Annotated in this window: 50 protein-coding genes (1 of these 50 running past the window's edge); 36 read left to right on the top strand and 14 right to left on the bottom strand. The window is 57.1% G+C overall.

Going from position 1 to position 57,671, the window contains the following annotated elements; genetic code table 11:
• Window positions 1-236, bottom strand: the 5' portion of a protein-coding gene (locus JO226_RS23275; RefSeq protein WP_296407988.1) for a DUF1145 family protein. Its footprint begins 37 nt before the window's first position; 236 of the gene's 273 nt are visible here — the first part of the coding sequence; it begins with the start codon at window positions 234-236; the stop codon falls past the left edge of the window.
• Window positions 226-828, bottom strand: a complete 603-nt coding sequence (gene rsmD / locus JO226_RS23270) for a 16S rRNA (guanine(966)-N(2))-methyltransferase (protein ID WP_296407985.1) — start codon at window positions 826-828, stop codon at window positions 226-228. Before rsmD ends, JO226_RS23275 begins: the two co-directional genes overlap by 11 nt.
• A gap of 151 nt (window positions 829-979) precedes the next feature.
• On the opposite strand from rsmD, the gene ftsY reads away from it, so the two are divergent.
• The 4 genes from ftsY (at window position 980) to rpoH (ending at window position 5,216) form a co-directional block, all read left to right on the top strand.
• Window positions 980-2,359, top strand: coding sequence for a signal recognition particle-docking protein FtsY (ftsY, locus tag JO226_RS23265; protein WP_296407983.1), 1,380 nt, complete (start codon window positions 980-982; stop codon window positions 2,357-2,359).
• Between the two features lie 2 nt (window positions 2,360-2,361).
• Window positions 2,362-3,030 carry a cell division ATP-binding protein FtsE gene (ftsE, locus tag JO226_RS23260; RefSeq protein ID WP_296407982.1) on the top strand — a complete coding sequence of 223 codons (669 nt, stop codon included), beginning with the start codon at window positions 2,362-2,364 and terminating at the stop codon, window positions 3,028-3,030.
• Window positions 3,023-4,081, top strand: coding sequence for a permease-like cell division protein FtsX (ftsX, locus tag JO226_RS23255; RefSeq protein ID WP_296407981.1), 1,059 nt, complete (start codon window positions 3,023-3,025; stop codon window positions 4,079-4,081). Before ftsE ends, ftsX begins: the two co-directional genes overlap by 8 nt.
• 277 nt (window positions 4,082-4,358) lie before the next feature.
• On the top strand, window positions 4,359-5,216 hold the full coding sequence (gene rpoH / locus JO226_RS23250) for an RNA polymerase sigma factor RpoH (protein ID WP_296407980.1): 858 nt from the start codon (window positions 4,359-4,361) through the stop codon (window positions 5,214-5,216).
• 28 nt (window positions 5,217-5,244) lie between these two features.
• Here the strand turns inward: rpoH and JO226_RS23245 are convergent, their stop codons facing one another.
• Window positions 5,245-6,723, bottom strand: a complete 1,479-nt coding sequence (locus JO226_RS23245) for a PLP-dependent aminotransferase family protein (protein ID WP_296407978.1) — start codon at window positions 6,721-6,723, stop codon at window positions 5,245-5,247.
• 117 nt (window positions 6,724-6,840) lie between these two features.
• Here JO226_RS23245 and JO226_RS23240 point away from each other — a divergent pair, with 117 nt between their 5' ends.
• The 4 genes from JO226_RS23240 (at window position 6,841) to JO226_RS23225 (ending at window position 10,377) form a co-directional block, all read left to right on the top strand.
• Window positions 6,841-8,106, top strand: a complete 1,266-nt coding sequence (locus tag JO226_RS23240) for a 4-aminobutyrate--2-oxoglutarate transaminase (RefSeq protein WP_296407976.1) — start codon at window positions 6,841-6,843, stop codon at window positions 8,104-8,106.
• A gap of 205 nt (window positions 8,107-8,311) precedes the next feature.
• Window positions 8,312-9,415, top strand: coding sequence for a branched chain amino acid ABC transporter substrate-binding protein LivJ (gene livJ / locus JO226_RS23235; protein ID WP_296407973.1), 1,104 nt, complete (start codon window positions 8,312-8,314; stop codon window positions 9,413-9,415).
• A gap of 170 nt (window positions 9,416-9,585) precedes the next feature.
• On the top strand, window positions 9,586-9,855 hold the full coding sequence (locus tag JO226_RS23230; protein WP_296407971.1) for a DUF1778 domain-containing protein: 270 nt from the start codon (window positions 9,586-9,588) through the stop codon (window positions 9,853-9,855).
• Window positions 9,856-9,858: 3 nt separating this feature from the next.
• Entirely contained in the window at window positions 9,859-10,377 is a 519-nt protein-coding gene (locus tag JO226_RS23225; protein ID WP_296407969.1) for an N-acetyltransferase, read from the top strand.
• On the opposite strand, the gene panM is transcribed toward JO226_RS23225, so the two are convergent.
• Window positions 10,374-10,757, bottom strand: coding sequence for an aspartate 1-decarboxylase autocleavage activator PanM (gene panM, locus JO226_RS23220; protein WP_296407966.1), 384 nt, complete (start codon window positions 10,755-10,757; stop codon window positions 10,374-10,376). The two genes, JO226_RS23225 and panM, sit on opposite strands and share 4 nt — an antisense overlap.
• A gap of 422 nt (window positions 10,758-11,179) precedes the next feature.
• On the opposite strand from panM, the gene livK reads away from it, so the two are divergent.
• The 10 genes from livK to ugpQ all read left to right on the top strand — a co-directional run bounded on the left by livK (window position 11,180) and on the right by ugpQ (window position 21,132).
• The gene (gene livK, locus JO226_RS23215; RefSeq protein ID WP_296407964.1) at window positions 11,180-12,289 is read left to right on the top strand and encodes a high-affinity branched-chain amino acid ABC transporter substrate-binding protein LivK; all 1,110 of its coding nucleotides are present in this window, start codon (window positions 11,180-11,182) and stop codon (window positions 12,287-12,289) included.
• A gap of 37 nt (window positions 12,290-12,326) precedes the next feature.
• Entirely contained in the window at window positions 12,327-13,253 is a 927-nt protein-coding gene (gene livH, locus JO226_RS23210; protein ID WP_296407962.1) for a high-affinity branched-chain amino acid ABC transporter permease LivH, read from the top strand.
• Window positions 13,250-14,527 (top strand): high-affinity branched-chain amino acid ABC transporter permease LivM, encoded by a 1,278-nt coding sequence (locus JO226_RS23205; RefSeq protein WP_296407960.1) that lies wholly within the window; start codon window positions 13,250-13,252, stop codon window positions 14,525-14,527. Before livH ends, JO226_RS23205 begins: the two co-directional genes overlap by 4 nt.
• A complete protein-coding gene (gene livG / locus JO226_RS23200; RefSeq protein ID WP_296407957.1) occupies window positions 14,524-15,291 on the top strand; it encodes a high-affinity branched-chain amino acid ABC transporter ATP-binding protein LivG in 768 nt (255 codons plus the stop codon). Before JO226_RS23205 ends, livG begins: the two co-directional genes overlap by 4 nt.
• Window position 15,292: 1 nt before the next feature.
• Window positions 15,293-16,006, top strand: a complete 714-nt coding sequence (gene livF / locus JO226_RS23195) for a high-affinity branched-chain amino acid ABC transporter ATP-binding protein LivF (RefSeq protein ID WP_296407955.1) — start codon at window positions 15,293-15,295, stop codon at window positions 16,004-16,006.
• Between the two features lie 207 nt (window positions 16,007-16,213).
• Entirely contained in the window at window positions 16,214-17,530 is a 1,317-nt protein-coding gene (gene ugpB, locus JO226_RS23190) for a sn-glycerol-3-phosphate ABC transporter substrate-binding protein UgpB (RefSeq protein ID WP_296407954.1), read from the top strand.
• 60 nt (window positions 17,531-17,590) lie between these two features.
• Window positions 17,591-18,478: a sn-glycerol-3-phosphate ABC transporter permease UgpA gene (gene ugpA / locus JO226_RS23185; RefSeq protein ID WP_296407952.1), complete on the top strand. Its 888-nt coding sequence runs from the start codon at window positions 17,591-17,593 to the stop codon at window positions 18,476-18,478.
• Window positions 18,475-19,320, top strand: coding sequence for a sn-glycerol-3-phosphate ABC transporter permease UgpE (gene ugpE / locus JO226_RS23180; protein ID WP_296407950.1), 846 nt, complete (start codon window positions 18,475-18,477; stop codon window positions 19,318-19,320). Before ugpA ends, ugpE begins: the two co-directional genes overlap by 4 nt.
• 1 nt (window position 19,321) lies before the next feature.
• Window positions 19,322-20,395 (top strand): sn-glycerol-3-phosphate import ATP-binding protein UgpC, encoded by a 1,074-nt coding sequence (locus JO226_RS23175; RefSeq protein ID WP_296407948.1) that lies wholly within the window; start codon window positions 19,322-19,324, stop codon window positions 20,393-20,395.
• Entirely contained in the window at window positions 20,392-21,132 is a 741-nt protein-coding gene (gene ugpQ, locus JO226_RS23170) for a glycerophosphodiester phosphodiesterase (RefSeq protein WP_296407947.1), read from the top strand. Before JO226_RS23175 ends, ugpQ begins: the two co-directional genes overlap by 4 nt.
• 28 nt (window positions 21,133-21,160) lie before the next feature.
• Here ugpQ and JO226_RS23165 read toward each other — a convergent pair whose 3' ends face one another.
• Entirely contained in the window at window positions 21,161-21,502 is a 342-nt protein-coding gene (locus JO226_RS23165; protein WP_296407945.1) for a DUF2756 family protein, read from the bottom strand.
• Window positions 21,503-21,626: 124 nt separating this feature from the next.
• Here JO226_RS23165 and ggt point away from each other — a divergent pair, with 124 nt between their 5' ends.
• A complete protein-coding gene (ggt, locus tag JO226_RS23160) occupies window positions 21,627-23,378 on the top strand; it encodes a gamma-glutamyltransferase (protein WP_296407942.1) in 1,752 nt (583 codons plus the stop codon).
• Window positions 23,379-23,414: 36 nt separating this feature from the next.
• Here the strand turns inward: ggt and yhhY are convergent, their stop codons facing one another.
• A complete protein-coding gene (gene yhhY / locus JO226_RS23155; protein ID WP_296407940.1) occupies window positions 23,415-23,903 on the bottom strand; it encodes an N-acetyltransferase in 489 nt (162 codons plus the stop codon).
• 269 nt (window positions 23,904-24,172) lie between these two features.
• Here yhhY and JO226_RS23150 point away from each other — a divergent pair, with 269 nt between their 5' ends.
• From JO226_RS23150 to glgP, 10 genes are all read left to right on the top strand, one after another.
• Window positions 24,173-25,210, top strand: a complete 1,038-nt coding sequence (locus JO226_RS23150) for an oxidoreductase (protein ID WP_296407938.1) — start codon at window positions 24,173-24,175, stop codon at window positions 25,208-25,210.
• Between the two features lie 122 nt (window positions 25,211-25,332).
• Window positions 25,333-26,028: a pirin family protein gene (locus JO226_RS23145; RefSeq protein WP_296407937.1), complete on the top strand. Its 696-nt coding sequence runs from the start codon at window positions 25,333-25,335 to the stop codon at window positions 26,026-26,028.
• 103 nt (window positions 26,029-26,131) lie between these two features.
• Window positions 26,132-27,127 (top strand): gluconate operon transcriptional repressor GntR, encoded by a 996-nt coding sequence (gene gntR, locus JO226_RS23140; protein WP_296407935.1) that lies wholly within the window; start codon window positions 26,132-26,134, stop codon window positions 27,125-27,127.
• Between the two features lie 126 nt (window positions 27,128-27,253).
• Window positions 27,254-27,787 (top strand): gluconokinase, encoded by a 534-nt coding sequence (gene gntK, locus JO226_RS23135; RefSeq protein ID WP_296407933.1) that lies wholly within the window; start codon window positions 27,254-27,256, stop codon window positions 27,785-27,787.
• A 323-nt stretch (window positions 27,788-28,110) separates the two neighbouring features.
• Window positions 28,111-29,217 carry an aspartate-semialdehyde dehydrogenase gene (asd, locus tag JO226_RS23130; RefSeq protein WP_296407931.1) on the top strand — a complete coding sequence of 369 codons (1,107 nt, stop codon included), beginning with the start codon at window positions 28,111-28,113 and terminating at the stop codon, window positions 29,215-29,217.
• A 250-nt stretch (window positions 29,218-29,467) separates the two neighbouring features.
• The gene (glgB, locus tag JO226_RS23125) at window positions 29,468-31,654 is read left to right on the top strand and encodes a 1,4-alpha-glucan branching enzyme (RefSeq protein WP_296407930.1); all 2,187 of its coding nucleotides are present in this window, start codon (window positions 29,468-29,470) and stop codon (window positions 31,652-31,654) included.
• Complete coding sequence (gene glgX / locus JO226_RS23120; RefSeq protein ID WP_296407928.1) at window positions 31,651-33,633, top strand: glycogen debranching protein GlgX; 1,983 nt, start codon at window positions 31,651-31,653, stop codon at window positions 33,631-33,633. The genes glgB and glgX overlap by 4 nt, the downstream gene beginning before the upstream one ends.
• A gap of 21 nt (window positions 33,634-33,654) precedes the next feature.
• Window positions 33,655-34,950: a glucose-1-phosphate adenylyltransferase gene (gene glgC, locus JO226_RS23115; RefSeq protein ID WP_296407926.1), complete on the top strand. Its 1,296-nt coding sequence runs from the start codon at window positions 33,655-33,657 to the stop codon at window positions 34,948-34,950.
• Entirely contained in the window at window positions 34,950-36,383 is a 1,434-nt protein-coding gene (gene glgA / locus JO226_RS23110; protein ID WP_296407924.1) for a glycogen synthase GlgA, read from the top strand. Before glgC ends, glgA begins: the two co-directional genes overlap by 1 nt.
• 17 nt (window positions 36,384-36,400) lie before the next feature.
• Complete coding sequence (gene glgP / locus JO226_RS23105; protein ID WP_296407922.1) at window positions 36,401-38,848, top strand: glycogen phosphorylase; 2,448 nt, start codon at window positions 36,401-36,403, stop codon at window positions 38,846-38,848.
• A gap of 55 nt (window positions 38,849-38,903) precedes the next feature.
• On the opposite strand, the gene glpD is transcribed toward glgP, so the two are convergent.
• Window positions 38,904-40,412 (bottom strand): glycerol-3-phosphate dehydrogenase, encoded by a 1,509-nt coding sequence (glpD, locus tag JO226_RS23100; protein WP_296407920.1) that lies wholly within the window; start codon window positions 40,410-40,412, stop codon window positions 38,904-38,906.
• A gap of 211 nt (window positions 40,413-40,623) precedes the next feature.
• On the opposite strand from glpD, the gene glpE reads away from it, so the two are divergent.
• Genes glpE through JO226_RS23085 form a run of 3 tightly spaced genes read left to right on the top strand, consistent with a single transcriptional unit; the run spans window position 40,624 to window position 42,601 of the window.
• A complete protein-coding gene (glpE, locus tag JO226_RS23095) occupies window positions 40,624-40,950 on the top strand; it encodes a thiosulfate sulfurtransferase GlpE (protein ID WP_296407918.1) in 327 nt (108 codons plus the stop codon).
• Between the two features lie 44 nt (window positions 40,951-40,994).
• Window positions 40,995-41,825 (top strand): rhomboid family intramembrane serine protease GlpG, encoded by an 831-nt coding sequence (gene glpG, locus JO226_RS23090; protein ID WP_296407916.1) that lies wholly within the window; start codon window positions 40,995-40,997, stop codon window positions 41,823-41,825.
• A 17-nt stretch (window positions 41,826-41,842) separates the two neighbouring features.
• The gene (locus tag JO226_RS23085) at window positions 41,843-42,601 is read left to right on the top strand and encodes a DeoR/GlpR family transcriptional regulator (protein ID WP_296407914.1); all 759 of its coding nucleotides are present in this window, start codon (window positions 41,843-41,845) and stop codon (window positions 42,599-42,601) included.
• A 3-nt stretch (window positions 42,602-42,604) separates the two neighbouring features.
• Here the strand turns inward: JO226_RS23085 and malT are convergent, their stop codons facing one another.
• The gene (malT, locus tag JO226_RS23080; RefSeq protein WP_296407912.1) at window positions 42,605-45,310 is read right to left on the bottom strand and encodes an HTH-type transcriptional regulator MalT; all 2,706 of its coding nucleotides are present in this window, start codon (window positions 45,308-45,310) and stop codon (window positions 42,605-42,607) included.
• Between the two features lie 567 nt (window positions 45,311-45,877).
• Here malT and malP point away from each other — a divergent pair.
• A complete protein-coding gene (gene malP, locus JO226_RS23075) occupies window positions 45,878-48,271 on the top strand; it encodes a maltodextrin phosphorylase (RefSeq protein ID WP_296407910.1) in 2,394 nt (797 codons plus the stop codon).
• A gap of 9 nt (window positions 48,272-48,280) precedes the next feature.
• Entirely contained in the window at window positions 48,281-50,368 is a 2,088-nt protein-coding gene (gene malQ / locus JO226_RS23070) for a 4-alpha-glucanotransferase (protein ID WP_296407908.1), read from the top strand.
• Between the two features lie 76 nt (window positions 50,369-50,444).
• Here the strand turns inward: malQ and gntT are convergent, their stop codons facing one another.
• The 3 genes from gntT to gntX all read right to left on the bottom strand — a co-directional run bounded on the left by gntT (window position 50,445) and on the right by gntX (window position 53,388).
• The gene (gntT, locus tag JO226_RS23065; RefSeq protein ID WP_296407907.1) at window positions 50,445-51,761 is read right to left on the bottom strand and encodes a gluconate transporter; all 1,317 of its coding nucleotides are present in this window, start codon (window positions 51,759-51,761) and stop codon (window positions 50,445-50,447) included.
• A gap of 318 nt (window positions 51,762-52,079) precedes the next feature.
• On the bottom strand, window positions 52,080-52,655 hold the full coding sequence (gene nfuA / locus JO226_RS23060; protein WP_296407905.1) for a Fe-S biogenesis protein NfuA: 576 nt from the start codon (window positions 52,653-52,655) through the stop codon (window positions 52,080-52,082).
• Window positions 52,656-52,713: 58 nt separating this feature from the next.
• Complete coding sequence (gene gntX / locus JO226_RS23055) at window positions 52,714-53,388, bottom strand: DNA utilization protein GntX (RefSeq protein ID WP_296407903.1); 675 nt, start codon at window positions 53,386-53,388, stop codon at window positions 52,714-52,716.
• Window positions 53,389-53,429: 41 nt separating this feature from the next.
• Here gntX and bioH point away from each other — a divergent pair, with 41 nt between their 5' ends.
• Both bioH and JO226_RS23045 read left to right on the top strand, forming a co-directional pair.
• The gene (gene bioH / locus JO226_RS23050; RefSeq protein WP_296407902.1) at window positions 53,430-54,203 is read left to right on the top strand and encodes a pimeloyl-ACP methyl ester esterase BioH; all 774 of its coding nucleotides are present in this window, start codon (window positions 53,430-53,432) and stop codon (window positions 54,201-54,203) included.
• A gap of 129 nt (window positions 54,204-54,332) precedes the next feature.
• Complete coding sequence (locus JO226_RS23045; protein ID WP_296407900.1) at window positions 54,333-54,602, top strand: YdgH/BhsA/McbA-like domain containing protein; 270 nt, start codon at window positions 54,333-54,335, stop codon at window positions 54,600-54,602.
• Window positions 54,603-54,640: 38 nt separating this feature from the next.
• Here the strand turns inward: JO226_RS23045 and feoC are convergent, their stop codons facing one another.
• From feoC to feoA, 3 genes are read right to left on the bottom strand one after another with little or no spacing between them, the layout of a single operon-like run.
• Window positions 54,641-54,877, bottom strand: coding sequence for a [Fe-S]-dependent transcriptional repressor FeoC (gene feoC / locus JO226_RS23040; protein WP_296407898.1), 237 nt, complete (start codon window positions 54,875-54,877; stop codon window positions 54,641-54,643).
• A gap of 9 nt (window positions 54,878-54,886) precedes the next feature.
• Window positions 54,887-57,205, bottom strand: a complete 2,319-nt coding sequence (gene feoB / locus JO226_RS23035) for a Fe(2+) transporter permease subunit FeoB (protein WP_296407896.1) — start codon at window positions 57,203-57,205, stop codon at window positions 54,887-54,889.
• A gap of 30 nt (window positions 57,206-57,235) precedes the next feature.
• The gene (gene feoA / locus JO226_RS23030; protein WP_013364384.1) at window positions 57,236-57,463 is read right to left on the bottom strand and encodes a ferrous iron transporter A; all 228 of its coding nucleotides are present in this window, start codon (window positions 57,461-57,463) and stop codon (window positions 57,236-57,238) included.
• Window positions 57,464-57,671 lie beyond the last annotated feature (208 nt).

Raw genomic sequence — 57,671 nt, 5'->3', positions numbered from 1 at the left:
ATCAGTTCAAACACGCCAAACAGGAAAATACGGATTTGCTCGCTCCGACGCATCGGCGGCGCATCCTTGGGCAGCGTCGCCTTCAGCAGCAGCATCTGCAGGCCGTGCATCAGGATCATGAAAAACAACGCGACGTTGACGAAAATGTTCAGCGGTCGCGGGAACGGCTGGAACAGGTTAAGCAGCAAAAACGCCCAGACGCACAGCATGAGTAAACGTCCCAGATTAAGCAGCATCGTTTTCTCCTGGCTGTTGACGATGATAGAGGCGATAGGCGACCTGTCCGGCCACCTTCTCGCGGTGTAATTCCCAGCTTGCCGGCACTGGCGGCAGGCCGTTTTCCACTTCGCTTTCGACGTAAATCAGCGCGTCGTTCGCCAGCCAGCCATTGCTTTCCAGCAGGCGCAGCGTTTCGTCCAACAGTCCTTTGCGAAACGGCGGGTCGATAAAGACCACATCGTACGGCGTGCCGGGCGCGGCCAGGAAAGTCAGCGTATTCGCATTGACCACCCGGGCGTTTGCCGCTTTCAGCGTCGCGAGGTTTTTTTGCAACTGCTGTGCGACGTTGCGCTCCATCTCCAGCAGCGTTGCGCTGGCGGCGTAACGCGATAAGGCTTCAAGGCCCAGCGCGCCGCTACCAGCAAAACAGTCAAGGCAACGGGCGTCGACCATATAGGGCGCCAGCCAGTTAAACAGAGTTTCACGTACCCGGTCGGTGGTTGGGCGCAGGCCCGGGCTGTCCGGTACCGGTAACTTCCGGCCGCGCCATTGCCCGCCGATGATGCGGATCTGGCCGCTACCGCTGCCAGTGTGGTTAGGTTTCTTCATATCGTTTCATTGCTCAGCTCAGTGCTGGCTTACTATTCCAGGCGGTGATGTACGTTAAGTAAAGTGATAGACTATTTCATCATTTTTTTAGCTTCCATGTACATAGCGGTAACGCGGTGCCGGGAATCAACAGCGAAGAGTGTGGTCGCAGATGGCAAAAGACAAAAAACGTGGCTTTTTCTCCTGGCTCGGCTTTGGACAGAAAGAGCAAGAAGCCCAGGAACAGCAGCAATCCGAAGCGCAGCAAACACCCGACGAGCCTGCCGTAGAGCATGTCGCCGAGCCTGAGGCGGAGCACGTCGCGCGCAGCGAAGAAGAGGCCAGAACGTTCGCTGATGAGGTGGTTGACGTCACCGAAGCCGTGGCTGAAAGCGAAAAACCGCAGCCGCACGAAGAGCCTGACGTTGAACAGGTCGCGGTTGCTGAAGCGGCGGTCGAACCGGAGATTGCTGAGAAACCGGCGGAACCTGAAGCAGAACCTGAGGCAGAGCGCGTTGACGAAGAGGTTATCGACGAAGAGAGCCTGATTTCCGATGAAGAGCTGGAAGCTCAGGCGCTGGCGACGGAAGAGCCTCAGGAAGAGGTGCAGCAGGAGCAGGAAAAACCGACGAAAGAGGGGTTCTTTGCTCGTCTGAAGCGCAGTCTGCTGAAGACTAAAGAAAATCTCGGTTCCGGATTTATCAGCCTGTTCCGCGGCAAGAAAATCGACGATGATCTTTTTGAAGAGCTCGAAGAACAGCTGCTGATTGCCGACGTTGGTGTAGAGACCACCCGTAAGATCATCGCCAATCTGACTGAAAGCGCGAGCCGTAAGCAGCTGCGTGATGCGGAAGCGCTGTACGGTCTGCTGAAAGACGAAATGGGCGAAATCCTCGCAAAAGTGGATGAACCGCTTAATATTGAAGGCAAAACCCCGTTCGTTATTTTGATGGTCGGCGTCAACGGCGTCGGTAAAACCACCACCATCGGCAAGCTGGCGCGCCAGTTTGAACAACAGGGTAAATCGGTGATGCTGGCGGCAGGGGACACGTTCCGCGCCGCCGCTGTGGAGCAGCTCCAGGTCTGGGGCCAGCGCAACAACATCCCGGTGATTGCGCAGCATACCGGCGCGGATTCCGCCTCGGTGATTTTCGACGCCATCCAGGCCGCGAAAGCGCGTAACGTCGATGTGCTGATCGCCGATACGGCAGGGCGTTTGCAGAACAAATCGCACCTGATGGAAGAGCTGAAGAAAATCGTCCGCGTGATGAAAAAGCTCGACGAGGAGGCGCCGCACGAGGTCATGCTGACCATCGACGCCAGTACTGGACAAAATGCGATAAGCCAGGCGAAGTTATTCCATGAGGCGGTGGGCCTGACCGGCATCACGCTGACCAAACTGGACGGTACCGCAAAAGGCGGGGTTATCTTCTCTGTCGCTGACCAGTTCGGCATCCCGATTCGCTATATCGGCGTCGGCGAACGTATCGAAGACTTGCGTCCGTTCAAGGCGGACGATTTTATAGAGGCACTTTTTGCCCGAGAGGACTAACAATGATTCGCTTTGAACACGTCAGCAAAGCCTATCTCGGCGGGAGACAAGCGCTGCAGGGGGTGACTTTTCACCTGCGGCCGGGCGAGATGGCCTTTCTGACCGGCCACTCCGGCGCGGGGAAAAGTACCCTGCTGAAGCTTATCTGCGGTATTGAACGCCCGAGCGCAGGGAAAATCCTGTTCGGCGGCCACGATATCAGCCGCCTGAAAAACCGTGAGGTGCCGTTTTTACGTCGCCAGATCGGCATGATCTTTCAGGATCACCATCTGCTGATGGACAGAACCGTCTATGACAACGTGGCTATTCCGCTGATCATCGCGGGCGCCAGCGGCGACGATATTCGCCGCCGCGTCTCGGCGGCGCTGGATAAGGTGGGGCTGCTCGACAAAGCGAAAAACTTCCCGATTCAGCTCTCCGGCGGTGAACAGCAGCGTGTGGGGATCGCCCGCGCGGTGGTCAACAAACCGGCGGTGCTGCTGGCGGACGAACCCACCGGTAACCTTGATGAGGCGCTGTCGGAAGGGATTTTACGTCTGTTCGAAGAGTTTAACCGCGTAGGGGTGACAGTGCTGATGGCGACCCACGACCTGGGACTTATCTCCAGCCGTTCATACCGTATGATGACCCTTAGCGATGGCCATTTGCACGGAGGCCACACCAGTGAATAAACGCGAGGCACTCAATCAAATCAGGCAGTTTGGCGGCCGACTCGATCGTCTGCGCAAATCTGCGGGTGTGGGCGGTGGAGACGGGCGCAACGCGCCGAAGCGTCCGAAAGCGGCGCCTAAAGCGAATTCGCGCAAATCCAACGTCTTCAACGAACAGGTTCGCTATGCCTGGCACGGCGCGCTGCAGGATTTGAAAAGCAAACCGCTCGCGACCTTCCTGACGGTGATGGTGATCGCCATTTCACTGACGCTGCCGAGCGTCTGCTACATGGTGTACAAAAACGTCAACACCGCAGCGTCGCAGTACTATCCGTCGCCGCAGATTACCGTTTACCTGCAAAAGACGCTGGACGATGACGCCGCCGCGAAGGTGGTGGGACAGCTGCAGGCGGAGCAGGGCGTGGAGAAGGTAAACTACCTCTCCCGCGACGAGGCGCTGGGCGAGTTCCGCAACTGGTCCGGTTTTGGCGGCGCGCTGGATATGCTTGAAGAGAACCCGCTCCCGGCGGTGGCTATCGTCATTCCGAAGCTGGATTTCCAGGGCACCGAGGCGCTAAACAGCCTGCGTGACCGCGTATCCCGTATTCAGGGCATTGATGAAGTACGCATGGACGACAGCTGGTTTGCCCGTCTGGCTTCGATAACGGGCCTGGTGGGGCGCGTGTCGGCGATGATCGGCGTACTGATGGTGGCGGCGGTGTTTCTCGTCATCGGCAACAGCGTGCGTCTGAGCATCTTTGCCCGTCGTGACACCATCAACGTACAGAAGCTCATCGGCGCGACTGACGGTTTCATCCTGCGCCCGTTTCTCTACGGCGGCGCGCTGCTTGGTTTCTCAGGGGCGTTTTTATCGCTGATTCTCTCCCAGATTCTGGTGATGCGCCTCTCCTCGGCGGTGACCGAGGTGGCCAGGGTCTTCGGCACCCAGTTTGAGCTGACGGGCTTAGGGCTGGACGAGTGTCTGCTGATGCTTATCGTTTGCTCGATGATTGGCTGGGTGGCGGCGTGGCTGGCGACGATTCAACATTTACGCCACTTTACGCCTGACTAATACCCGACCGATAAAAGTCTGATATACTCTCTCCCTGCTGCAATGAGTTCCTGTCCGCAGGGAGAGAGTTTGCAACCCATCCGCTTTTCCTGCCCTCAAAAATCATCATAGTGATGTCACATTTTGTGCGTAATTTATACACAGCGTTGCATTGAACTTGTGGATAAAATCACTGTCTGATAAAAGGTTGAATGATAATCTCGTTGCTCGTGAGATTCTGGCCCGATTGTTGCCTGAAGGGGACACTCAAGCCAGGACGTAAATTGAGAGGATTTGAATGACCAAAGAAATGCAAAATTTAGCTTTAGCCCCTGTTGGCAACCTGGAGTCGTATATCCGGGCGGCGAACGCCTGGCCGATGTTATCGGCTGATGAAGAGCGGGCACTTGCTGAAAAGCTGCATTACCAGGGCGATCTGGAAGCAGCTAAGAAGCTGATTCTGTCTCACCTGCGCTTTGTTGTTCATATTGCTCGTAACTACTCGGGCTATGGCCTTCCGCAGGCGGACTTGATCCAGGAAGGCAACATCGGTCTGATGAAAGCCGTGCGCCGTTTTAACCCGGAAGTGGGTGTGCGCCTGGTTTCCTTCGCCGTTCACTGGATCAAAGCCGAAATTCACGAATACGTTCTGCGCAACTGGCGTATCGTGAAGGTTGCGACCACCAAAGCGCAGCGTAAGCTGTTCTTCAACCTGCGTAAAGCCAAGCAGCGTCTGGGCTGGTTTAATCAGGACGAAGTGGAGATGGTCGCTCGCGAGCTGGGCGTTTCCAGCAAAGATGTGCGTGAGATGGAATCGCGAATGGCAGCCCAGGATATGACCTTCGATCTGGGGCCGGACGACGATGCGCAGGACGGCCAGCCGATGGCGCCCGTGCTCTATCTGCAGGATAAATCGTCTAACTTTGCCGACGGCATTGAAGATGATAACTGGGAAGAGCAGGCCGCTAACAAGCTGACCGATGCGATGCAGGGCCTGGACGAACGCAGCCAGGACATCATTCGCGCCCGCTGGCTGGACGAAGACAACAAGTCCACGCTGCAGGAGTTGGCCGACCGCTACGGCGTTTCCGCAGAGCGTGTGCGTCAGCTTGAAAAGAACGCGATGAAAAAACTGCGCGCTGCGATTGAAGCCTAAGCTGATATCGCGCCACAACGAAGCCGGGTTATGCCCGGCTTTTGCTATTTATACACTCCACTAACACCTTAAACGCTCCCTCCATCTCCTCTTCCTTCATGGCGGCAAAGCCCATCAGCAGCCCGCGTTGCGGCAGATCGCCCAGGTAATAGCGCGACAGCGGACGTACCAGCACCCCTTTGTCATTGGCGGCCTTCGCCAGCGCGACATCGTCGTACTCGTCAGCCAGCTTTAACACCAGGTGCAGCCCGGCGTTGTCGTTGAACTCGCTAAGCGCCGCTTTGCCCAGATACTGGCTAATCAGCGCGGTCAGGCGCTGGCGTCGGCGGGCGTAGAGCAGGCGCATCCGGCGGATATGGGCGGTGTAGTGCCCTTCGGTAATAAACTGCGCCAGCGCCTCCTGATCGAGCAGGCGCCCGCCGCGATACAGCTCGGCATGGGCGGTTTTCAGCGCTTGCGCCAGCGGTAGCGGCAGTACCACATATCCCAGCCGCAGCCCGGGCCACAGGGTTTTGCTGAAGGTGCCGATGTAGATAACCGGGGCGTCTTCTACCAGCCCCTGTAGGGCGGGGATGGGCTGGCCCGAGAAGCGGAATTCGCTGTCGTAATCATCTTCCACAATCCAACTGCCAGTTTGCCGCGCCAGCGTGAGCAGCCGCTGGCGACGCTCAAGACTCATGACGCAACCCAGCGGATACTGGTGCGATGGCGTAACAAAGATAAGCCGCGGCGGCGCATTGCCCGGTTCCGGCGGGTTCATGCCGCTGAGATCGACATTGATGGCCTGCAGGTCCACGCCGTTCATCTGTAGCACGTTGCGGATCCCCCAGTAGGCGGGTTCTTCAATCCACGCGCGATCGCCGGGGTTGCACAGCATCCGCGAGACCAGATCGATAGCCTGATGGATCCCTTCGGTTATCAGGATCTGTTCCGGCGTGCAGCGTACGGAGCGCGCCACCCGCAGGTACTCCATCAGCGCCTGCTGAAGCGTTGGGCTGCCACCGGACGGGCTGTAGGAGAGTTGCATGGCGGGCGGACGGCGGCTCAGACGCGTGTAAATTTTACGCAGCAGCGCGTGAGGAAATTCGCTGACGTCCGGCACACCGGGCAGAAAAGCGCCCCACTGACGGGAGCTGGCGCGGCTGTGCGTCAGCAGCGCTTCACCGCGCGCTGAAAGCACCGCCTGCTGCGGCGCGTGTCGGCTTTGCGGATGGGCGTCAGAGGAAAACAACAGGCTATCCGGGACGGTGCGCGAGACAAAAGTACCGCTGCCGGAGCGTGAGACGATATACCCTTCCGCCAGCAGTTGCTCATACACCGTCAGCACCGTGTTGCGGGACAATGCCAGCTGGTTTGCGAGATCTCGCGAGGGGGGAAGCCGGCTTTGCGGCGGCAGGCTGCCATCGAGAATCGACAGCCGGATGGCGTTATAGAGCCGCTTATGCAGTTTGCCGCTCTGCTGTTCGTCCAGGCGCAACTGCAGGAGATCGCACACTAAAGAACGCAATTGGATCCCTCAATTATTCAAAACTGGTACTCGATTATAGGACCGCTCAGGAGGTAAAACCATGACATTGTTTCAAAGTTGTTAACACTAAACGAATCAATGAATGGGGTAAGGTCGATGAAAAATAACGAACTGAATCAGCGCCGCCTGCAGGCGACGCCGCGTGGAATTGGCGTCATGTGTGGTTTCTATGCCGAAAAAGCGGAAAACGCCACCCTGTGGGATACGGACGGCAACGAGGTTATCGATTTCGCTGCCGGGATCGCCGTACTCAATACCGGTCACCGTCACCCGAAGGTGGTCGCGGCGGTTGAAAAACAGCTGCGCGCCTTTACCCATACGGCCTATCAGATTGTCCCCTACGAAAGCTATGTGACGCTGGCCGAGCGTATTAACGCCCGCGTACCGGTAAACGGCCCGGCGAAGACGGCGTTCTTTACCACCGGCGCAGAAGCGGTGGAAAACGCCGTGAAGATTGCCCGCTCTTACACCAAACGCCCGGGCCTGATTACCTTCGGCGGCGGCTTCCACGGCCGTACCTTTATGACCATGGCGCTGACCGGCAAAGTGGCGCCGTACAAGATTGGTTTCGGCCCGTTCCCGGGCTCTGTGTTTCACGGGCAGTACCCGAACCCGCTGCACGGCGTCAGCACTGCGGATGCGCTGAAGAGTCTTGAGCGCATTTTCAAAGCCGATATCGCCCCGGATCAGGTGGCGGCCATTATCCTTGAGCCGGTACAAGGGGAAGGCGGTTTTAACGTGGCGCCAGCCGACTTTATGCAAGGGCTGCGCAAGATTTGCGATACCCACGGCATTCTGCTGATCGCTGACGAAGTACAGACCGGTTTTGCCCGTACCGGTAAGCTGTTCGCGATGGAACACTATGACGTGAAACCAGACCTGATGACCATGGCGAAGAGCCTGGCTGGCGGTATGCCGCTGTCGGCGGTCGCCGGTCGCGCGGAGGTGATGGACGCCCCGGCGCCGGGCGGTCTGGGCGGAACCTACGCCGGTAACCCGCTGGCGGTCGCTGCGGCGCATGCGGTGCTGGACGTCATCGACGAAGAGAGGCTGTGCGCCCGTTCCGCTGAGCTGGGTCACCACCTGGTGGAAGTACTGAACAACGCGAAGGCCGATTGCCCGTATATCGCCGACGTTCGCGCGCAGGGCTCGATGGTGGCTGTGGAGTTCAACGATCCGAAGAGCGGCGAACCATCGCCGGAATTTACCAAACAGTTCCAGGATAAAGCGTTGCAACAAGGGCTGCTGCTGCTGAGCTGCGGCGTCTATGGCAACGTTATCCGCTTCCTTTACCCTCTCACTATCCCTGAAACCCAGTTCCGCAAGGCGCTGGACATTATTCGACACTCCCTCAGCCGCTAATGGCAGGCCGCTCTCAGGAGCGGCTTTTTTTTCGTCATTTGTCTGTTACATATTCGTCAAATTTCTCGTTCCAAATTCTGAAAAATGGGGTATGTTTTAGCAGAGTATGCTGAAAAAGCGCGAACGGCAGACCGTAAACTGAAATAAAGCGCTAAAAAACAACATCACAACAAATGCAATAACCATAACAATGGGGAATCTCAGGATGAAAATGAAGGGTAAAGCGTTACTGGCAGGATGTATCGCGTTGGCGATGAGTCATGCGGCATGGGCTGAAGATATTAAAGTTGCCGTCGTCGGTGCGATGTCTGGTCCGGTTGCGCAGTACGGCGACCAGGAATTTACAGGTGCTGAGCAGGCGGTTGCCGATATTAACGCCAAGGGCGGTATCAAAGGGAATAAGCTGCAGATCGTAAAATATGACGATGCCTGCGACCCGAAACAGGCGGTTGCGGTCGCTAACAAAGTGGTTAACGACGGCATCAAATACGTTATCGGCCACCTGTGCTCTTCTTCCACGCAGCCGGCGTCCGACATCTATGAAGACGAAGGCATTCTGATGATCACCCCGGCGGCGACGGCGCCGGAACTGACCGCGCGCGGCTATAAGTTGATTCTGCGCACCACCGGTCTGGACTCCGACCAGGGTCCGACCGCGGCGAAATACATCCTGAATACGGTGAAACCGAAGCGTATCGCCATTGTTCACGATAAGCAGCAGTACGGTGAAGGCCTGGCGCGCGCGGTACAGGACGCGCTGAAAAAGGGCAACGCGAACGTGGTGTTCTTTGACGGTATCACCGCAGGTGAGAAAGACTTCTCTACCCTGGTGGCGCGTCTGAAGAAAGAAAATATCGATTTCGTTTACTACGGCGGCTACCACCCGGAAATGGGGCAGATCCTGCGTCAGTCCCGCGCGGCTGGCCTGAAGACCCAGTTTATGGGGCCGGAAGGGGTGGCGAACGTGTCGCTGTCTAACATCGCCGGTGATTCTGCCGAAGGGATGCTGGTGACGAAGCCGAAGAACTATGACCAGGTTCCGGCGAACAAACCGGTCGTGGATGCGATTAAAGCGAAGAAACAGGATCCAAGCGGCGCGTTCGTCTGGACCACCTATGCGGCGTTGCAGTCGCTGTCAGCAGGTCTGAACCAGAGCGATGATCCGGCGAAGATTGCCGACTGGCTGAAAGCCAACAGCGTTGACACCGTGATGGGCCCGCTCTCCTGGGACCAGAAAGGCGACCTGAAGGGCTTTGAGTTTGGCGTGTTCACATGGCATGCCAACGGTACGGCGACAGACGCTAAATAATAGAGTGCCGGAGGGCGTTTGAGCCTGTCCGGCCTGGTGGTCGTCATTTTTACAGGCCCGGTAAGCGTATGCTACCGGGCATTTTTATTTCGCGCGTTGAAAGTTCGTCTTGTCGGGTATAAACTTTATGTACGGTATTTTTCCGTACATTTAATGCAGGAGGGATCATCATGCCCGTACTAAAAAAACAGCGTATCGATTTACGCTTAACGGATGATGACAAGAGCATGATCGAAGAAGCTGCAGCGATCACGAATCAGTCGATTACGCAATTTATGCTCAACAGCGCCTCGGAGCGTGCGGCGGAAGTCATTGAACGGCATCGTCGGGTTATTTTGAATGAAGCGTCATGGGCGCGGGTGATGGAGGCGATTAGCAATCCTCCTGCTCCCACTGAGAAGTTAAAACGCGCGGCGAAACGTCTTCAGGAGATGGAGTGAAGCGTGGAAAACCTGACAATAGAAATTCTGGCAGAGAATACGGAATACTCTCTGCAGCCGTTCGATTGTGGCGAAGCATCCCTCAATCTTTTTCTGACTGAACATCTTCGGCGCCAGCATAGCAGTAAGCTTTTGCGGGCATATGTTCTCAGGACAAGTACGCCGGAATGCCGGGTATTAGGCTACTACACACTGTCAGGCAGTTGCTTTGAACGCGCATCGCTGCCGTCAAAAACACAACAGAAGCGAATACCTTATAAGAATATTCCTGGTGTGACGTTGGGTCGCCTGGCGGTGGATCTCTCATTACAGGGAGAAGGATGGGGTTCGGTACTGGTCACGCATGCGATGAAAGTGGTCTGGTCGGCTTCGATGGCCGTTGGGATCCATGGCCTTTTCGTTGAAGCATTAAACGAAAAAGCCCTGGCGTTTTACCTGTCCCTGGGCTTTATTCCGCTGTCAGGTGAAAACAAGCATGCTCTGTTTTACCCGACAAAATCTATTGAGCAACTCTTTGGCTAACGCTTCACCCAGCCATCCACCTGTGTCGTAAACCCCAGCGCCTGCATAAAGGCGGCCATTGTCGCGCTATCTTCTACGCCGACATCCGCCATCCACCAGTCGATAATATCCGCGTTATCCGCGAGCACTTCTTCGAGCAGGTATTGCCCCACGCCGCGGCGGCGGGTGATGTCGCGCACCCGCAGGGAGTCGAGCGCGCCCTGGTTGCCGCGCAGGGTAACGCGTACGGCGCCGAGCAGGCGTTCATTAAAGCGCGCCGCGTAAATCCGGTGCGTCTCGTCCACCTTCAGTGAAGAGGCGCTGTATTCCGGCCAGATTTTAGCCAGATCGATGCGGTCCTGATCGCTAAACGTTTCCAGCCTGATGATCGTCAGTTTCATGTGAAGCTATCCCGAAAAAAAGTTATCCAAAGTGTACTCAATTTCACGTCTTACACGTTTCTCTTTTTGTTCGTGATCTCAGGGGATTCGTTTTCTCCCTTTCTTCACGACAGTGCAATGCGTTATGGATCGAAAATTAAGCAGAATTTTAACCTAATGGGTAGTGATTTATTCGGCTCTTTATGCCCTTATTTTGTGCTAAAAACTGGACTTTTTTTGTTTATCTCCGCTTGAATACAGAATATTATCTTTTCTTAATCGACTGAAAAATAGAGATTTTAGTCTGGTTTTTCGCTAAAAACCTCGCTAAATCATTAAAGAGACTGGTAAAAATAGCGTTGTTCAATAAAAGTACAGAATGGTTTTTAACCAAATAAAAACAATATTTTTACGACAAGACACATCACGAGTGGGGATTTGACATGAAACGCAACGCGAAGAGACTGGTCGCGGGGATGATCGCACTGGCGATGTCGCACACGGCTATGGCGAAAGAGATTAAGGTCGCCGTGATCGGGGCGATGTCCGGCCCGGTCGCGCAGTGGGGCGACATGGAATTCAATGGCGCGCGTCAGGCGATTAAAAACATTAACGCCAACGGCGGCATCAAGGGCGACACGCTGGTGGCCGTGGAGTATGACGACGCCTGCGACCCGAAGCAGGCGGTTGCGGTAGCCAACAAAGTGGTTAACGACAACATCAAATACGTGATCGGCCACCTGTGCTCCTCTTCGACTCAGCCAGCGTCCGACATCTATGAAGACGAAGGTATTCTGATGATTACCCCAGGGGCGACGAACCCTGAGCTGACGCAGCGCGGCTATCAGTACATCATGCGCACCGCAGGCCTCGATTCCTCCCAGGGGCCGACCGCCGCGAAATACATCCTTGAAAATGTGAAGCCGCAGCGGATTGCTATTATTCATGACAAGCAGCAGTACGGCGAAGGCCTGGCGCGTTCCGTGCAGGATGGCCTGAAGAAGGGCGGCACGAACGTCGTATTCTTTGACGGCATCACGGCCGGGGAAAAAGATTTCTCTGCGCTGCTCGCCCGCCTGCAGAAAGAAAATATCGATTTCGTTTACTACGGCGGCTACTACCCGGAAATGGGCCAGATGCTGCGTCAGGCGCGCGCCGTGGGTCTGAAAACCCAGTTTATGGGGCCGGAAGGCGTGGGCAACGCGTCGCTGTCGAACATCGCGGGCAACGCGGCGGAAGGGATGCTGGTCACTATGCCGAAACGCTATGACCAGGATCCGGCCAACAGCGCTATCGTTGCACAGCTGAACGCGCAGAAGAAAGATCCGAGCGGTCCGTACGTGTGGATCACCTATGCGGCGGTACAGTCGCTGGCGACTGCGATGGAGCGTACCGGCAGTCAGGAACCGCTGGCGTTAATTAAAGATCTGAAAGCACACGGCGCGAAAACCGTGATTGGGCCGCTGAACTGGGATGAGAAAGGCGATCTGAAGGGATTTGAGTTTGGTGTCTTCCAGTGGCACGCCGATGGGTCTTCCTCGGTCGCCAAATAACCATTATCCCACCGTCCGGGTTTAGAAAGGTTACCTTATGTCAGAGCAGTTCCTCTATTTTCTGCAGCAGATGTTTAACGGCGTAACGCTGGGAAGCACCTATGCGCTGATCGCCATTGGCTACACCATGGTCTACGGCATTATCGGCATGATTAACTTCGCCCATGGCGAGGTCTATATGATAGGCAGCTATGTTTCGTTCATGATAGTCGCCGCGTTGATGATGATGGGCATTGATACCAGTTGGCTTCTGGTGGCGGCGGGCTTTATTGGCGCCATCGTTATCGCCAGCGCCTATGGCTGGAGCATTGAGCGCGTGGCATATCGACCCGTGCGCAGCTCCAAGCGCCTGATTGCGCTTATCTCCGCCATCGGGATGTCTATCTTCCTACAAAACTACGTCAGCCTGACGGAAGGGTCGCGCGACATCGCATTGCCAAGCCTGTTTAACGGCCAGTGGGTGGTGGGCAGCAGCGATAACTTCTCCGCAAGTATTACCACGATGCAACTGGTGATTTGGGTTGTCACCTTTATCGCCATGCTGGCGCTGACGCTGTTCATTCGCTACTCCCGCATGGGGCGCGCCTGCCGCGCCTGCGCGGAAGATCTGAAAATGGCGAGCCTGCTCGGTATCAACACCGACCGCGTCATCGCACTGACGTTTGTTATCGGCGCGGCCATGGCGGCGGTGGCGGGTGTGCTGCTCGGTCAGTTCTACGGGGTGATTAACCCTTACATCGGCTTTATGGCCGGGATGAAAGCCTTTACCGCGGCGGTTCTCGGCGGTATCGGCAGTATCCCAGGCGCGATGATCGGCGGCCTGGTGCTGGGTATCGCTGAAGCGCTCTCCTCCGCTTACCTGAGTACCGAATACAAAGACGTAGTGGCCTTCGCCCTGCTGATTGTGGTGCTGCTGGTGATGCCGACCGGCATCCTGGGTCGTCCGGAGGTAGAGAAAGTATGAAACCGATGCATTTTGCAATGGCGCTGCTCTCTGCTGGCATGTTCTTCGTACTGGCGGGCGTCTTTATGGGCGTTCAGCTTGAGCTGGATGGCACCAAACTGGTGGTGGCGAAGGCGGCGGATATCCGCTGGCAGTGGATCTTTATCGGCACCGCCGTGGTCTTTTTCTTCCAGTTGCTGCGTCCGCTGTTTCAGAAGGGCCTGAAAAGCGTGTCCGGGCCGAAGTTTATTCTGCCGGCGATCGACGGTTCGACCGTTAAGCAGAAGCTGTTCCTGATTGCCCTGCTGGTGATTGCCGTGGCGTGGCCGTTTATGGTGTCGCGTGGTTCGGTGGATATCGCCACCATGACCATGATCTACATTATTCTGGGTCTTGGTCTGAACGTGGTGGTCGGGCTTTCCGGTCTGCTGGTGCTGGGCTACGGCGGTTTTTACGCCATTGGCGCATACACGTTCGCACTGCTGAACCACTATTACGGTCTCGGCTTCTGGACCTGCCTGCCGCTGGCTGGGCTGGTTTCTGCGGCGGCCGGTTTCCTGCTCGGCTTCCCGGTTCTGCGTCTGCGCGGTGACTATCTGGCGATTGTTACCCTCGGCTTTGGCGAGATAGTTCGCATCCTGCTGCTTAACAATACCGAAGTGACCGGCGGTCCGAACGGCATCAGCCAGATTCCGAAACCGACGCTGTTCGGCCTTGAGTTCAGCCGTACCGCCCGCGAAGGCGGTTGGGATACGTTCAGCAACTTCTTTAACATCAAGTACGATCCGAACGACCGCGTGGTGTTCCTCTACCTGGTGGCGTTGCTGCTGGTAGTGGCGACGCTGTTTGTGATTAACCGCCTGCTGCGCATGCCGCTGGGGCGCGCGTGGGAAGCGCTGCGTGAAGATGAGATTGCCTGCCGTTCGCTGGGCCTGAGCCCGACGCGTATCAAGCTGACTGCCTTTACCATCAGCGCGGCGTTTGCCGGGTTCGCCGGTACGTTGTTTGCGGCGCGCCAGGGCTTCGTCAGCCCGGAATCGTTCACTTTCGCTGAATCGGCGTTCGTGCTGGCGATTGTGGTGCTGGGCGGTATGGGCTCGCAGTTCGCGGTGATCCTCGCGGCGATTTTGCTGGTGGTCTCGCGTGAGCTGATGCGTGATTTGAACGAGTACAGCATGTTAATGCTGGGTGGTTTGATGGTGCTGATGATGATCTGGCGTCCACAAGGCTTGCTGCCGATGACCCGTGTGCAACTGAAGCTTAAAAACGGGCAGACCAAAGGAGAACAGGCATGAGTCAGCCATTATTATCCGTTAGCGGTCTGATGATGCGCTTTGGCGGCCTGCTGGCGGTCAATAACGTGTCGCTGGAGCTGCATCCTCAGGAGATTGTGTCCCTTATCGGGCCAAACGGCGCCGGGAAGACGACGGTCTTTAACTGTCTGACCGGTTTTTATAAGCCGACGGGCGGCACCATTATGCTGCGCGACCAGCATCTGGAAGGGTTGCCGGGGCAAAAAATCGCCCAGATGGGCGTGGTGCGTACCTTCCAGCACGTGCGCCTGTTCCGCGAAATGACGGTGATTGAAAACCTGCTGGTGGCGCAACATCAGCAGCTTAAAACCGGGGTGCTTTCCGGCCTGTTGAAGACGCCATCGTTTCGTAAAGCGCAGAACGATGCGCTTGACCGCGCGGCGGCCTGGCTTGAGCGTATCGGCTTGCTGGGGCACGCCAACCGCCAGGCCGGTAATCTGGCCTATGGCGATCAGCGCCGCCTGGAGATCGCCCGCTGCATGGTGACGCAGCCGGAGATCCTGATGCTCGATGAACCGGCGGCAGGGCTTAACCCGAAAGAAACTAAAGAGCTGGACGAGCTGATCGTCGAGTTGCGTACTCATCACAACACCACCATCCTGCTTATCGAGCATGATATGAAACTGGTGATGGGCATCTCCGACCGTATTTACGTGGTGAACCAGGGGACGCCGCTGGCAAACGGCACGCCGGAGCAGATCCGTAATAACCCGGACGTCATTCGCGCTTACCTGGGTGAGGCATAAGATGGAAAAAATTATGTTGTCTTTTGACAACGTCAGCGCCCACTACGGCAAGATTCAGGCGCTGCACAAGGTCAGTTTACACATCAAGCAGGGCGAAATCGTCACGCTTATCGGCGCCAACGGCGCCGGGAAAACAACGCTGCTCGGCACACTGTGCGGCGATCCGCGCGCCAGCAGTGGGCGTATTGTCTTTGATGACAAAGATATTACCGACTGGCAAACCGCCCGCATCATGCGTGAAGCGGTGGCTATCGTCCCGGAAGGGCGCCGCGTATTTTCCCGTATGACGGTGGAAGAGAACCTGGCGATGGGCGGCTTTTTTACCGACCGCGCCCAGTACCAGCAGCGCATCAAGTGGGTCTACGAGCTGTTCCCGCGTCTGTGGGAGCGGCGTATTCAGCGCGCAGGTACGATGTCCGGCGGCGAACAGCAGATGCTGGCCATCGGCCGCGCGCTGATGAGCCAGCCGAGGCTGCTGCTGCTGGATGAGCCGTCGCTCGGGCTGGCGCCGATCATCATTCAGCAGATTTTCGACACCATTGAGCAACTGCGCAAAGAAGGGATGACCATCTTCCTGGTGGAGCAGAACGCCAACCAGGCGCTGAAGCTTGCCGATCGCGGCTACGTGCTGGAAAACGGTCACGTGGTGCTCGAAGATACCGGCGCGCGGCTTCTGGCGAACGAAGCGGTACGGAGCGCTTATTTGGGCGGCTGAGTCGTCTGTATTGCCCGGTGGCGCTATGCTCGCCGGGCGTTTTTATTTCCGCCACATTACCTTCACCATTCCATCATCCCTCTGCCGTCTGTTTGTCATCATCCTGTAATTAAAAGGTTATTTTTCTGTCATTCGAGCATGTCATGTTACCTCGCGAGCATAAAACGCGTGATTTCGCGCATCCGGCACAACAAGAGAGATAACCGAATGACATCGTTACGACACACCGCTTTGGCAGTGACGCTGGGTCTGGCTTTCGCCAGTCAGGCAATGGCTGCGACGACAATACCGTTCTGGCATTCCATGGAAGGCGAGCTGGGTAAAGAAGTTGACTCCCTGGCGCAACGTTTCAATGAAACCCATCCGGATTACAAAATTGTCCCGGTTTACAAAGGCAATTACGAGCAGAGCCTGGCCGCCGGGATCGCCGCATTCCGCACCGGCAACGCGCCTGCTTTGTTGCAGGTGTATGAAGTCGGTACAGCAACCATGATGGCCTCGAAGGCAGTCAAACCGGTATACGAAGTCTTTGACGACGCGGGCATTAAGTTTGATGAGTCCCAGTTCGTGCCGACGGTTGCCGGGTACTACACCGACTCAAAGACCGGCCATCTGCTGTCTCAGCCGTTCAACAGCTCCACGCCGGTGCTGTACTACAACAAAGACGCTTTCAAAAAAGCGGGCCTCGACCCTGAGCAGCCGCCGAAAACCTGGCAGGATCTGGCCGCTTATACCGCGAAGTTGAAAGCGGCGGGTATGAAGTGCGGCTACGCCAGCGGCTGGCAGGGCTGGATCCAACTGGAAAACTTCAGCGCCTGGCATGGCCTGCCGTTTGCAACCAAAAACAATGGCTTTGACGGGACCGACGCGGTGCTGGAGTTCAACAAGCCGGAGCAGGTGAAGCATATCGCGATGCTCGAAGAGATGAACAAGAAGGGCGATTTCAGCTACTTCGGGCGTAAAGATGAATCCACCGAGAAGTTCTACAACGGCGACTGCGCCATCACCACCGCCTCTTCCGGGTCGCTGGCGGATATTCGTCAGTACGCGAAATTCAACTATGGCGTAGGCATGATGCCTTACGATGCCGATGTGAAGGGCGCGCCGCAGAACGCCATCATCGGCGGGGCCAGCCTGTGGGTGATGCAGGGTAAAGATAAAGACACCTACAAAGGCGTGGCCGAGTTCCTCGACTTCCTGACCAAACCGGAAATCGCGGCCGAATGGCACCAGAAGACCGGTTATCTGCCGATCACCACCGCCGCCTACGACCTGACCCGTAAGCAGGGTTTCTACGATAAGAATCCGGGCGCCGATATCGCGACGCGTCAGATGCTGAACAAGCCGCCGTTGCCGTTCACCAAAGGCCTGCGTCTGGGCAACATGCCGCAGATCCGCACCATTGTGGACGAAGAGCTGGAAAGCGTGTGGACCGGCAAGAAAACCCCGCAGCAGGCGCTGGATGCGGCTGTAGAGCGTGGTAATCAGCTGCTGCGCCGCTTTGAGCAGTCGACCAAATCATAACAGGAAATGCCGGATGGCGGTTTGCGCCGCCATCCGGCACTGCTCAGGAATAACATCTTCATGTCCTCATCCCGTCCGGTGTTCCGATCCCGCTGGCTGCCTTATCTTCTGGTCGCGCCGCAACTGGTCATCACCGTTATTTTCTTTATCTGGCCTGCAGGCGAAGCGCTGTGGTATTCGGTACAAAGCGTTGATCCCTTTGGGCTTTCCAGCCATTTTGTCGGTCTGGATAATTTCGCCTCGCTGTTTCATGACAGCTACTATCTGGACGCCTTCTGGACAACCATCACGTTCAGCAGCCTCGTGACGTTCAGCGGACTTCTGGTGTCGCTATTTTTCGCCGCGCTGGTGGATTATGTCGTGCGCGGCAGACGCATTTACCAGACGCTGATGCTGTTGCCGTATGCCGTTGCCCCTGCGGTGGCCGCCGTGCTGTGGATCTTCCTGTTTAACCCGGGACGCGGTCTTATCACGCACTGGCTGGAAGGAATGGGCTACTACTGGAACCACGCGCAGAACAGCGGCCAGGCGATGTTCCTGGTGGTGTTTGCCTCGGTGTGGAAGCAGATTAGCTATAACTTCCTGTTTTTCTTTGCCGCGCTGCAGTCGATCCCGCGTTCGCTGATGGAGGCCGCCGCGATTGACGGCGCCGGGCCGGTGCGCCGCTTCTTTACGATTTCTCTGCCGCTGATTGCGCCAGTGAGCTTCTTCCTGCTGGTGGTGAACCTGGTGTACGCCTTCTTCGATACCTTCCCGGTGATTGACGCCGCGACGGCGGGCGGCCCGGTGCAGTCCACGACCACGCTTATCTACAAAATCTACCGCGAAGGGTTCGCCGGGCTGGATCTCTCCTCGTCTGCGGCGCAGTCGGTGGTGCTGATGGCGCTGGTGATTCTGTTGACGGTGGTGCAGTTCCGCTACGTGGAAAGTAAGGTGCGCTATCAATGATTGAGAATCGTCGCGGGCTGACCTGGTTTAGCCACACTATGTTGATGCTGGGGATTGCGGTGATCCTGTTCCCGCTGTACGTCGCCTTTGTCGCGGCGACCCTGGATAACAGCGCCGTCTTTGAAACGCCGATGACGCTCATACCGGGCGGACATCTGCTGGAAAACATGAAAACCATCTGGCTGCAGGGCGTGGGGGTGAACAGCGCGCCGTTCGCCCTGATGTTGCTTAATAGCTTCATCATGGCGTTCACCATCACGGTGGGCAAAATCGCTGTGTCGATGCTGTCGGCATTCGCCATCGTCTGGTTCCGTTTTCCGCTACGCAACCTGTTCTTCTGGATGATTTTTATCACCCTGATGCTGCCGGTCGAGGTGCGTATTTTCCCGACGGTGGAGGTGATCGCCAACCTGAAGCTGCTCGACAGCTATACCGGGCTGACGCTACCGCTGATGGCTTCCGCTACGGCAACCTTCCTGTTCCGGCAGTTCTTTATGACCCTGCCGAATGAACTGATGGAAGCGGCGCGTATCGACGGCGCGTCACCCATACGCTTTTTCCGCGATATCGTGCTGCCGCTGTCGAAAACCAACCTCGCAGCGCTGTTTGTTATCACCTTTATCTACGGCTGGAACCAGTATCTGTGGCCGTTGCTTATCGTGACCAATGTTGATTTAGGCACGGCGGTGGCGGGCATCAAAGGCATGATCGCCACTGGTGAAGGCACCACCCGATGGAACCAGGTGATGGCGGCGATGTTGCTCACGCTCATCCCGCCGGTCGTGATTGTTTTAGCCATGCAGCGCGCGTTTGTGCGTGGCCTGGTCGATAGTGAGAAATAAGATGGCAGGTTTGAAATTACAGGCAGTAAGCAAAAGCTGGGACGGCGGTAAAACGCAGGTGATCCAGCCGCTCTCGGTAGACATCGCCGATGGCGAATTCATTGTGATGGTTGGCCCCTCGGGGTGCGGAAAATCAACGCTTTTACGTATGGTGGCGGGGCTTGAGCGCGTCAGCAGCGGTGATATCTGGATTGATAACCAGCGCGTGACCGAGCTTGAGCCGAAAGCGCGCGGTATCGCGATGGTCTTTCAGAACTATGCGCTCTATCCCCATATGAGCGTGGAAGAGAACATGGCGTGGGGCTTAAAAATTCGCGGTATGGGTAAGGCGCATATCGCCGGACGCGTGCAGGACGCGGCGCGTATTCTTGAGCTTGAACACCTGCTTAAGCGCCACCCGCGCGAGCTTTCCGGCGGCCAGCGCCAGCGTGTGGCAATGGGGCGCGCTATTGTCCGCGACCCGGCCGTTTTCCTGTTTGATGAGCCGCTGTCAAACCTCGACGCCAAGCTGCGCGTGCAGATGCGTCTTGAGCTACAGCAATTACACCGTCGCCTGAATACGACCAGCCTGTACGTCACCCACGATCAGGTGGAAGCCATGACCCTCGCCCAGCGGGTGATGGTGATGAACAAAGGCATCGCCGAGCAGATTGGCACGCCAGTAGAGGTGTACGAGAAGCCCGCCACCCGCTTTGTCGCCAGCTTCATCGGCAGCCCGGCGATGAACCTGCTTGACGGCAAAATCAGCGCCTCGGGCAGCCATTTTGAACTCGACGACGGGATGGCGCTGCCGGTGAACGGGCGGTTTTGCGGCTATCGCGGACGCCAGATGACCTTAGGTATCCGCCCGGAACATATTGCGGTAAGCTCGCAGGCAGACGGCGGCGTACCGCTGGTAGTGGATACGCTGGAGATTTTAGGGGCAGATAACCTGGCACACGGCCATTGGGGAACCCAGAAGCTGGTGGTGCGATTACCGCATCAGCATCGCCCACAGGCGGGCAGCACGCTGTGGCTACACCTGGCGGACAAGCATCTGCACCTCTTTGATGGTGAAACAGGACAACGACTATGAGCAACTGGCCCTATCCCCGTATTGTCGCCCATCGCGGCGGTGGGAAGCGCGCGCCGGAAAACACCCTGGCGGCGATCGACGTGGGGTCGCGTTACGGCCACACGATGATTGAATTTGACGCCAAACTGTCGAAGGACGGGCACGTCTTCCTGTTGCATGACGACACGCTCGAGCGCACCAGCAACGGCTGGGGTGTCGCCGGGGATCTGGCGTGGAATGATTTGCGCAACGTTGACGCCGGAAGCTGGTACAGCGGCGAGTTCAAAGGCGAACCGCTACCGCTGCTTTCGCAGGTGGCTGAACGCTGCCATGAGCATGGCATGATGGCCAACATCGAAATTAAACCCACCACCGGCACAGGGCCATTGACCGGCAAACTGGTTGCGCTGGCGGCCCGCGAGCTGTGGCAGGGCATGACGGCGCCGCTGCTGTCATCATTTGACATTGACGCCCTTGAGGCGGCGCAGCAGGCCGTGCCGGAGCTTCCGCGCGGGCTATTGCTGGACGAATGGCGGGATGACTGGCGCGAACTCACTGCACGGCTGGGCTGTGTATCGATTCACCTGAATCACGCGCTGCTCGATGAGGCCCGGGTGCGTCAGTTGAAAGACGCGGGTCTGCATATTCTGGTGTATACCGTGAATGCTCCCCAGCGGGCGGCAGAGCTGCTGCGCTGGGGAGTCGACTGCATCTGCACCGATGCGATTGACGTCATCGGCCCGGATTTCCAGGCCTGATCCTCTATGGCCGCCGCCCGGCGGCCAGTTAATTTTGCGGCAACATGTGCTGCTGGCTGCTGGAGCCGCCGCCGTTGAGCATGCCGCCGTTGCTGTTAGGCAGCATCTGCTGGCCCGGCTGCAGGTCAATCACCCGCTGCTGGTTGCTGTTCAACTGCGACTGCAGACGCTGGTTCTGCAGCTGCGACTGGTTCTGCACCTGCTGGTTCAGCATTCCTTGTTGCTGAATCTGCTGGCTTTGCATCTGATTTTGCATGCGCTGCTGGCTGGGAATGATATACCCCGGCTGATTCGGATTGTTGGTCACGTTCAGCGGCTGCGCGAGCACGGTAAACGGCAGTAACGCCGCAAGCAGTAAAAGTCGTTTCATTTCCCTTTCCCCCCTTGTGAGGTCTTCTTTTAAGTGTACCTGCTTTCACCCAGTACGATGATTTTTTAAGCGTTGTGAACCAGGCTTAAGCGGGAGCATAACCCCTTTCACCTGGAGAATAACAATGATGAAACCAAGATTCTGGCGGTGGGTCGCCATTGCGGCATTACTGGCTGGCGGAACGTTCGGCGTGGCGGCAAATACGCCGCCGCCGGCAGCGTCCCCGGTCTCCTACGGCGTTGAAGAGGACGTCTTTCACCCGGTTCGCGCCGCCCACGGGATGGTCGCTTCCGTCGATGCGATGGCGACTCAGGTCGGCGTTGATATCCTGAAGCAGGGCGGTAATGCGGTGGATGCCGCGGTGGCGGTCGGCTACGCGCTGGCGGTGACCCATCCGCAGGCCGGGAACCTGGGCGGCGGCGGTTTTATGCTGTTACGCACCAAAGACGGGAAAACCACGGCGATCGATTTCCGTGAAATGGCGCCAGCACAGGCGTCTCGCGATATGTTCCTCGACGCTCAGGGCAACCCTGACAGCAAAAAATCACTGACCTCGCATCTGGCTTCCGGGACGCCAGGCACGGTCGCTGGCTTCTCGCTGGCGCTGGAAAAATACGGCACGCTGCCGCTGAACAAGGTGATCCGCCCGGCAATCGATCTCGCCAAAGCGGGTTTTGTCGTGAACGATGCGCTGGCCGATGACCTGAAAATCTACGGCAGTGAGGTTATTCCTCAGCATGACTTCAGCAAAGCCATCTTCTGGAAAAACGGCGAGCCGCTGAAAAAAGGCGACAAGCTGGTGCAGGCGAATCTGGCGAAAAGCCTGGAGCTTATTGCGGAAAACGGGCCTGACGCGTTCTATAAAGGCCCGATTGCTGATGAGATTGTCGCCGAAATGAAGAACAACGGCGGGCTTATCACCAAAGACGATCTGGCAAATTATAAAGCGGTCGAGCGGACGCCCATCAGCGGCCAGTACCGCGGCTATGAGGTCTATTCCATGCCGCCGCCGTCCTCCGGCGGGATTCATATCGTGGAGATCCTGAATATTCTGGAAAACTTCGATATGAAGCAGTACGGCTTCGGCAGCGCGGATGCGATGCAGATCATGGCCGAGGCGGAAAAACATGCTTATGCCGATCGTTCCGAATACCTGGGCGACCCGGATTTCATCAAGGTGCCGTGGCAAGCGCTGACCAACAAAGCGTACGCAAAGTCGATAGCCGCGGAGATCGATCTCAACAAAGCGAAACCCTCAAGCCAGATCCGTCCGGGAAAACTGGCGCCGTATGAAAGTAACCAGACCACCCATTTTTCCGTGGTGGATAAAGACGGCAATGCGGTGGCGGTGACCTATACGCTGAACACCACCTTCGGCACGGGCATTGTGGCGGGCAACAGCGGCATTCTGCTGAACAACGAGATGGACGACTTCTCGGCGAAGCCTGGCGTGCCGAACGTTTACGGCCTTGTTGGCGGCGATGCTAACGCCGTGGGGCCGAAAAAACGTCCGCTGTCGTCGATGTCGCCGACGATTGTGGTCAAGGATGGTAAAACCTGGCTGGTGACCGGTAGCCCTGGCGGCAGCCGTATTATTACCACTGTGCTGCAAATGGTGGTGAACACCATCGATTTCGGGATGAACGTGGCGGAAGCGACCAACGCGCCGCGCTTTCATCACCAGTGGCTGCCGGACGAGCTGCGCGTCGAGAAGGGTTTTAGCCCGGACACGATAAAACTGCTGGAGCAGAAGGGGCAGAAAGTGGCGGTGAAAGAGGCGATGGGGAGCACGCAGAGCATTATGGTCGGGCCGGATGGCGCGCTGTACGGCGCGTCCGATCCGCGCTCGGTGGATGATTTAACAGCAGGGTATTAACGTGGAGCCCCTCACCAGGCCGGTGAGGGGCAGGTTTTACTTCACGCGCGCCATATAGTACGCATCCACATACTCGCCGTTACGCAGGGCAAATTGTTTGCCGGTGCCTTCGATTTCAAAGCCGAACTTGCGGTAGACCGCTACCGCCGGTGCGTTATCGGCAAAGACCGTCAGCTCGATTCTGTTTACCCGCAGCCAGTTGTCACACATGTCGATCATCGTTCGGATCAGCGCGCTGGCGACCCCGCGATTATGCCACTGCGCGTCGACGCAGATGCCAAAATCGGCCACATGGCTGCGTCGTGGGCGCTGGCTAACATCGATAGTGAGATGTCCCACCACGATATCCTCCACGCAGGCTACCAGTTGTTTGATACCCGGGCGGTCGGTCAGGCGTTCTTGCCACATCGACTCGGAGGGATGGGGAACCTGTAGCGTGTTGTGATACACCTCTGGCTGGGCGTGAATCTGACGAATCGCGTCAACGTCTTTCGGTTCAGCATGGCGTATCACTATGTCACTCATTCCTCATCTCCTTTACGGTTAGTTGTCCCTTTTAACATCACCGAGAAGCGAAATGTCGTCAATACACATTTTTTGCAAAAAGGAGTAGACAGGTGCGAATGATAATGATTATTATTACCTCGCATTCAGGGAGACCTTTCCGGAGAACCTGAAAGCACGACATTGCTCACATTGCTTCCAGTATTATTTTAGCCAGCCTCGCGCTGGCTTTTTTTTTCAGTCTGGTTTTGCGCTAAGGTATCCTCAGCTACCTGAAAAAGGACGGAATCATGACCCTGCATTGCGCATTTATCGGGTTCGGTAAAAGCACCACCCGTTATCATCTTCCCTATGTTCTCAACCGCAAGGACCGCTGGCATGTGGCGCATATCTTCCGCCGTCACGCCAAGCCGGAGGAGCAGCATCCGCAGTATTCTCATATCCACTTCACCAGCGACCTGTATGAGGTGCTGGACGATCCTCAGGTCAAACTGGTCATTGTCTGCACCCACGCCGACAGCCACTTTGACTACGCCCGCCGCGCGCTGGAGGCGGGCAAAAACGTGCTGGTTGAGAAACCGTTTACCCCGACGCTCACCGAAGCGAAAGTGCTGTTCGAGCTGGCACAAAGCAAAGGTTTGACGGTGACGCCGTATCAGAACCGCCGCTTTGACTCTTGCTTCCTGACCGCCAAAAAGGCCATTGAGAGCGGTAAGCTTGGCGAGATCGTCGAAATAGAAAGTCACTTCGACTATTACCGCCCGGTGGCGGAAAGCAAACCCGGCCTGCCGCAGGATGGCGCGTTTTACGGCCTTGGCGTGCATACCCTGGATCAAATCATCTCGCTGTTTGGCCGCCCTGATCACGTCACTTATGACATCCGCAGCCTGCGCAACAAGGCGAACCCGGACGACACCTTCGAAGCGCAGCTGTTCTACGGCAACCTGAAGGCCATCGTCAAAACCAGCCATCTGGTGAAAATCGAGTACCCGAAATTTATCGTTCACGGGACGAAAGGCTCGTTTGTGAAATACGGTATCGACCAGCAGGAGACCAGCCTCAAAGCGAACATCATGCCGGGCGAGCCGGAGTTTGCAGCGGACGATTCCGTCGGCGTGCTTGAGTATGTGAATGACGACGGGGTGAGCGTGCGTGAAGCGATGGCGCCGGAGACTGGCGACTATGGCCGGGTCTACGATGCGCTGTACGAGACGCTGGTTAACGGCGCGCCAAATTACGTCAAGGAATCTGAAGTTCTCACCAACCTTGAGATCCTCCAGCGCGGTTTCGATCGGCCGTCTCCGGCCACGATCGACCTGTCAAAGTAACGGCGAAAGCTCCTCTGTTCTTATTCATATTTTTTGAACAGAGGAGTCAATTTTCACCCACTATCATCCAGGGCGGTTCGGGTCCACACTACCTCCATCGAAACGAACACGGGGTGAACATCATGATCTACTTACGCAAAGCAAACGAGCGCGGCCATGCGAACCACGGTTGGCTGGACTCCTGGCATACCTTCTCCTTCGCCAACTACTATGACCCGAACTTTATGGGCTTCTCCGCGCTGCGCGTGATCAACGATGACGTAATCGAGGCAGGCCAGGGCTTCGGTACTCACCCGCACAAGGACATGGAAATTCTGACCTATGTGCTGGAAGGCGCGGTAGAACATCAGGACAGCATGGGCAACAAAGAGCAGGTGCCTGCCGGTGAGTTCCAGATTATGAGCGCCGGTACCGGTATTCGTCACTCTGAGTACAACCCGAGCGACACTGAGCGTCTGCATTTGTACCAGATTTGGATCATGCCGGAAGAAAACGGCATTACGCCGCGCTATGAGCAGCGCCGCTTCGACGCCGCTCAGGGCAAACAGCTGGTGCTCTCGCCGGATGCCCGCGACGGCTCGCTGAAAGTGTACCAGGATATGGCGCTGTACCGCTGGGCGCTGGCGAAAGATGAGCAGTCGGTGCATCAGATTGCCGCTGACCGCCGCGTGTGGATCCAGGTGGTGAAAGGCAGCGTGTCCATCAACGGCACCCAAGCGACCACCAGCGATGGCCTGGCGATTTGGGACGAGCAGGCGATTTCGGTGCATGCCGACAGCGATAGCGAAATTCTGCTGTTTGACCTGCCGCCGGTCTGATTATCCATAAATAAATGCCTAACCTTCCTTTTTCACAGGGGAAGGTTAGGCGTCGTCCGTGATAAACTGAGCCAATGTCTCCCCGTTTATCACAGTCAGGACGATGAAAAAGAAAAGACCCGTACTTCAGGATGTGGCCGATCGCGTCGGCGTGACCAAAATGACGGTCAGCCGGTTCTTACGTAACCCGGAGCAGGTTTCCGTGGCACTGCGTGGCAAAATTGCCGCCGCCCTTGATGAACTGGGTTATATCCCCAACCGCGCGCCGGATATTCTCTCCAACGCCACCAGCCGCGCGATTGGCGTTCTGCTTCCCTCGCTCACCAACCAGGTATTCGCCGAGGTGCTTAAGGGCATCGAAAGCGTGACCGATGCGTACGGCTACCAGGCGATGCTGGCCCACTACGGCTATAAGCCGGAAATGGAAGAGGACCGGCTGGAGTCGATGCTGTCGTGGAACATCGACGGGCTTATCCTGTCGGAACGTACCCATACCGCCCGCACCCGCAAAATGATTGAGGTGGCGGGGATCCCGGTGGTGGAGCTGATGGACAGCCGATCGCCGTGTCTTGATATTGCCGTTGGCTTCGATAACTTTGAAGCAGCAAGGCAGATGACCGCCGCCATCATCGCCCGCGGGCATCGTCATATCGCCTACCTGGGCGCGCGTCTCGATGAACGTACTATCATGAAACAGCAGGGCTATGAGCAAGCGATGCATGATTCAGGTCTGGTGCCCTATAGCGTGATGGTGGAGCAATCCTCTTCTTACTCCGCGGGGATTGAACTGATGCGCCAGGCGCGGCGGGAGTACCCCCAGCTTGACGGTATCTTTTGCACCAACGATGACCTGGCTGTCGGGGCGGCGTTTGAATGCCAGCGTTTGGGGCTGAGAATTCCTGACGATATGGCGATCGCCGGTTTCCACGGTCACGATATTGGTCAGGTGATGGAACCGCGGCTTGCCAGCGTGCTGACGCCGCGCGAGCGGATGGGCCGCATTGGCGCAGAGCGACTGCTGGCGCGCATTCGTGGTGAAACCGTTACGCCGCAAATGTTAGATTTAGGTTTCACCTTGTCACCAGGCGGATCTATTTAGTCAGACAAGTTTGAAGTAGATCACACATATTCATTTCATACGCGTTTGGATATTGCTTCTCAATAGTCCCGGCAGGACAATGTTACCGATAACTGTTACCCGTAACAATTTACTGAGGGGCCTGCTTTGAGCACGACTAACCATGATCACCACGTTTATGTCCTGATGGGCGTATCCGGCAGCGGTAAATCTGCTGTTGCAAGCGAAGTGGCGCATCAATTGAATGCCGCGTTTCTTGATGGCGACTTCCTTCACCCACGCTGTAATATCGCCAAAATGTCCTCCGGCGAACCGCTGAATGACGACGATCGCAAGCCGTGGCTGCAGGCGCTGAACGATGCTGCCTTTGCCATGCAGCGCACCAACAAGGTGTCGATTATCGTTTGCTCCGCACTGAAAAAATCCTATCGCGACATCCTGCGCGAAGGGAATCCCAACCTCTCGTTTATCTACCTTAAAGGCGATTTCTCGGTGATTGAAAGCCGTCTGAAGGCGCGTAAAGGCCACTTTTTCAAAACGCAGATGCTGGTGACTCAGTTTGAAACGCTGCAGGAACCGGGCGCGGACGAGAAAGATGTGCTGATTGTCGATATCGATCAGTCGCTGGACGGCGTCGTTGCCAGCGCGATTACGTTTATCAACAAAGATTGCCAGGAGTGAGTGCATTTGCCTGATAAGCGCAGCGCCATCAGGCAACCCTAATAGCATACGCTTTGCTCGTCACCGGCGGGCAATTCGCGGCTGTTGCCCGGCCGTGGAAAGGCGTTCCCTCCGCTTGCTATTTCCCTGATAATTGCCTGGATTTTCACCCTGCCAGTTGTGCATAACTGAAATATAAATAAGTTGCTTTACTTAATGGTTAGGCATCATTGATTATTTTCACTTGCGACTTTGGCAGCTTTTTGTAATGTGAGGGATGTCCCAGTATCAATCTGAATTTACGGGTTCAGAACACAGCACACATCTCTGCAGGAAAACACGCTATGAAAAATGTTGGTTTTATCGGTTGGCGCGGAATGGTCGGCTCCGTACTCATGCAACGCATGGTCGAAGAGCGCGACTTCGACGCTATCCGCCCGGTCTTCTTTTCCACATCTCAGCATGGTCAGGCTGCGCCTGCGTTTGGCGCAACGACCGGTGGAACGCTTCAGGATGCCTTCGATCTTGACGCGCTGAAGGCGCTCGACATTATTGTCACCTGCCAGGGCGGCGATTATACCAACGACGTTTATCCAAAACTGCGTGAAAGCGGATGGCAGGGATACTGGATTGACGCTGCGTCTTCGCTTCGCATGAAAGATGACGCCATTATCATTCTTGACCCGGTAAACCAGCACGTGATTACCGACGGTTTAAACAACGGCATCAAAACCTTCGTTGGCGGCAACTGCACTGTCAGCCTGATGCTGATGTCCCTCGGCGGTCTGTTTGCTCAGGACCTGGTGGAGTGGGTCTCTGTGGCGACCTACCAGGCGGCGTCCGGCGGCGGCGCGCGCCACATGCGTGAACTGCTGACCCAGATGGGCCAGTTGCATCACTACGTGGCGGACGAGCTGGCGAACCCGGCATCGGCGATTCTGGATATCGAACGCAAAGTGACGCAGCTTACCCGCAGCGGCAACCTGCCGACCGATAATTTCGGCGTACCGCTGGCTGGCAGTCTGATCCCGTGGATCGACAAGCAGCTCGACAACGGTCAGAGCCGCGAAGAGTGGAAGGGCCAGGCGGAGACCAACAAAATTCTCGGCACCCAGAAAACCATCCCGGTGGATGGCCTGTGTGTTCGCATCGGCGCGCTGCGCTGCCACAGCCAGGCGTTTACCCTCAAACTGAAAAAAGATGTGTCGATTCCGACGGTGGAAGAACTGCTGGCGGCGCATAACCCGTGGGCGAAAGTCGTGCCTAACGATCGCGATATCACCCTGCGTGAGCTGACACCGGCGGCGGTGACCGGCACGCTGACGACGCCAGTGGGTCGTCTGCGTAAGCTGAATATGGGGCCGGAGTATTTGTCCGCCTTTACGGTCGGCGACCAGCTGCTGTGGGGCGCCGCCGAGCCGCTGCGCCGCATACTGCGGCAGCTCGCGTAAAAGAAAACTGTAAAAAGGGGTGCGATGTCACCCCTTTTTTATGCCTGCAACTTTATACGTAGTACAAGGAGTAAATACGTATGCCTAAATTTTTACCAGGAGTCAGATAGCGTCTTGGCTATGCTTTAAGGGAGTATTTTCCCTGAAGGTGGGATGGTGCAGAAGCAGTGCAATGTGTTGCACCGTCAGGTCAAAAAAAATGTCGCCGTAGGAACAGGAATGTGGCGACACATAAAACAGGATGATGAACATGTCCGATCGTATTGATAGAGACGTGATTAATGCCCTCATTGCTGGCCACTTTGCGGACCCATTCTCCGTGCTTGGCATGCATTGTACCGACGCTGGACTGGAAGTCCGCGCACTCTTACCTGATGCCACCGACGTGTGGGTCATTGAACTGAAAACCGGACGGAAAGTGGGCAATCTGGAGTGCCTTGATTCGCGAGGATTTTTCTGCGGCGTGCTGCCGCGACGTAAAAACCCCTTCCGCTACCAACTGGCCGTGATGTGGCATGGTCAGCAGAACCTGATTGACGACCCGTATAGCTTTGGCCCGCTGTTGCAGGAGATGGACACGTGGCTGCTGTCGGAAGGCACGCACTTGCGACCCTATGAAACGCTGGGGGCGCATGCGGATACCATGGACGGCGTGACCGGCACCCGTTTCTCCGTCTGGGCGCCGAATGCCCGCCGGGTCTCTGTGGTTGGCCAGTTCAACTACTGGGACGGTCGCCGCCACCCGATGCGTCTGCGTGCGGAGTCCGGCATCTGGGAGCTGTTTATCCCCGGCGCGCAGCACGGTCAGCTGTATAAGTTTGAAATGATCGATGCGCACGGCAAGTTGCGTATTAAAGCCGACCCGTACGCTTTTGAAGCGCAAATGCGCCCCGAAACCGCGTCGCTTATCTGCGGGCTGCCGGAGAAGGTCGAACAGCCGGAGTCGCGCCGCAAAGCCAACCAGTTTGATGCGCCGATTTCCATTTACGAGGTGCATCTCGGTTCCTGGCGTCGCCATACCGATAACAACTTCTGGCTGAGCTACCGCGAGTTGGCGGATCAACTGGTGCCTTACGCGAAGTGGATGGGCTTTACCCACCTGGAGCTAATGCCGGTTAACGAACACCCGTTCGACGGCAGCTGGGGCTATCAGCCCACCGGGTTATACGCGCCGACGCGCCGCTTCGGCACCCGCGACGACTTCCGCTACTTCATCAACGCCGCGCACGCCGCCGGGCTTAACGTGATTCTTGACTGGGTGCCGGGGCATTTCCCGTCCGATGATTTTGGCCTGGCGCGTTTTGACGGTACTGAGCTTTACGAACACAGTGACCCGCGCGAGGGCTACCACCAGGACTGGAATACGCTTATCTACAACTACGGTCGCCGCGAAGTCGCCAACTATCTGGTGGGCAACGCGCTGTACTGGATCGAGCGTTTTGGCATCGACGCCCTGCGCGTGGATGCGGTGGCGTCGATGATCTACCGTGACTACAGCCGTAAAGAGGGAGAGTGGATCCCGAACGAACACGGCGGGCGCGAAAACCTGGAAGCTATCGAGTTTCTGCGCAGCACCAACCGCATCCTTGGCGAGCAGGTGCCGGGCGCGGTGAGCATGGCGGAAGAGTCGACCGACTTTGCCGGTGTCTCTCGCCCGGCGTCGATGGGCGGCCTCGGCTTCTGGTTTAAGTGGAACATGGGCTGGATGCACGACACGCTCGACTACATGAAGCTCGACCCGGTACACCGTCAGTATCACCACGACAAGCTCACCTTCGGCATGCTGTACAACTACACCGAGAACTTCATCCTGCCGCTGTCGCACGACGAAGTGGTGCACGGTAAAAAATCGATTCTCGACCGGATGCCGGGCGATGCGTGGCAAAAGTTCGCTAACCTGCGCGCCTACTACGGCTGGATGTTCGCCTTCCCGGGTAAAAAGCTTCTGTTTATGGGCAACGAATTCGCCCAGGGGCGCGAGTGGAACCATGACAGCAGCCTTGACTGGCATCTGCTGGAGGGTGGGGACAACTGGCACCACGGCGTGCAGCGTCTGGTGCGCGATCTCAACCATACCTACCGTCACCATAAAGCGCTGCACGAGCTGGATTTCGAGTCTTACGGCTTTGAGTGGCTGGTGGTGGATGACAACGAGCGTTCGGTACTGGCGTTTGTGCGTCGCGACCGCCAGGGCAACGAGATCATCGTCATCAGCAACTTTACGCCGGTGCCGCGTCACCATTACCGCCTCGGCATTAACCAGCCGGGCCGCTGGCGCGAAGAGATGAACACCGATTCGACGCACTACCACGGCAGCAACGCCGGTAACGGCGGCGCGGTGCAAAGCGACGAGATAGCGAGCCACGGTCGGCAGCATTCGCTGTCGCTTACGCTGCCGCCGCTGTCCACCCTGTGGCTGGTGCGGGAGGGGGAATGAAAAAACTCACGGCGGGAACACCAGCGCCGTTAGGCGCGCGTTACGACGGCAACGGCGTGAACTTCACGCTGTTTTCCGCCCACGCGCAGCGGGTGGAACTCTGTGTGTTTGACCAGGACGGCAATGAGCATCGTGAGGATTTGCCGTCCCGTACCGGCAATGTCTGGCACGGCTACCTGCCGGCGGCGCGCCCCGGTCTGCACTACGGCTATCGCGTCCACGGGCCGTGGGAGCCTGCGCAGGGGCACCGCTTTAACCCGGCAAAGCTGCTGCTCGACCCGTGCGCCCATCGCGTCGCGGGGGAGCTCAAGGATGAGCCGCGCCTGCACGGCGGTTTCGATGAGCCTGACCATCGAGACAGCGCCGCGGTGGCGCCGAAGGCGGTGGTGGTGGATTTGCACTACGACTGGGGCGGTGATACCGCGCCCCGTACGCCGTGGGGCAACACGGTGCTGTATGAAGCGCATGTGAAGGGGCTGACCATTCAGCATCCCGGTATTCCGCGCGAGATTCGCGGCACTTGGCAGGCGCTCGCCCATCCGCAAATGCTCAGCTACTTTAAACAGCTGGGCATTACTGCGCTTGAGCTGATGCCGGTCGCCCATTTTGTCAGCGAACCGCGCCTGCAACGGCTGGGGCTGTCCAACTACTGGGGCTATAACCCGCTGGCGATATTTGCGCTCGATCCCCGTTATGCGACGACGGCGGCATCCGCGCTCACCGAGTTTCGCGATGCGGTTAAGGCGCTGCACAAGGCGGGGATCGAGGTGATCCTCGACGTGGTGCTTAATCACAGTGCGGAAAGCGATCTGGAAGGGCCGACCTTCTCCCTGCGTGGAATTGATAACCGTAGCTATTATTGGATAAGGGAAGACGGCGATTACCACAACTGGACCGGCTGCGGTAATACCCTCAACCTGAGCGCGCCTGACGTGGTGGAGTATGCCCGCCAGTGCCTGCGTTTTTGGGTGGACGAATGCCACGTCGACGGTTTTCGCTTTGACCTGGCCTCGGTGATGGGGCGTACGCCGGAATTTCGCCAGGATGCGCCGCTGTTTGAGGCCATCCGGCGCGACCCGGTGTTATCGGCGGTCAAACTGATTGCCGAACCCTGGGACATTGGCCCCGGCGGCTACCAGGTGGGCAATTTTCCGCCGTTTTTTGCCGAGTGGAACGACCATTTTCGCGACAGCATGCGGCGCTTTTGGCTGCAGCAGTCGCTTTCGCTTGGCGATTTTGCCCAGCGCTTTGCCGCCTCAAGCGATGTGTTTCAACGCAATGGGCGGTCGCCTTCGGCGTCGATTAATCTGATTACGGCGCACGACGGTTTTACCCTGCGTGACTGCGTTTGTTTCAACCAGAAACACAATGAGGCAAACGGAGAAGAGAACCGCGACGGTACTAACAATAACCATAGTAATAACCATGGTATAGAAGGATTAGGCGGTAGTCTCGATGTGATAGAACGGCGTCGGGCCAGCCTCCATGCGCTAATGGCGACACTGCTGCTCTCGCAAGGGACGCCGATGCTATTGGCCGGTGATGAACATGGGCACAGCCAGCGTGGCAACAATAATGCCTACTGTCAGGACAACGCCTTAACCTGGCTTGACTGGGAGCAGGCGAATGCTGGACTCACCACATTTACTGCGGCGTTGATTCACCTGCGCCAGAAGATCCCGGCGTTGACCGGCGATCGCTGGTGGCAGGAGGGTGACGGCAGCGTTTGTTGGCTCAATAAGGATGCGCAACCCCTGAGCGCTGACGAGTGGCAGCACGGCGTTCCGCGCATGCAGATCCTGCTTGCGCAGCGCTGGCTTATTACCGTCAACGCGTCCTCAGAGGTTGCAGATATTGTGTTACCCACGGGGAACTGGCGCGCCATTCCCCCATTCGCCGGAGAGGATAATCCGGTCATTATGGCTGTCTGGCATGGACCCGCGCACGGAGTGTGCGCATTCGAAAGGTCAATGTTCTAAAGAGTATAAAAGGAGTTAATCATGGTAGGCCTGGAAAAAAATGATCCGTTGATGCTGGCTCGTCAACTGCCGATTAAATCAGTGGCGCTGATTCTGGCGGGAGGTCGTGGTACCCGCCTGAAGGATCTGACGAACAAGCGCGCGAAACCCGCCGTCCACTTTGGCGGCAAGTTCCGCATTATCGACTTTGCGTTATCTAACTGTATTAACTCCGGTATTCGTCGTATTGGCGTTATCACGCAGTATCAGTCCCATACGCTGGTGCAGCATATCCAGCGCGGTTGGTCGTTCTTTAGCGAAGAGATGAACGAGTTTGTCGATCTGCTGCCGGCACAGCAGCGCGTACACGGTGAAAACTGGTACCGCGGCACGGCGGATGCGGTGACGCAGAACCTCGACATCATCCGTCGCTATAAGGCGGAGTATGTCGTCATTCTCGCGGGCGACCATATCTATAAGCAGGACTACTCGCGGATGCTGATCGACCATGTCGAAAAGGGGGCGCGTTGCACCGTGGCCTGTATGCCGGTGCCCATTGAGGAGGCAACGGCCTTCGGCGTGATGGCGGTCGATGAGCGCGAGAAGATTATCGACTTCGTGGAAAAACCGGCGAATCCGCCTGCGATGCCCAACGATCCGAACAAGTCGCTGGCCAGTATGGGGATTTATGTCTTTGATGCTGATTATCTTTATGAACTGCTGGCAGAAGATGACCTCGACGAAAACTCCAGCCATGATTTCGGCAAAGACATCATTCCTAAAATAACCAAGGCTGGCATGGCTTATGCGCATCCATTCCCATTGTCCTGCGTGCAGTCCGATCCGAACTCGGAGCCATACTGGCGCGATGTAGGAACACTGGAAGCCTACTGGAAAGCGAACCTCGACCTCGCATCCGTCATGCCGGAGCTGGATATGTACGACCAGAACTGGCCGATTCGCACCCATATGGAACCGCTGCCGCCGGCGAAATTCGTTCAGGACCGCTCGGGCAGTCACGGTATGACCCTGAACTCGCTGGTGTCCGGCGGCTGTATTATTTCCGGCTCCGTGGTGGTGCAGTCGGTGCTGTTCCCGCGCGTGCGGATTAACTCATTCTGCAACATTGATTCGGCAGTCTTACTGCCAGAAGTATGGATAGGGCGCTCGTGCCGCCTGCGCCGCTGCATTATCGACCGCGCGTGCGTTATCCCGGAAGGCATGGTCATTGGCGAGAACGCGGAGGAAGATGCTCGTCGCTTCTACCGTTCAGAGGAAGGTATCGTGCTGGTTACGCGCGAGATGCTGCGCAAGCTGGGGCACAAACAGGAGCGATAATGCAGGTCTTACATGTATGTTCAGAGATGTTCCCGCTGCTGAAAACCGGCGGGCTGGCGGATGTTATTGGCGCATTACCGGCAGCGCAGATTGCCGACGGGGTAGATACTCGCGTGCTGTTGCCTGCGTTTCCGGATATTCGCCGTGGGGTGCCGGATGCTCAGGTGGTGACGCGACGCGAGACGTTCGCCGGGCGCATCACGCTGCTGTTCGGCCACTATCACGGCGTTGGCATTTATCTGATCGACGCGCCGCATCTCTATGACCGCCCGGGAAGCCCCTATCACGACACAAATCTGCACGCGTACACCGATAACGTGCTGCGATTTGCGCTGCTGGGGTGGGTGGGCTGCGAGATGGCCTGCGGGTTGGACCCGTTCTGGCGCCCGGACGTGGTACATGCGCACGACTGGCATGCCGGGTTGGCGCCAGCGTACCTGGCCGCGCGCGGGCGACCGGCGAAGTCGGTTTTTACCGTACATAACCTGGCCTATCAGGGGATGTTTTACGCCCACCATATGAATGACATCCAACTGCCATTGTCGTTCTATAACATGCATGGTCTGGAGTTCAATGGGCAGATGTCGTTCCTCAAGGCCGGGCTCTATTACGCCGATCACATTACGGCGGTAAGCCCGACCTATGCGCGTGAAATTACCGAACCGCAGTTCGCCTACGGCATGGAAGGACTGCTGCGCCAGCGCCATATGGAGGGGCGTCTGTCCGGTATCCTCAACGGCGTTGACGACAAAATCTGGAGCCCGGAGCACGATTTGCTGCTGGCCTCGCGCTATACGCGCGATACGCTGGAGGAGAAAGCGGAGAACAAGCGGCAACTGCAGATCGCGATGGGACTTAAGGTGAATGACAAGGTGCCGCTGTTCGCCGTTGTCAGCCGCCTGACCAGCCAGAAAGGGCTGGATCTGGTGTTGGAAGCCTTGCCAGGGCTGCTGGAGCAGGGTGGTCAACTGGCGCTGTTGGGGGCGGGCGACCCGGTGCTGCAGGAGGGTTTCCTTGCCGCCGCGGCGGAGCACCCGGGGCAAGTGGGCGTACAGATTGGCTACCATGAAGCCTTCTCGCACCGGATTATGGGCGGTGCGGATGTGATTCTGGTGCCGTCGCGTTTTGAGCCCTGCGGACTGACCCAGCTGTATGGTTTGAAGTACGGTACGTTGCCGCTGGTACGCCGCACCGGCGGATTAGCGGACACCGTCTCCGACAGTTCTCTGGAGAATCTGGCGGACGGTATTGCCAGCGGTTTTGTCTTTGAAGACAGTAATGCCTGGTCGCTGCTAAGAGCGATTCGGCGTGCGTTCGTGTTGTGGTCGCGCCCGTCGCTCTGGCGTTACGTGCAACGTCAGGCAATGAGCATGGATTTTAGCTGGCAAGTCGCGGCGCACTCTTACCGCGAACTTTATCAACGCTTGATGTAATGACAGGAGCCATTGCTATGAATGCACCCTTTACGTATGCATCACCGACACTCAGCGTTGAGGCACTGAAACATTCTATTGCCTATAAGCTGATGTTTATCATCGGGAAAGACCCGGCGATTGCCAACAAGCACGAATGGCTGAACGCCACGCTGTTTGCCGTGCGTGACCGTCTGGTGGAGCGTTGGTTGCGTTCTAACCGCGCGCAGCTTTCTCAAGAGGTTCGTCAGGTTTATTACCTGTCGATGGAGTTTCTGATTGGACGTACTCTTTCCAACGCCTTGCTGTCGCTGGGGATTTACGACGATGTGCAAAGCGCGCTGTCGGCGATGGGGCTGGATCTCGAAGAGCTGATTGATGAAGAAAACGACCCGGGCCTGGGCAATGGCGGTCTGGGGCGTCTGGCGGCCTGTTTCCTTGATTCGCTGGCTACCCTGGGGCTGCCGGGGCGCGGCTACGGCATTCGCTATGACTACGGCATGTTCAAGCAGAACATCGTCGACGGTCGCCAGAAGGAGTCGCCGGACTACTGGCTGGAATACGGCAACCCGTGGGAGTTTGAGCGCCATAACACGCGCTATAAAGTGCGTTTTGGCGGACGTATTCAGCAGGAAGGCAAGAAAAGCCGCTGGATTGAGACCGAAGAGATCCTCGCTGAAGCTTACGATCAGATAATCCCCGGTTACGACACCGACGCGACCAACACGCTGCGGTTGTGGAGCGCCCAGGCCAGTAGCGAAATCAACCTCGGTAAATTCAACCAGGGCGATTACTTCGCGGCGGTGGAGGATAAAAACCACTCCGAAAACGTCTCGCGCGTGCTCTACCCGGATGATTCGACCTACTCTGGCCGCGAACTGCGTTTGCGCCAGGAGTATTTCCTCGTCTCCGCGACGGTGCAGGACATCCTGAGCCGTCATTACCAGTTGCATAAAACCTACAGCAACCTGTCGGACAAGATTGCCATCCACCTCAATGACACCCATCCGGTGCTGTCGATTCCCGAGCTGATGCGTTTGCTTATCGATGATCACCGCTACAGCTGGGACGATGCCTTCGAGGTAGCCTGTCAGGTGTTCTCCTACACCAACCACACGCTGATGAGTGAAGCGCTGGAGACCTGGCCTGTGGATATGCTTGGCAAAATTCTGCCGCGACACCTGCAGATCATCTTTGAAATCAACGACTACTTCCTGAAAACGCTACAAGGGCAGTACCCGAACGACACCGGGCTGCTGAGCCGCACGTCGATCATCGACGAGTCTAACGGTCGCCGCGTGCGGATGGCGTGGCTGGCGGTGGTGGTCAGCCACAAAGTGAACGGCGTTTCCGAGCTGCACTCGAATCTGATGGTGCAATCACTGTTTGCCGACTTCGCCACCATCTTCCCGATGCGCTTTACCAACGTCACCAACGGCGTGACGCCGCGACGCTGGCTGGCGCTGGCGAACCCGCCGCTTTCCGGGGTGCTGGATGACAACATTGGCCGCACCTGGCGTACCGATTTAAGCCAGTTGAGCGATCTCGAACAACATATCGATTACCCTACCGTTAACCATGCGGTGCGTCATGCCAAACTGGAAAACAAAAAGCGGCTGGCGAATTATATCGCCCAGCAACTGAACGTGGTGGTGAACCCGAAATCGCTGTTTGACGTACAAATCAAGCGTATCCACGAGTACAAGCGTCAACTGATGAACGTGCTGCACGTGATAACGCGCTATAACCGCATCAAATCCGAGCCTGACGCCGAATGGGTGCCGCGAGTGAACATTTTTGCCGGTAAGGCGGCGTCCGCCTACTACATGGCAAAACATATCATCCACTTGATCAATGACGTGGCGGCGGTGGTGAACAACGATCCGGAAATTGGCGACAGGCTGAAGGTGGTGTTCATTCCGAACTACAGCGTGAGCCTCGCGCAGGTGATCATCCCGGCCGCCGACCTCTCCGAGCAGATTTCGCTGGCGGGTACCGAAGCGTCAGGGACCAGCAACATGAAATTCGGGCTCAACGGCGCGCTGACCATCGGCACGCTGGACGGGGCCAACGTTGAAATGCTTGAGCACGTGGGGGCCGACAATATCTTTATTTTCGGCAACACGGCGGAAGAGGTTGAAGCGCTGCGCCAGAAGGGCTACAAGCCGCGCGACTACTATGAGCAGGATGACGAGCTGCATCAGGTTCTGACACAAATCGGCAGCGGCGTGTTCAGTCCGGCGGAACCCGGGCGCTACCGCGACCTGGTGGACTCGTTGATTAACTTCGGCGATCACTATCAGGTACTGGCGGATTACCGCAGCTACGTGGATTGTCAGGATAAGGTGGATGAGCTGTATCTGACCCCGGAAGAGTGGACCACGAAAGCGATGCGCAACATCGCCAGTATGGGTTATTTCTCGTCAGACAGGACCATTCAGGAGTATGCGGATCATATCTGGCATATCAATCCGGTGAGGCTGTAAGGGGTGTTTTTCCCCGGTCCTCTTTCTGCGGACCGGGGAAGCCGGGACATACCCGTTATGACGCTAACGACAGTTCACGCTTTCCCGCGTGTTGTAACAGCCACTGCGCGACGCGCGACTGCTCCTCCGCGTTCAGCCACATCCCTTGTTTCGTACGACGCCAGAGGGCATCGTCCAGACGGCGCACCCACTCATGCTTCACCAGGTAACGCAGCTCGGCTTCATAGAACTCGTGACCGAAATGTTCGCCGAGATCCGCAATATCTTTCGCTTCGCCAAGGATTTTTTCGCTGTTGCTGCCGTAGGTGCGGGCAAAGTGGCGGGCTAACGATTCGCTGATAAACGGATAGCGACGGCGCAGTCTGGCGGCATAATCGTCGCGATCGCCGTCGATCTCGCCGCCGGGCAGCACGGCGCCTTTGGTCCACGCCGCGCCGATGCCCTGATAGTACGGCGTCAGTTTTTCCAGCGCGTGTTCCGCCAGCTTACGGTAGGTGGTGAGCTTACCGCCAAAGACCGACAGCAGCGGCGCTTTGCCATGGTCGTCGTGGATATCCAGCGTATAGTCGCGGGTGATCGCCTGCGGTGAGTCGGATTCATCATCGCACAGCGGGCGCACGCCGGAGTAGGTCCAGACAATGTCATTACGCCCAAGCTGCTTGTTGAAGTGCGCGTTGTAAACCTTCAGCAGGTAGCTGATTTCGTTTTCGTCGATCTCAACGTTTTTCGGATCGCCTTTATATTCTACGTCCGTCGTACCGATGATGGAGAATTCGTCCATCCACGGAATCACGAACACGATGCGTTTGTCTTCGTTTTGCAGGATATAGGCCTGCTTCTGGGTGTGAACGCGCGGGACAACGATATGGCTGCCTTTAATCAGGCGGATGCCGTACGGCGACGGCAGATGCATGCCGTCATCAAAGAACTGTTTCACCCACGGGCCGGTGGCGTTGACCAGGCCTTTCGCCTGCCAGCTGTGTTTCTTACCGGTATCGATGTCTTCCGCTTCAACGATCCACAGACCATTCTCGCGACGGGCGGAGGTTGCGCGGGTGCGAGTCATCACTTCCCCCCCTTTTTTCACGACCATCTGCGCATTGGCCAGCACCAGGCGTGCGTCGTCTACCCAGCAGTCGGAATATTCGAAACCGCGCACGATTTCCGGCTTGAGGACGGATTCTGCGCCAAATCGCAATCCGGCTGAACCCGGCAGGCTGGTGCGTTTTCCAAGATGGTCGTACATAAAAAGACCGATACGGATCATCCACGCCGGGCGCAGGTGCGGACGGTGAGGCAAACGAAAACGCATTGGAAAGGCGATGTGCGGGGCCATCTTCAGCAGCACTTCACGTTCGGCCAGCGCCTCGCTCACCAGGCGGAATTCGTAGTGTTCAAGGTAGCGGAGCCCGCCATGAATGAGTTTCGAGCTTGCGCTTGAGGTGGCGCAGGCAAGGTCCTGCGCTTCGAGCATCAGCACGGATAAACCGCGTCCAGCGGCGTCTGCCGCGATGCCGGCACCGTTGATGCCACCACCTATCACAATCAGATCTTTGGTTTCCATGCTGCACCCTCGTGTACTTTCGTTAAAGCTCAAAAATGTTCGATATCGCTCATCATAGCAAACGAACGTGCTTTTGGTAACATCAAAAAAACATTTCAGAGTGATGTGTATAACAAATTGGCGTTTAACTCCCTTCAGGACGTACACTAAAAGGTAAACTAGTGCGGAGGTCTTTACCCGAGCACACCTGAACAACAGCAAAGAGAACGCCATGGAACAATTCGAGTGTATTAATGTAGAAGAAGCGCATCAGAAGCTGCAGCGGGGCATGGCTGTGCTGGTGGATATCCGTGACCCGCAGAGCTATGCGCTCGGTCATGCGCCCGGCGCGTTTCATCTGACCAACGATACGCTGGGCGCGTTTATGCGCGATCACGACTTCGATACCGTGGTGATGGTGATATGCTACCACGGCAACAGCAGTAAAGGGGCGGCGCAGTATTTGCTGCAACAGGGTTATGACCAGGTCTACAGCGTCGACGGCGGGTTTGACGCCTGGCATCGCCATTTCCCGGCAGAGGTGGCGCGCGGCGCCTGACAGCGTATACTGTCCCCTTTTGTGTGGAATAAGCGACTCTCTGCATGTTGATGATCACCTCTTTTGCAAACCCGCGCGTCGCCCAGGCGTTTGTCGACTATATGGCGACGCAGGGTATTATCCTGACCATTCAGCAACATACTCAGAGCGACATCTGGCTCGCCGACGAAAGCCAGGCCGGACGGGTACAGCAGGAGCTGGCCCGCTTTCTGGAAAATCCCGCTGATCCGCGCTATCTGGCGGCAAGCTGGCAGTCGGGCCATACCAACAGCGGCCTGCACTACCGCCGTTTCCCGTTTCTCGCGACGTTGAAGAATAACGCCGGTCCTTTTACCTGGTTCATTATGACGGCCTGCATTCTGGTGTTTATCGTGATGAACATCATTGGCGATCAGACTGTAATGGCCTGGCTGGCGTGGCCGTACGATCCCTCGCTGAAATATGAGCTCTGGCGCTACGTTACCCATGCTTTTATGCATTTCTCGCTGCTGCATATCCTCTTCAACCTGTTATGGTGGTGGTATCTCGGCGGCGCGGTCGAGAAGCGCCTTGGCAGCGGAAAACTCATCGTGATTACGGTGATAAGCGCGCTGCTTAGCGGTTTTATTCAGCAGAAATTCAGCGGGCCGTGGTTCGGCGGTTTATCCGGGGTGGTGTATGCGCTGATGGGCTACGTCTGGCTGCGCGGCGAGCGCGATCCGCAAAGCGGCGTGTATTTGCAGCGCGGGTTGATTCTGTTCTCCCTGCTGTGGCTTGTCGCCGGTTGGTTTGATCTATTTGGTATGTCGATTGCGAACGGCGCCCATGTGGCCGGGCTTGCCGTTGGCCTTGCCATGGCGTTTGCGGACACACAACATGTGCGAAAACGAACATAATTTTCCAGGGATATTTCATGAAACAAACACAACGTCATGACGCGATTATCGAGCTGGTAAAAAAACAGGGTTATGTCAGCACGGAAGAGCTGGTGGAGCAGTTTGCCGTCAGCCCGCAAACCATTCGTCGCGATCTGAACGATTTAGCCGAGCAGAAAATGATTCTGCGCCATCACGGCGGGGCGGCAATGCCGTCCAGCGCGGTGAACGCCTCATGGCAGGATCGCCGCACGACCCAGGCGGCGGAGAAGGAGCGTATCGCCCGTAAGGTTGCAAGCCAGATCCCGAACGGCGCCGCGCTGTTCATTGATATCGGTACCACGCCGGAAGCGGTCGCGCATGCTCTGATGTACCATTCGGACCTGCGTATCGTGACCAACAACCTGAACGTCGCCAACACCTTAATGGCGAAGGACGATTTTCGCATTATCCTGGCCGGCGGCGAACTGCGCAGCCGGGACGGCGGCATCATCGGCGAAGCGACGCTCGACTTTATCTCCCAGTTCCGTCTGGATTACGGCATCCTTGGGATAAGCGGCATCGACAGCGACGGTTCGCTACTCGAGTTCGACTACCACGAAGTGCGCACCAAACGCGCGATAATAGAAAATTCGCGCCATACGATACTGGTGGTGGATCATTCGAAATTTGGCCGTAACGCGATGGTCAACATGGGCAGCATCAGCATGGTGGATGCGGTGTATACCGATATTATGCCGCCCGCAGGCGTGATGCAGGTGATTGCCGAGCATAACATTCAGCTGGAATTGTGCTGATCGTCAGACGCCGTATCCCATCATTTTAAGCAGCCGCTGGGCGTGCAGGACGGCGTCCTGGCGGTGCGCGACCCCGAGTTTCTGATACAGATTACGGATATGGGTTTTGATGGTCGTGGCGGCGACGTCAAGCTCGCCGGCGATCTGTTCGTTGCTATAGCCGGAATAGATGAGCCCCAGCACCTGCCATTCGCGCTGGGTCAGTGGGCTGGTACGGATAAGTTCCGGCACTTCCGGATGGTTAAGCAGGCGTTCGACGAAATTCTCGTCGAAATGGGCGAACTTATGCCGATGATGCTGGTTAATTTCGCGCAAAATACGCTGAGCGCGATGCTGCTCCAGCTCCGGCAACGTGTTGAGCTGAATGAGCTGGCGCAACTGCTGCGCCATGGCTTCGCCCTCTATTACAAAGTGGCTGATAAAGCCGGTGCGGTTGGCAAGGGTGAGCGCTTCCAGCAGCATGCGTTGGGCGTCGGTTTTGCGGTTCGACTGCCAGTACAGCTGATTAAGCAGCAGCAGGTTACGGTTGAGATCGCTCATCAGTCGCAGCGAACGCGCATTGTCGTTGAGCTCCTCCAGCACCGCCTGGGCAGCGTCAAACTCGCCCAGCAGGATCTGCGCCCGGGCGATATTGCGCCACTGGCTTTGCAGAAAATGGTTATTGGCGAACGCGGGCTTCGGGGTCTGGCGCAGCCAGTTAGCCGCCGCTTTTTTGTCTCCCGTCATCTGCCAGTAAATCACGCGCACCTTGTCGGCGTTAGAGACCCAGTCGCTGTGGTACTGGCCATTGCCGAGCAGGTTTTCTAAACGGTTCAGGTGGTTGCGGGCATTGTCCAGATTGCCGCGGGCCAGCGAGCTTTGCACCAGCAGGGCAAGACACTGCAACTGCTGCTGGGGCTGGTAGTCGGCAAGCACCTCCATGCCGTGACGCGCGCTGTGTTCGGCTTCATCCATCCGCGCCCACGCCCACAGTAGTTGCGCGCGAATGCGCAGCAGGAACTCGTGCATCGGCAACTGTTCAAGGTGCTGGTCGCGAATAAGCTGGAAGGCTTTTTCCTGGGTTTCCCAGGCAGCCTGTAAAAAGCCCTGGGCAAACAGAATTTCGCTTTGCTGAATCAGGCTCCACAACGCGTAGTGCCAGACGTCATGGCGTCTGGCCATCTGCTCCGTCTGCTGCATCACCGTCAGCGATTTATTGAGCTGGCCTTTACAGTGCAGCACTTCGCCATGCACCGATGTCGCCACAATACGGCTGTAGTAGCTGGCGAGCGGCAGCTCCTCCAGCGCGACCATCGCCAGCCGCTCGGCCTCTTCCTGGTCGCCGTCGTTAATGGCGACCTGGGCGCGAAGGGCATTAAAGTCGCCATGCAAGGAGGCGTCCATGTCGACCGGCATCTCCTGCTCGGCGCGCGCCAGCAGCGTGTTCACTTCGCTGTAGCGGTGCTGGCTTTGCATCAGCCAGGCCTGTAGCAACACCAGGCGCGGGTTCTCCAGCAGGCTCTCCCAGGGGAGCGCCGCCAGCGATGCTTCAAGCAGCGCCAGTTCGCTGTGATGGAACAGGCCCCAGGCGTGATTCAGCAGGATATCGCGCAGCATATGCGGGTCGCCCGCCGACAGCGCATGGTGGATGGCTTCGCTGGGAAAACCTTGCGCCATCCAGCTTTCCGCCGCCGCGCGGTGAATCTCCGGCAGCTCCGTTGCCAGCTCCCACTGACAGCGCTGGCGCAGGAAGCTACCGAACAGCGGATGGTAGCTGAACCATTCGCCAGAGTTATCCATACGCTGTAAAAAGAGCCCCTGACGCTCAATCTCTTCCAGCCGCATCTGGCCGTTTTCTTCGCCGGTCACGCGGACGATCAGCGCATCGTTCATCGAGCGCAGCAGCGAACTTTTCAGCAGGAAACTGCGGGTTGGCGCGTCAACGTTATCCAGCACCTCATCCACGAGGTAATCAGAGAGATGGCTGGCGTTGATCCCGGCAAGACGGCGCGCGGAATGGCTTGCCGCGCTGTTGTTTTGTCGGGCGGAGAGGGCGATGAGCTGCAGCGCCGTTGCCCAACCGGCAACGTCATCGCACATCTGGCGGCTTTCTTCCGCTTCGACAGGCGACGTGAGGCGACAGTCGAAGAACTGCTTGGCCTCCTGATGGTTAAACGCCAGCAACTGGCTGCCGATTTCCAGCAGTTGATCGCGCACGCGCAGGTTGGCGATGCCAAGCTGCGGCAAATTGCGCGACATCACCAGTAGGGTCATATTTTCCGGCTGATGGCGCAGGAAAAAGCGCATGGCGTCGTGGATAACCGGGTTGGTGATGAGATGGTAGTCGTCAATCACCAGATACAGCGGGCGCTGCCACGTCGCCAGCTCGATGAACAGCTGCGCGAACAGCGACGTCAGACTGGCGTACTGGCGTTTTTGCACCATGGTTTCACTGGCGACACAGTGACCGCCAGTGGCTTGTTGAATAGAGGCAATAAGATAGCTGGCGAAACGCTCCTGTTGATTATCTCCCTCGTCCAGCGAGAACCAGCCGAGATCGTGCTTTCCCGCCGCCCACTGTGCAATGAGCGTTGTTTTGCCGTATCCCGCGGGGCTGGTAATGAGCACCAAACGGTAATTGTTCGCGCCGGAAAGTTTCGTCAGCAGGCGTTCCCGAACAACCGTGTGCTCAAGACGAACCGGGCGACTGAGTTTAGACGGAATCAACATAAGCTAATCACTTCACTGTGAGGGGGAGAGGTATTTTTTTCGCGCTTCGTAATTAATGTTTGCTACGTTCGGATAAACAGAAATGTATTGCAAGTTATGTCCAACTTTAATGCTTGCGAATTTGCACTCTGTCACAAATCTTTAGATTTGTTAAATGCTGTCGTTGAAACCGGCCTCAGCGCGCGTAAAACCTGGTGGTGCAGGGGGATTTATTGTTGCGAAATAGTTGCTCTACGACATTACGCGGAGGGGAAACTATTTAGAATTGTGTGATTGCGCTGACCTGAATAATGAATATGGTCGGTATCTGCCAGGGAATTCGTATTTAACGTAAGCCCTGGTTTCGTCCCGGCCGATATTTTGCAAAATAACCTTTCACTTTTTGTCATCCTGACCCGGTAAAACAGGGCAGATTTACCGTGAAAGGCTGGCGTTTAAGTGGTTGCGATCACATTTTTTGCTCATCCCTGCGACTCCTCCCTGCCTAATCCCCGGCAGGATGAGGACGCTAGCGGGGCAGCCTGAGACACTAACGACAACGTGTTAATTAACAGGATTTGATTACTTATGTCACAGCCGACCTTCAACAAAGAACAGTTCCAGGCTGCGCTGACGCGTCAGTGGCAGCGTTTAGGTTTACAGGCTGCTCAGGAGATGACGCAGCGCCAATGGTGGCAGGCCGTCAGCGCAGCGCTGGCGGAAATGCTGGCCGCCCAGCCGGTGGCGAAACCCGCGAAAGAGCAGCGTCATGTAAACTACATTTCGATGGAGTTTCTGATTGGCCGCCTCACAGGCAACAACCTGCTCAACCTCGGCTGGTATCAGGCGGTGAGCGATGAGTTGAAGGGGCACGACGCTAACCTGAGCGACCTGCTGGAGCAGGAGACCGACCCGGCGCTGGGCAACGGCGGCCTCGGTCGGCTGGCGGCCTGCTTCCTGGATTCAATGGCGACCGTCGGACAATCCGCGATCGGCTATGGTCTGAACTACCAGTACGGGCTGTTTCGTCAGTCCTTCGCCGACGGCCAGCAGATGGAAGCGCCGGACGACTGGCAGCGCGGCAGCTACCCGTGGTTTCGCCACAACGCGCAGCTTGATATCCAGGTCAGTCTCGGCGGCAAGGTGTCGAAAAGCGGCCACTGGGTGCCTGCGTTTACCCTCGTCGGCGAAGCCTGGGATCTGCCGGTACTGGGCTACCGTAACGGCGTCGCGCAACCGCTGCGCCTGTGGCAGGCGAAACACGCGCATCCGTTCAACCTGACCAAATTCAACGACGGCGACTTCCTGCGCGCCGAGCAGCAGGGCATCGACGCCGAAAAGCTGACCAAAGTGCTCTACCCGAACGACAACCACCTTGCTGGCAAAAAGCTGCGCCTGATGCAGCAGTATTTCCAGTGTGCTTGCTCGGTGGCCGATATTCTGCGACGCCATCACCTGGCGGGGCGCAAACTGGCTGAGCTACCGAAGTTTGAGGTCATTCAACTGAATGACACCCATCCGACGATCGCCATTCCGGAACTGCTGCGGGTGCTTATCGACGAGCACCAACTGAGCTGGGACGACGCGTGGGCCATCACCAGTCGAACCTTCGCCTACACCAACCACACGCTGATGCCGGAAGCGCTCGAGTGCTGGGATGAGAAGCTGGTGAAGGCGCTGCTGCCGCGCCATATGCAGATAATTAATGAGATTAACGAGCGCTTCAAAGTGCTGGTGAAGAAAACCTGGCCGGGCGATAAGGCGGTGTGGGCGAAGCTTGCGGTTGTCCATGATAAACAGGTGCGTATGGCGAATCTGTGCGTGGTGAGCGGCTTTGCCGTTAACGGCGTGGCGGCGTTGCACTCCGACCTGGTGGTGAAAGATCTGTTCCCGGAGTATCACCAGCTTTGGCCGAACAAGTTCCATAACGTCACCAACGGCATTACGCCGCGCCGCTGGATAAAGCAGTGCAACCCGGAGCTTGCCGCGCTGTTTGATAAGACGCTGAAAAAAGAGTGGGCCAACGATCTGGACCAGTTGATTCATCTGGAAAAACAGGCCGACGATGCGGCGTTCCGTCAGCAGTATCGCGAGATTAAGCAGGCGAATAAGCGCCGTCTGGCGGCGTTCGTCAAAACCCGCACCGGGATTGATATCAACCCGAAGGCTATCTTTGATATCCAGATTAAACGTCTGCATGAGTACAAGCGCCAGCACCTGAACCTGCTGCACATTCTGGCGCTGTACAAAGAGATTCGCGAAAACCCGAAAGCCAACCGCGTGCCGCGCGTGTTCCTGTTCGGCGCGAAGGCGGCGCCGGGCTATTACCTGGCGAAGAACATCATTTTTGCCATCAATAAGGTCGCAGACGTGGTGAACAACGACCCGCAGGTGGGCGATAAGCTGAAGGTGGTATTCCTGCCGGATTACTGCGTGTCGGCGGCGGAGATGCTGATCCCGGCGGCGGATGTGTCAGAACAGATTTCAACGGCCGGTAAAGAGGCCTCCGGCACCGGCAACATGAAGCTGGCGCTGAACGGCGCGCTGACCGTGGGTACGCTGGATGGCGCAAACGTGGAAATTGCCGAGCAGGTCGGCGAAGAGAATATCTTTATTTTCGGCCATACCGTCGAAGAGGTAAAAGCGCTCAAGGCCAAAGGGTATGACCCGCTGAAGTGGCGCAAAAAAGATAAGCTGCTGGATGCGGTGTTAAAAGAGCTGGAGAGCGGTAAGTACAGCGGCGGCGACAAGCATGCGTTTGACCAGATGCTGCACAGCATCGGCAAGCAGGGCGGCGATCCTTACCTGGTGCTGGCGGACTTTGCCGCTTATGTCGAGGCGCAAAAACAGGTCGACGTGCTGTATCGCGATCAGGAGGCCTGGACCCGTGCGGCAATTCTCAACTCCGCTCGCTGTGGGATGTTCAGTTCCGACCGTTCCATCCGCGATTATCAACACCGTATCTGGCAGGCTAAACGTTAAGGAAGCGCTATGGAGAGCAAACGTCTGGATAATGCCGCGCTGGCGGCGGGCATTAGCCCGAACTATATCAATGCCCACGGCAAACCGCAGTCCATTGGTGCCGACACCAAACGGCGCTTGCTCGACGCCATGCATCCCGCCGCCCGGGGCGTCCCGGCGGCGGTCACGCCAGTGCCCAACGTCATGGTGTTCACGCACGGGAAAAAGATGACGCTGGCGGTAGAAGGGCGCGGCGAATACCCGTGGCTGCTGACCACCGAAGAGGGCGTGCGGCATCAGGGGCACGCCAGCGGTGGGAAGGCGCTACACCTGCCGACTCGCCTGCCGGAAGGCTATCACTCCCTGACGTTGACCCAGGACGAGCATCGCTGGCACTGCCGGGTCATCGTCGCGCCGGAACGCTGCTATGAGCCGCAGGCTTTAAAACAGGGAGAGAAGCTGTGGGGCAGTTGCGTGCAGCTGTATACCCTGCGTTCGGAACAGAACTGGGGCATCGGTGATTTCGGCGATCTGAAGGTAATGCTGCCGGAGATTGCCCGTCGCGGCGGCGCTTTTATCGGCCTGAACCCCATCCATGCGCTTTACCCGGCGAACCCGGAAAGCGCCAGCCCCTATAGCCCCTCCTCCCGACGTTGGCTGAATGTTATCTACATCGACGTCAACGCCGTTGACGATTTTCACGCCAGCCGTGCCGCGCAGGCGTGGTGGCAGCTTCCCGCCACGCAGCAGGCGCTGCGCGCTGCGCGGGAGGCAAAGCAAGTTGATTATACCGCGGTGACCCGACTTAAGATGACGGCGCTGCGCATGGCGTGGCAGACATTCTCCGCGCGTGATGATGAGCCGATGGCTGAATTTCGCCGCTTTGTGGCGCAAGAGGGCGAGAGCCTGTACTGGCAGGCGGCGTTTGATGCCCTGCACGCCCAGCAGGTGAAGCTCGATCCGCTGCGTTGGGGATGGCCGGTATGGCCGAAGGCGTTGCAGGACATTACCAGCCCGCAGGTGCGCGCGTTTTGCGAACAGCACGCCGACGAGGTGGATTTCTTCCTCTGGCTGCAGTGGCTGGCCTGGAGCCAGTTTGCTGCCTGCTGGCAGGAGAGCCAGCGGCATGACATGCCCATCGGTTTGTACCGCGACCTTGCGGTCGGCGTGGCGGAAGGCGGTTCGGAGACCTGGTGCGACCGGGAGCTGTACTGCCTGAAAGCGTCTGTCGGCGCGCCGCCGGATATTCTCGGTCCGCTGGGGCAAAACTGGGGGCTGCCGCCGATGGACCCGCACGTGATTGTCGCCAGAGCCTACGAACCGTTTATCGACCTGCTGCGCGCCAATATGCAAAACTGCGGAGCGCTGCGTATCGACCATGTTATGTCGGTGCTGCGACTATGGTGGATCCCCTACGGCGAAACGGCAGACCACGGGGCGTATGTGCAGTACCCGGTCGATGCGCTGCTGTCTATCCTCGCGCTGGAGAGTAAACGCCATCAGTGCATGGTGATCGGTGAAGATTTGGGCACCGTGCCGGTAGAGATCGTCGGTAAGCTGCGTAAGAGCGGCGTCTATTCCTACAAGGTGCTGTATTTCGAAAGCGACGTCAGGAAGACTTTCCGGGCGCCGAAGGCATATCCGGAACAGTCGATGGCGGTCGCCACCACCCATGACCTGCCGACGCTTCGCGGCTACTGGGAGAGCGGCGATCTGACGCTTGGCAAAACGCTGGGGTTGTATCCGGACGAGGTCGTGCTGCGCGGGTTGTATCAGGACCGCGAACAGGCGAAGCAGGGGCTTTTGAACGCTCTGCACAAACACGGCTGCCTGCCGAAACGCGCCGGACATAAGGCCTCGTTGATGAGAATGACCGCCACGCTTAACCGCGGGATGCAGCGCTATATCGCCGACAGCAACAGCGCCCTGCTGGGGTTGCAACCGGAAGACTGGCTGGAGATGCCGGAACCGGTGAACATTCCCGGCACCAGCGATCAGTACCCGAACTGGCGTCGTAAGCTCTCAACCTCGCTGGAGGCGATGTTTGCCGATGACCAGGTAAACAAGCTGATTAAGGATCTGGATAAACGCAGAAAGGCGGCGGGTAAGAAGCGGTAATTTTTCCCTCTCACATAAGGGAGAGGGTATGGAGCACAGGCCGGGTGAGGCGAAGCCGCCACCCGGCTTTTTTACATCAGATAGCCATATTCAGCAGCAGACAACCCACCAGGCCGCATACCGAGATGATGGTTTCCAGCATCGACCAGGACTTAATGGTCTCGCCGATAGTCAGGTTAAAGTACTCTTTGAACAGCCAGAAACCCGGGTCGTTGACGTGAGAGAAAATCACGCTACCAGAACCGACTGCGATAACCATCAGCTCCGGGCTCACGCCGGTAGTGGCGATAAGCGGGGCGACGATGCCGCCAGCGGTAATTGCCGCGACGGTGGCTGAACCCAGCGCGATACGCAGTACGGCGGCAATAGACCAGGCCATCAGGATTGGCGAGATATTGGTGTCATGCATCATAGAGGCGATGTATTTATCCACGCCGCTGTCGACCAGTACCTGCTTGAACGCGCCGCCGCCGCCGATGATCAACAGCATCATGGCGATGATTTTAATGGATGAGGTCAGGGTATCGTTGATCTGATCCATTGAGCGGCCACGGTTGAGGCCAAAGGTGAACATCGCAATCAGGACGGCAATCAGCGTCGCCATGACCGGGTCGCCCAGGAACTCGGCAACGGACAGGAACGGGTGACCTTTCGGCAGGATCATCTCCGCAACCGCGCGCATCGCCATCAGGATAACCGGCACCAGAGAGGTCCAGACGCTGACGCCAAAGCCCGGCATCTCTGCTTCAGTAAAGGTTTTCGCGCTGTACAGACCTTCCGGGATCGGCTTGTCGATGCCTTTCAGGAAACGCGCATAGACCGGACCTGCCAGAATAACGGTCGGGATCGCAAGGATGGTGCCGAACAGCAGGGTTTTACCCATATCGGCATGGAAGATGGTTGCGATAGCGGTCGGGCCCGGGTGCGGCGGCAGGAAGCCGTGGGTCACGGAGAGCGCAGCGGCCATCGGTATGCCGACGTACAACAGCGGGATATTCGCCGCGGCGGCGATGGTGAACACCAGCGGCAGCATCAGTACGAAGCCTACTTCATAGAACAGCGCGAAGCCTACGGTGAAACCGGTTAATACCACCGCCCACTGGATGTGCTTTTTACCAAACTTCGCGATAAGCGTCGTGGCGATGCGCTGAGCGCCGCCGCAGTCTGCCAGCATTTTACCTAACATGGCGCCGAAGCCCATGATAAGCGCAAGGCTGCCGAGGGTTCCGCCTACGCCGTTTTTGATGGAAACGATAACTTTAGCCAGCGGCATACCTTGCATTAAGCCGACGGCAAGCGCCACCAGCACCAGCGCGATAAATCCGTTCAATTTGAAGCGGATCATCAACAGTAATAACAAGACGACACCGACAGCGACGATGACTAATGGCATGATTAACCTGGCCTTTGTTTTGTTATGGGTAACGTTAATATTTCAGCAACAACGTCCAAATGCTGAATCCGGGTAATTAAGTAAATCAGGCACCGCTTCAGTTTTCCTTCCATCCCCAAAAGATAGTTGGTTATTTTTCTTGTAACAGTACTTGCCATGAATGATACGGGTAACATTCGGTGTTTGAAAATCACCTGAGACGGCAAAATGTTCATTATGGGACGCAGGTCAAGTTATTGCGTGGAAGTAGTCTGACGAGGAAAGAGGGGGCAGGCGGCGTCCCGACGGGCAGAACGCCGCCGGGAACGTCGGGAAAACTTAGTAGTAGGAGTGCTCGCCGCGCTGATGTTCAGTCAGATCGCGCACGCCTTTCAGCTCGGGGAATTCGTTCAGCAGTTGCTTTTCAATCCCTTCTTTGAGCGTGACGTCAACCATCGAGCAACCGTTGCAGCCGCCGCCAAACTGCAGAATGGCATAACCTTCGTCGGTGATTTCCATCAGCGACACCCGGCCGCCGTGACCTGCCAGCTGCGGGTTGATTTGCGACTGCAGCATGTATTCCACGCGCTCCATCAGCGGGGCATCGTCGGAAACCTTACGCATTTTGGCGTTCGGCGCTTTCAGCGTCAGCTGGGAACCCAACTGGTCGGTCACAAAATCAATTTCGGCATCTTCCAGATACGGAGCGCTTAACTCATCGACATAGGCGGTAAGCTGTTCAAACTCCATCGCAGTATCGGTGGCTTCCACCGCATCCGGCGGGCAATAGGATACGCCGCACTCAGCATTCGGGGTGCCCGGGTTAATCACAAATACGCGGATTTGTGTCCCTTCTTCCTGATTGGCCAGCAGTTTGGCAAAGTGCGCTTGTGCAGCATCGGAAATACGGATCATAGCGTTGGCCTAATAGTTGACTATTTTACTGGGTTATAATACGCCCATTACCGGGGGTCTACAAGGTGCGACACAGGCACCATACCTGAACTGACGCCGCCCCGCTTTGCAAAAGCAGGCGGGATATCTCCGACACGGTAGCGCCCGTTGTGACGACATCGTCCACAATGGCGATATGGTGTCCCGCGACCGGAATATCAAGACGAAAGGCATTTTTAAGATTCTGTTTGCGCAACCTGGCGGAGAGCTGATGCTGGGTTGCGGTAGGACGTATTCGCTGTAGCGCCTCGTCGGTATAACGACACCCCAGCCAGCGCGACAGCGGGCGGCAGAGCAGGTCGCTCTGGTTGTAGCCGCGCCGCCAGCGTCGCGGCTGCCACAGGGGAACCGACACCAGCAGGCTGGGGCGGGTTATCGCGGGATGCGCTTTTACCTGCAGCAGGAGAAGACGGGCAAGCGCGACGGCAAGCTCCGGTCTGGCGCTGAATTTAAACTGCGCAACCAGCGAACTTAAGGGGGCGGCGTAGTCATTTACCGCCACCAGACGCTGCCACGGCGGCGGTTTTTGCAGGCAGCGCCCGCAGGGCAGGTGGGGATGGGCGGCGGCTAACCCGCACTGTGGGCAGCGCGGGCGCGAGCGGCATAAGACGCGGGTACAGAATGAACACACGCCCCAGCGCGCCATCGCCAGCGGCATTTGGCATAGCCAGCATAAGCCGTGGGCTGTTAGCATATCCTCTCTCCCTGAAAAATAGTGAATGAGAACAATAACTGATGAACAACATCTGGTGGCAAACCACAGGCGAAGGAGATTGCCATCTTGTGCTGCTGCACGGATGGGGGCTGAATGCACAGGTATGGGATTGCATTACGCCGGAACTGAGTACGCATTTTACGCTGCACCTGGTCGACCTGCCCGGCTATGGGCGCAGCCAGGGGTTCGGCGCGCTGTCGTTAAACGAGATGGCGGATCGGGTGCTGGCCCAGGCGCCGGAGCGCGCGATTTGGCTTGGCTGGAGTCTTGGCGGCCTGGTCGCCAGCCGTATCGCGCTGGATGCGCCGCAGCGGGTCCAGGCGCTGGTGACGGTAGCGTCATCGCCGTGCTTTAGCGCGCATCAGGACTGGCCTGGCATCAAACCGGACGTCCTGAGCGGTTTCCAGCAGCAGTTAAGCGAGGATTTCCAGCGTACCGTCGAGCGGTTTCTGGCGCTACAGACGCTGGGAACAGAGAGCGCGCGACAGGATGCGCGGAAGCTGAAAAGCGCTGTACTGTCGCTGCCGATGCCGCCGACAGGGGTGCTGAACGGGGGGCTGGAGATCCTCAAAACCGTCGACCTGCGCGATGCGCTGGCAACACTGCAATTGCCTTTCCTGCGTCTGTACGGCGCGCTCGACGGGCTGGTGCCGCGCAAGATTGCCGGGCTGCTCGATACGGCCTGGCCGCAAAGCGAGTCGATCATCATAGAGAAAGCGGCACATGCGCCCTTTATCTCTCATCCCCGGCAGTTCTGCGAGACGCTGTTGACGCTAACCTCGCGGTTAAGCTGATTTTTTTGTCACGGACTGGCGAAAGTGACATACCAGAACAATACTTAGGACGATGTTAGGGTTACCGCTCGGGTTAACGTTATTCATCATGTTTCACATGACCGCTATAAATCTATGGAGAGTTAGGCTATGAAACTGGTTAAGGGTATTGTTACAGCACTGGTGATGGGTTCTGTCTCTTTCGGCGCGTTTGCCGCGAAAGAAATTACTAAAGAAGATGTAGCGAAAATGCATCTGACTAAGTTGGGTTCTATCACCACCTCTAAAACCACATCCCCGATGGATGCAAGACAAGATCTGTCGAAAAAAGCCGATGAAATGGGCGGTAAGTATTTTGTGGTGATTGCTGGCGAGAAGAACGAGAAAACCGTTCACGCTAACGCGGACGTCTACAAATAATAAAAAAGCGGGTGCAGAACCCGCTTTTTCTTTCCGCTTTACTGCAGCATCCACCACTCTGGTTGGCAGACCTTGCCCTCAGGGCAGTTACGGCAGCTTCCTGAAAGACAATTCCCGGCATCATCCTGAACGCGGCGCGCTTTTCCCATCGCTTCCAGACGGGCGAGCATGGCGTCGACCATCGGTTGTGGCGTGTGCAGCGCGCGGCTGAGTTGCTGGGCGTTCATCCGTCCCTGTAACGCCAGCATATCCCGCAGTTCGATTAACGACGCCATTGTCTCTCCTTAGTGGCAGTTGCCCGCCGGGCTGTCGCAACAACTACTGGCGGTTTTACGCGTCGCCAGCAGGTTCACATCAACCCGGCTGCGCGCACGACGCAGCAGGCCAAGCACCATGATATTAAACAGGATAACCGCCAGAATGCAGACCGTGCTGTACTGCGGGTGCTCGCTGAAGCTTGACGTCTGGTAGAACACGGTGGCCAGCGAATAGGCGATGTTCAGCCCCCACAGGATGGAGAAGAACATCCAGCCGCGGCTGGACTCACGCGAGATGGCGCCCATCACCGAGATGCAGGGAATGTAGAGCAGTACGAAAATCAGGTAACTGTAGGCTGCCGCCGCGTTGCCGAACTTGCTGCTCATGACGCCCATTGCGCCAGTTTCCATTTCCCCATCGCCTTTGCTGGCTTCGATAGGGTTCGCCAGAACGCTCAGGCTGAAGGTGCTTTTCAGGCTCTGCCAGGTTTCTTCTACGGCGGCGCCTAATTCATCCAGCAGGTTAAACTCAGCCGGGTTGAAAGCCTGGGATTGAATATTTTCGGCGGTATAGAGCGTGTTCAGCGTACCCACGACGACCTCTTTGGCCATGGCGCCGGTAAACAGACCGACCGTCGCCTGCCAGTTGTCCTCATGCACGCCAATCGGTTTAAACAGCGGCGTAATCACGCGGCTGACGGAGGCCAGCGCCGAATCGTTGATGCTATCGGCCGCTTTCCCGCTCAGCGTGAAGCTGTTCAACGCGCTGAGGAAGATGCTGACAATCACGATGACTTTACCGGCGCGCAGGACGAAGCCTTTCAGGCGCTGCCAGGTCTGAATGAGCAGGCTTTTGACGTGAGGAACGTGGTAGACCGGCAGCTCCATGACAAACGGCGACGCTTCGCCGCGCATGATGGTGTGTTTGAGCATCAGGCCGGTGAGGATCGCCATGACAATTCCCAGCACGTACAGTGAGAAGACCGCCAGCGCCCCTTGTTGACCAAAGAACGCCGCCGCAAAGACGGCGAAGATAGCCAGACGCGCGCCGCAGGACATAAACGGCGCCATCATAATGGTCATCAGGCGTTCGCGCGGGGCGTCAAGGGTACGGGCGCCCATCACCGACGGAACGTTACAGCCGAAGCCGACAATCAGCGGCACAAAGGATTTCCCCGGCAGGCCGAGGGACTGCATCAGGCGGTCCATCACGAACGCCGCACGGGCCATGTAGCCGGAGTCCTCAAGGAAGGAGAGGAACAGGTACATCATGCCGATTTGCGGCACCAACGGCAGCACGGTATTGATACCGCCGCCAAGCCCCTGCGCCAGGAAATTGGTCAGCCAATCCGGGAAGTGGAGCATTGCCCCGAGCCACTGGATGCCGTGGATAAAGATAGCCACGGAGCCAGCGTCAAAAATCGGTTGTAAGGCACCGCCGATGTTGATAGCCAGCAGGAACATCAGGTACATCACGAACAAAAATACAGGCAGGCCGAGGAAGCGGTTGAGAATGACTTTGTCCATTGCCGTGGTGAAACGGCTGGGTTCCGCCGTCAGCGTGTTGCTGACCGCATCGCAAATCGCGGCGATGGTCTGATAGCGGGCGTCGGCGATATGCAGCGCCGGGTCGTCAATCTCTTCGCTCAGACGCGCCTGGGCTATTCCCAGTTTATGCGCGGCGTCGCCGGCATAGGCGCGGCTATAAATATCGCCTTCGAGCATCTGCAACCCTAACCAGCGACGCTGCTTTTTCGGCATCTCATGCGAGATCTCTTCCGCCAGCCAGTCGGCTTCACGCAGCAGCGGTTGGGAATAGTGCACCCGCTCCAGTTCGCTATTGGCGCGATGGCGGTCAAGGGCCATTTTCAGCGCTTCAATGCCGCGTCCGCGGGTGGAGACCAGTGGAATCACCGGACAGCCGAGGCGGGCTGACAGCGCGTCAACATCGATGCGGACCTGCTGCTTCTCAGCGATATCCAGCATGTTCAGCGCCACCACGCAGGGAATGCCGAGTTCCAGCAGCTGTAGCGTCAGGTAGAGGTTACGTTCAAGGTTGGAGGCATCGACGACGTTAATCAGCAGGTCGGCGTCGCCGCTGAGAATGTAGTGGCAGGCAATCTGCTCATCCAGCGACGTTTGCGACGAAATCGTCGTCAGTGAATAGGTGCCGGGCAGGTCGACGAGCGTGACCTGATGATCGGTGGTCGAAAAATGCCCTTCTTTGCGCTCGACGGTGACGCCCGCCCAGTTGCCTACGCGCTGACGAGCGCCAGTTAACTGGTTAAAAAGCGTTGTTTTACCGGAGTTTGGATTACCAATAAGGCCAATGGTCAATTTTTTCATTTTTCTGGGCTCGCTGTTGCCAGAGGCGTATTAGCGGTTCAACGCTTCAGTTTCTATTAATGCCAAATCTTTTTTACGTAATACCAGGCTGACGCGGCGCGTCTCGATATGAACGGGATCGCCGAGAGGCGCGACGCGCACGACATGAAATGAGGAGCCGGGCAGCATGCCCAGTGAAAGCAGTTTTTGCCGATAAGCCGGGCTAATTTCACGGGAGAACCCAGTGATTTTCCACGTACTGTCAGGAGTGAATTGCATAGGACCTGCTTCTTTCATTAACCGATAATCCGTTCATACGCGCGGGGTGCGCATGAAGCCAACGTAATACCAACGGGAAAAAGGATAAAACATCAATGGGTACAATGATAATGAGAATGGTTTTTATCTTCAATCGATAAACTGTGACGGAGTGTTGAATTGGCCAATAATCCGCAGGACTTTTGACATTGCTCAATTTTTGACAGAC

It is taken from the genome of Pluralibacter sp. (genome assembly GCF_019237635.1).
GTDB lineage: Bacteria > Pseudomonadota > Gammaproteobacteria > Enterobacterales > Enterobacteriaceae > Enterobacter_B.
The sequence above is the reverse complement of the archived record's forward strand: the minus strand, read 5'-3'. Positions and strand labels throughout refer to the sequence as shown.

Coding starts and splice junctions, on each gene's coding strand:
- rsmD (WP_296407985.1), bottom strand. CDS start 828: ATGAAGAAACCTAACCACACTGGCAGCGGTAGCGGCCAGATCCGCATC.
- ftsY (WP_296407983.1), top strand. CDS start 980: ATGGCAAAAGACAAAAAACGTGGCTTTTTCTCCTGGCTCGGCTTTGGA.
- ftsE (WP_296407982.1), top strand. CDS start 2,362: ATGATTCGCTTTGAACACGTCAGCAAAGCCTATCTCGGCGGGAGACAA.
- rpoH (WP_296407980.1), top strand. CDS start 4,359: ATGACCAAAGAAATGCAAAATTTAGCTTTAGCCCCTGTTGGCAACCTG.
- JO226_RS23240 (WP_296407976.1), top strand. CDS start 6,841: ATGAAAAATAACGAACTGAATCAGCGCCGCCTGCAGGCGACGCCGCGT.
- livJ (WP_296407973.1), top strand. CDS start 8,312: ATGAAAATGAAGGGTAAAGCGTTACTGGCAGGATGTATCGCGTTGGCG.
- JO226_RS23230 (WP_296407971.1), top strand. CDS start 9,586: ATGCCCGTACTAAAAAAACAGCGTATCGATTTACGCTTAACGGATGAT.
- panM (WP_296407966.1), bottom strand. CDS start 10,757: ATGAAACTGACGATCATCAGGCTGGAAACGTTTAGCGATCAGGACCGC.
- livK (WP_296407964.1), top strand. CDS start 11,180: ATGAAACGCAACGCGAAGAGACTGGTCGCGGGGATGATCGCACTGGCG.
- livH (WP_296407962.1), top strand. CDS start 12,327: ATGTCAGAGCAGTTCCTCTATTTTCTGCAGCAGATGTTTAACGGCGTA.
- JO226_RS23205 (WP_296407960.1), top strand. CDS start 13,250: ATGAAACCGATGCATTTTGCAATGGCGCTGCTCTCTGCTGGCATGTTC.
- livG (WP_296407957.1), top strand. CDS start 14,524: ATGAGTCAGCCATTATTATCCGTTAGCGGTCTGATGATGCGCTTTGGC.
- livF (WP_296407955.1), top strand. CDS start 15,293: ATGGAAAAAATTATGTTGTCTTTTGACAACGTCAGCGCCCACTACGGC.
- ugpB (WP_296407954.1), top strand. CDS start 16,214: ATGACATCGTTACGACACACCGCTTTGGCAGTGACGCTGGGTCTGGCT.
- ugpA (WP_296407952.1), top strand. CDS start 17,591: ATGTCCTCATCCCGTCCGGTGTTCCGATCCCGCTGGCTGCCTTATCTT.
- ugpE (WP_296407950.1), top strand. CDS start 18,475: ATGATTGAGAATCGTCGCGGGCTGACCTGGTTTAGCCACACTATGTTG.
- JO226_RS23175 (WP_296407948.1), top strand. CDS start 19,322: ATGGCAGGTTTGAAATTACAGGCAGTAAGCAAAAGCTGGGACGGCGGT.
- ugpQ (WP_296407947.1), top strand. CDS start 20,392: ATGAGCAACTGGCCCTATCCCCGTATTGTCGCCCATCGCGGCGGTGGG.
- JO226_RS23165 (WP_296407945.1), bottom strand. CDS start 21,502: ATGAAACGACTTTTACTGCTTGCGGCGTTACTGCCGTTTACCGTGCTC.
- ggt (WP_296407942.1), top strand. CDS start 21,627: ATGATGAAACCAAGATTCTGGCGGTGGGTCGCCATTGCGGCATTACTG.
- yhhY (WP_296407940.1), bottom strand. CDS start 23,903: ATGAGTGACATAGTGATACGCCATGCTGAACCGAAAGACGTTGACGCG.
- JO226_RS23150 (WP_296407938.1), top strand. CDS start 24,173: ATGACCCTGCATTGCGCATTTATCGGGTTCGGTAAAAGCACCACCCGT.
- JO226_RS23145 (WP_296407937.1), top strand. CDS start 25,333: ATGATCTACTTACGCAAAGCAAACGAGCGCGGCCATGCGAACCACGGT.
- gntR (WP_296407935.1), top strand. CDS start 26,132: ATGAAAAAGAAAAGACCCGTACTTCAGGATGTGGCCGATCGCGTCGGC.
- asd (WP_296407931.1), top strand. CDS start 28,111: ATGAAAAATGTTGGTTTTATCGGTTGGCGCGGAATGGTCGGCTCCGTA.
- glgB (WP_296407930.1), top strand. CDS start 29,468: ATGTCCGATCGTATTGATAGAGACGTGATTAATGCCCTCATTGCTGGC.
- glgX (WP_296407928.1), top strand. CDS start 31,651: ATGAAAAAACTCACGGCGGGAACACCAGCGCCGTTAGGCGCGCGTTAC.
- glgC (WP_296407926.1), top strand. CDS start 33,655: ATGGTAGGCCTGGAAAAAAATGATCCGTTGATGCTGGCTCGTCAACTG.
- glgA (WP_296407924.1), top strand. CDS start 34,950: ATGCAGGTCTTACATGTATGTTCAGAGATGTTCCCGCTGCTGAAAACC.
- glgP (WP_296407922.1), top strand. CDS start 36,401: ATGAATGCACCCTTTACGTATGCATCACCGACACTCAGCGTTGAGGCA.
- glpD (WP_296407920.1), bottom strand. CDS start 40,412: ATGGAAACCAAAGATCTGATTGTGATAGGTGGTGGCATCAACGGTGCC.
- glpE (WP_296407918.1), top strand. CDS start 40,624: ATGGAACAATTCGAGTGTATTAATGTAGAAGAAGCGCATCAGAAGCTG.
- glpG (WP_296407916.1), top strand. CDS start 40,995: ATGTTGATGATCACCTCTTTTGCAAACCCGCGCGTCGCCCAGGCGTTT.
- JO226_RS23085 (WP_296407914.1), top strand. CDS start 41,843: ATGAAACAAACACAACGTCATGACGCGATTATCGAGCTGGTAAAAAAA.
- malT (WP_296407912.1), bottom strand. CDS start 45,310: ATGTTGATTCCGTCTAAACTCAGTCGCCCGGTTCGTCTTGAGCACACG.
- malP (WP_296407910.1), top strand. CDS start 45,878: ATGTCACAGCCGACCTTCAACAAAGAACAGTTCCAGGCTGCGCTGACG.
- malQ (WP_296407908.1), top strand. CDS start 48,281: ATGGAGAGCAAACGTCTGGATAATGCCGCGCTGGCGGCGGGCATTAGC.
- gntT (WP_296407907.1), bottom strand. CDS start 51,761: ATGCCATTAGTCATCGTCGCTGTCGGTGTCGTCTTGTTATTACTGTTG.
- nfuA (WP_296407905.1), bottom strand. CDS start 52,655: ATGATCCGTATTTCCGATGCTGCACAAGCGCACTTTGCCAAACTGCTG.
- gntX (WP_296407903.1), bottom strand. CDS start 53,388: ATGCTAACAGCCCACGGCTTATGCTGGCTATGCCAAATGCCGCTGGCG.
- bioH (WP_296407902.1), top strand. CDS start 53,430: ATGAACAACATCTGGTGGCAAACCACAGGCGAAGGAGATTGCCATCTT.
- JO226_RS23045 (WP_296407900.1), top strand. CDS start 54,333: ATGAAACTGGTTAAGGGTATTGTTACAGCACTGGTGATGGGTTCTGTC.
- feoC (WP_296407898.1), bottom strand. CDS start 54,877: ATGGCGTCGTTAATCGAACTGCGGGATATGCTGGCGTTACAGGGACGG.
- feoB (WP_296407896.1), bottom strand. CDS start 57,205: ATGAAAAAATTGACCATTGGCCTTATTGGTAATCCAAACTCCGGTAAA.
- feoA (WP_013364384.1), bottom strand. CDS start 57,463: ATGCAATTCACTCCTGACAGTACGTGGAAAATCACTGGGTTCTCCCGT.